At 71.0% G+C, this 54407-nt stretch carries 57 protein-coding genes and 1 pseudogene (2 of these 58 cut by a window edge); 33 read left to right on the top strand and 25 right to left on the bottom strand.

Annotated elements, in window-relative coordinates:
• On the bottom strand, positions 1-2372 hold the 5' portion of the coding sequence (locus ABEA24_RS07400) for a hypothetical protein (RefSeq protein ID WP_345429907.1). The gene continues 175 nt to the left of window position 1, outside the view; 2372 of the gene's 2547 nt are visible here — the first part of the coding sequence; the start codon lies at positions 2370-2372; its stop codon lies beyond the left edge, outside the window.
• 91 nt (positions 2373-2463) lie between these two features.
• On the opposite strand from ABEA24_RS07400, the gene ABEA24_RS07395 reads away from it, so the two are divergent.
• Complete coding sequence (locus ABEA24_RS07395) at positions 2464-3441, top strand: EamA family transporter (RefSeq protein ID WP_345429906.1); 978 nt, start codon at positions 2464-2466, stop codon at positions 3439-3441.
• On the opposite strand, the gene ABEA24_RS07390 is transcribed toward ABEA24_RS07395, so the two are convergent.
• Together ABEA24_RS07390 and ABEA24_RS07385 are read right to left on the bottom strand one after the other, a co-directional pair.
• Positions 3422-4159: an ABC transporter permease gene (locus ABEA24_RS07390; protein WP_345429905.1), complete on the bottom strand. Its 738-nt coding sequence runs from the start codon at positions 4157-4159 to the stop codon at positions 3422-3424. The genes ABEA24_RS07395 and ABEA24_RS07390 overlap by 20 nt on opposite strands.
• Positions 4149-5081 carry an ATP-binding cassette domain-containing protein gene (locus ABEA24_RS07385; protein WP_345429904.1) on the bottom strand — a complete coding sequence of 311 codons (933 nt, stop codon included), beginning with the start codon at positions 5079-5081 and terminating at the stop codon, positions 4149-4151. Before ABEA24_RS07385 ends, ABEA24_RS07390 begins: the two co-directional genes overlap by 11 nt.
• 71 nt (positions 5082-5152) lie before the next feature.
• Between ABEA24_RS07385 and ABEA24_RS07380 the strand changes: the two genes are divergently transcribed.
• Complete coding sequence (locus ABEA24_RS07380; RefSeq protein ID WP_345429903.1) at positions 5153-5794, top strand: TetR/AcrR family transcriptional regulator; 642 nt, start codon at positions 5153-5155, stop codon at positions 5792-5794.
• On the opposite strand, the gene ABEA24_RS07375 is transcribed toward ABEA24_RS07380, so the two are convergent.
• Positions 5776-6393 carry a TetR/AcrR family transcriptional regulator gene (locus tag ABEA24_RS07375; protein WP_345429902.1) on the bottom strand — a complete coding sequence of 206 codons (618 nt, stop codon included), beginning with the start codon at positions 6391-6393 and terminating at the stop codon, positions 5776-5778. The genes ABEA24_RS07380 and ABEA24_RS07375 overlap by 19 nt on opposite strands.
• Before the next feature lie 139 nt (positions 6394-6532).
• On the opposite strand from ABEA24_RS07375, the gene abc-f reads away from it, so the two are divergent.
• The 4 genes from abc-f to ABEA24_RS07355 all read left to right on the top strand — a co-directional run bounded on the left by abc-f (position 6533) and on the right by ABEA24_RS07355 (position 12031).
• Positions 6533-8143, top strand: a complete 1611-nt coding sequence (gene abc-f / locus ABEA24_RS07370) for a ribosomal protection-like ABC-F family protein (protein ID WP_425551152.1) — start codon at positions 6533-6535, stop codon at positions 8141-8143.
• 107 nt (positions 8144-8250) lie between these two features.
• A complete protein-coding gene (locus tag ABEA24_RS07365; protein WP_345429900.1) occupies positions 8251-9498 on the top strand; it encodes an alpha/beta hydrolase-fold protein in 1248 nt (415 codons plus the stop codon).
• Positions 9499-9614: 116 nt separating this feature from the next.
• The gene (locus ABEA24_RS07360) at positions 9615-10217 is read left to right on the top strand and encodes a TetR/AcrR family transcriptional regulator (protein ID WP_345429899.1); all 603 of its coding nucleotides are present in this window, start codon (positions 9615-9617) and stop codon (positions 10215-10217) included.
• Positions 10214-12031, top strand: coding sequence for an alpha/beta fold hydrolase (locus ABEA24_RS07355; RefSeq protein ID WP_345429898.1), 1818 nt, complete (start codon positions 10214-10216; stop codon positions 12029-12031). The genes ABEA24_RS07360 and ABEA24_RS07355 overlap by 4 nt, the downstream gene beginning before the upstream one ends.
• A gap of 283 nt (positions 12032-12314) precedes the next feature.
• Here the strand turns inward: ABEA24_RS07355 and ABEA24_RS07350 are convergent, their stop codons facing one another.
• Positions 12315-12962: an SDR family NAD(P)-dependent oxidoreductase gene (locus tag ABEA24_RS07350; protein ID WP_345429897.1), complete on the bottom strand. Its 648-nt coding sequence runs from the start codon at positions 12960-12962 to the stop codon at positions 12315-12317.
• Here ABEA24_RS07350 and ABEA24_RS07345 point away from each other — a divergent pair.
• Positions 12857-13546 (top strand): MmyB family transcriptional regulator, encoded by a 690-nt coding sequence (locus ABEA24_RS07345; protein WP_345429896.1) that lies wholly within the window; start codon positions 12857-12859, stop codon positions 13544-13546. The genes ABEA24_RS07350 and ABEA24_RS07345 overlap by 106 nt on opposite strands.
• A 40-nt stretch (positions 13547-13586) precedes the next feature.
• Here ABEA24_RS07345 and ABEA24_RS07340 read toward each other — a convergent pair whose 3' ends face one another.
• Positions 13587-14438 (bottom strand): helix-turn-helix transcriptional regulator, encoded by an 852-nt coding sequence (locus tag ABEA24_RS07340; RefSeq protein WP_345429895.1) that lies wholly within the window; start codon positions 14436-14438, stop codon positions 13587-13589.
• A gap of 86 nt (positions 14439-14524) precedes the next feature.
• On the opposite strand from ABEA24_RS07340, the gene ABEA24_RS07335 reads away from it, so the two are divergent.
• Positions 14525-15307 (top strand): SDR family NAD(P)-dependent oxidoreductase, encoded by a 783-nt coding sequence (locus tag ABEA24_RS07335; RefSeq protein ID WP_345429894.1) that lies wholly within the window; start codon positions 14525-14527, stop codon positions 15305-15307.
• Positions 15308-15795: 488 nt separating this feature from the next.
• On the opposite strand, the gene ABEA24_RS07330 is transcribed toward ABEA24_RS07335, so the two are convergent.
• Positions 15796-17037, bottom strand: a complete 1242-nt coding sequence (locus ABEA24_RS07330) for an MFS transporter (RefSeq protein ID WP_345429893.1) — start codon at positions 17035-17037, stop codon at positions 15796-15798.
• 99 nt (positions 17038-17136) lie between these two features.
• On the opposite strand from ABEA24_RS07330, the gene ABEA24_RS07325 reads away from it, so the two are divergent.
• A complete protein-coding gene (locus tag ABEA24_RS07325) occupies positions 17137-18222 on the top strand; it encodes a DUF5937 family protein (protein WP_345429892.1) in 1086 nt (361 codons plus the stop codon).
• Between the two features lie 192 nt (positions 18223-18414).
• Here the strand turns inward: ABEA24_RS07325 and ABEA24_RS07320 are convergent.
• Both ABEA24_RS07320 and ABEA24_RS07315 read right to left on the bottom strand, forming a co-directional pair.
• A pseudogene (locus tag ABEA24_RS07320) lies at positions 18415-18720 on the bottom strand (Tn3 family transposase); the annotation flags it as partial.
• A gap of 210 nt (positions 18721-18930) precedes the next feature.
• Entirely contained in the window at positions 18931-19527 is a 597-nt protein-coding gene (locus tag ABEA24_RS07315; RefSeq protein ID WP_345429891.1) for a TetR/AcrR family transcriptional regulator, read from the bottom strand.
• A gap of 151 nt (positions 19528-19678) precedes the next feature.
• Here ABEA24_RS07315 and ABEA24_RS07310 point away from each other — a divergent pair, with 151 nt between their 5' ends.
• Entirely contained in the window at positions 19679-20698 is a 1020-nt protein-coding gene (locus ABEA24_RS07310) for an aldo/keto reductase (protein ID WP_345429890.1), read from the top strand.
• Positions 20699-20745: 47 nt separating this feature from the next.
• On the opposite strand, the gene ABEA24_RS07305 is transcribed toward ABEA24_RS07310, so the two are convergent.
• Entirely contained in the window at positions 20746-21510 is a 765-nt protein-coding gene (locus ABEA24_RS07305; protein ID WP_345429889.1) for an SDR family NAD(P)-dependent oxidoreductase, read from the bottom strand.
• A 262-nt stretch (positions 21511-21772) separates the two neighbouring features.
• Here ABEA24_RS07305 and ABEA24_RS07300 point away from each other — a divergent pair, with 262 nt between their 5' ends.
• From ABEA24_RS07300 to ABEA24_RS07270, 7 genes are all read left to right on the top strand, one after another.
• Complete coding sequence (locus ABEA24_RS07300) at positions 21773-22822, top strand: phosphodiester glycosidase family protein (RefSeq protein WP_345429888.1); 1050 nt, start codon at positions 21773-21775, stop codon at positions 22820-22822.
• 200 nt (positions 22823-23022) lie between these two features.
• A complete protein-coding gene (locus ABEA24_RS07295; RefSeq protein ID WP_345429887.1) occupies positions 23023-23814 on the top strand; it encodes an isocitrate lyase/PEP mutase family protein in 792 nt (263 codons plus the stop codon).
• A gap of 335 nt (positions 23815-24149) precedes the next feature.
• On the top strand, positions 24150-24641 hold the full coding sequence (locus ABEA24_RS07290; protein WP_345429886.1) for a DUF2975 domain-containing protein: 492 nt from the start codon (positions 24150-24152) through the stop codon (positions 24639-24641).
• Complete coding sequence (locus ABEA24_RS07285) at positions 24641-24862, top strand: helix-turn-helix domain-containing protein (protein ID WP_093903458.1); 222 nt, start codon at positions 24641-24643, stop codon at positions 24860-24862. The genes ABEA24_RS07290 and ABEA24_RS07285 overlap by 1 nt, the downstream gene beginning before the upstream one ends.
• 359 nt (positions 24863-25221) lie before the next feature.
• A complete protein-coding gene (locus ABEA24_RS07280; RefSeq protein ID WP_345429885.1) occupies positions 25222-25422 on the top strand; it encodes a hypothetical protein in 201 nt (66 codons plus the stop codon).
• A 519-nt stretch (positions 25423-25941) separates the two neighbouring features.
• Entirely contained in the window at positions 25942-26472 is a 531-nt protein-coding gene (locus tag ABEA24_RS07275; protein ID WP_345429884.1) for a tyrosine-type recombinase/integrase, read from the top strand.
• Between the two features lie 113 nt (positions 26473-26585).
• Entirely contained in the window at positions 26586-27716 is a 1131-nt protein-coding gene (locus tag ABEA24_RS07270) for an FAD-dependent oxidoreductase (RefSeq protein WP_345429883.1), read from the top strand.
• A gap of 337 nt (positions 27717-28053) precedes the next feature.
• Here the strand turns inward: ABEA24_RS07270 and ABEA24_RS07265 are convergent, their stop codons facing one another.
• Positions 28054-29400: an aminotransferase class I/II-fold pyridoxal phosphate-dependent enzyme gene (locus tag ABEA24_RS07265; RefSeq protein WP_345429882.1), complete on the bottom strand. Its 1347-nt coding sequence runs from the start codon at positions 29398-29400 to the stop codon at positions 28054-28056.
• 130 nt (positions 29401-29530) lie between these two features.
• Here ABEA24_RS07265 and ABEA24_RS07260 point away from each other — a divergent pair, with 130 nt between their 5' ends.
• From ABEA24_RS07260 to ABEA24_RS07240, 5 genes are read left to right on the top strand one after another with little or no spacing between them, the layout of a single operon-like run.
• On the top strand, positions 29531-30475 hold the full coding sequence (locus ABEA24_RS07260) for a substrate-binding domain-containing protein (protein WP_345429881.1): 945 nt from the start codon (positions 29531-29533) through the stop codon (positions 30473-30475).
• Complete coding sequence (locus ABEA24_RS07255) at positions 30472-31263, top strand: nitrilase-related carbon-nitrogen hydrolase (RefSeq protein WP_345429880.1); 792 nt, start codon at positions 30472-30474, stop codon at positions 31261-31263. The genes ABEA24_RS07260 and ABEA24_RS07255 overlap by 4 nt, the downstream gene beginning before the upstream one ends.
• A 12-nt stretch (positions 31264-31275) precedes the next feature.
• Positions 31276-32214 carry an ABC transporter substrate-binding protein gene (locus ABEA24_RS07250; RefSeq protein ID WP_345429879.1) on the top strand — a complete coding sequence of 313 codons (939 nt, stop codon included), beginning with the start codon at positions 31276-31278 and terminating at the stop codon, positions 32212-32214.
• A gap of 7 nt (positions 32215-32221) precedes the next feature.
• Entirely contained in the window at positions 32222-33172 is a 951-nt protein-coding gene (locus tag ABEA24_RS07245; RefSeq protein WP_345429878.1) for an amino acid ABC transporter permease, read from the top strand.
• A 29-nt stretch (positions 33173-33201) separates the two neighbouring features.
• The gene (locus ABEA24_RS07240) at positions 33202-33954 is read left to right on the top strand and encodes an amino acid ABC transporter ATP-binding protein (RefSeq protein ID WP_345430629.1); all 753 of its coding nucleotides are present in this window, start codon (positions 33202-33204) and stop codon (positions 33952-33954) included.
• A 51-nt stretch (positions 33955-34005) separates the two neighbouring features.
• Here ABEA24_RS07240 and ABEA24_RS07235 read toward each other — a convergent pair whose 3' ends face one another.
• Together ABEA24_RS07235 and ABEA24_RS07230 are read right to left on the bottom strand one after the other, a co-directional pair.
• Positions 34006-34902 carry a hypothetical protein gene (locus ABEA24_RS07235; protein WP_345429877.1) on the bottom strand — a complete coding sequence of 299 codons (897 nt, stop codon included), beginning with the start codon at positions 34900-34902 and terminating at the stop codon, positions 34006-34008.
• A 99-nt stretch (positions 34903-35001) separates the two neighbouring features.
• Positions 35002-35493, bottom strand: coding sequence for a MarR family winged helix-turn-helix transcriptional regulator (locus tag ABEA24_RS07230; RefSeq protein ID WP_345429876.1), 492 nt, complete (start codon positions 35491-35493; stop codon positions 35002-35004).
• A gap of 58 nt (positions 35494-35551) precedes the next feature.
• On the opposite strand from ABEA24_RS07230, the gene ABEA24_RS07225 reads away from it, so the two are divergent.
• Positions 35552-36106 carry a carboxymuconolactone decarboxylase family protein gene (locus ABEA24_RS07225; protein ID WP_345429875.1) on the top strand — a complete coding sequence of 185 codons (555 nt, stop codon included), beginning with the start codon at positions 35552-35554 and terminating at the stop codon, positions 36104-36106.
• Between the two features lie 202 nt (positions 36107-36308).
• On the top strand, positions 36309-36965 hold the full coding sequence (locus tag ABEA24_RS07220) for a maleylpyruvate isomerase N-terminal domain-containing protein (protein WP_345429874.1): 657 nt from the start codon (positions 36309-36311) through the stop codon (positions 36963-36965).
• A gap of 142 nt (positions 36966-37107) precedes the next feature.
• Here the strand turns inward: ABEA24_RS07220 and ABEA24_RS07215 are convergent, their stop codons facing one another.
• Positions 37108-37503: a RidA family protein gene (locus ABEA24_RS07215; RefSeq protein WP_345430628.1), complete on the bottom strand. Its 396-nt coding sequence runs from the start codon at positions 37501-37503 to the stop codon at positions 37108-37110.
• Positions 37504-37641: 138 nt separating this feature from the next.
• Here ABEA24_RS07215 and ABEA24_RS07210 point away from each other — a divergent pair, with 138 nt between their 5' ends.
• Entirely contained in the window at positions 37642-38643 is a 1002-nt protein-coding gene (locus ABEA24_RS07210) for a helix-turn-helix transcriptional regulator (RefSeq protein WP_345429873.1), read from the top strand.
• A gap of 65 nt (positions 38644-38708) precedes the next feature.
• Here ABEA24_RS07210 and ABEA24_RS07205 read toward each other — a convergent pair whose 3' ends face one another.
• Both ABEA24_RS07205 and ABEA24_RS07200 read right to left on the bottom strand, forming a co-directional pair.
• Entirely contained in the window at positions 38709-39260 is a 552-nt protein-coding gene (locus tag ABEA24_RS07205; RefSeq protein ID WP_345429872.1) for a DUF1062 domain-containing protein, read from the bottom strand.
• A gap of 477 nt (positions 39261-39737) precedes the next feature.
• The gene (locus tag ABEA24_RS07200; protein WP_345429871.1) at positions 39738-40475 is read right to left on the bottom strand and encodes an SDR family oxidoreductase; all 738 of its coding nucleotides are present in this window, start codon (positions 40473-40475) and stop codon (positions 39738-39740) included.
• Between the two features lie 93 nt (positions 40476-40568).
• Between ABEA24_RS07200 and ABEA24_RS07195 the strand changes: the two genes are divergently transcribed.
• Positions 40569-41432 carry a LysR family transcriptional regulator gene (locus tag ABEA24_RS07195; RefSeq protein ID WP_345429870.1) on the top strand — a complete coding sequence of 288 codons (864 nt, stop codon included), beginning with the start codon at positions 40569-40571 and terminating at the stop codon, positions 41430-41432.
• A 174-nt stretch (positions 41433-41606) separates the two neighbouring features.
• Here ABEA24_RS07195 and ABEA24_RS07190 read toward each other — a convergent pair whose 3' ends face one another.
• Positions 41607-41963 carry a helix-turn-helix domain-containing protein gene (locus tag ABEA24_RS07190; RefSeq protein WP_345429869.1) on the bottom strand — a complete coding sequence of 119 codons (357 nt, stop codon included), beginning with the start codon at positions 41961-41963 and terminating at the stop codon, positions 41607-41609.
• A gap of 60 nt (positions 41964-42023) precedes the next feature.
• Between ABEA24_RS07190 and map the strand changes: the two genes are divergently transcribed.
• On the top strand, positions 42024-42791 hold the full coding sequence (gene map / locus ABEA24_RS07185; RefSeq protein WP_345429868.1) for a type I methionyl aminopeptidase: 768 nt from the start codon (positions 42024-42026) through the stop codon (positions 42789-42791).
• 215 nt (positions 42792-43006) lie between these two features.
• Positions 43007-43924: an NADP-dependent oxidoreductase gene (locus ABEA24_RS07180; RefSeq protein ID WP_345429867.1), complete on the top strand. Its 918-nt coding sequence runs from the start codon at positions 43007-43009 to the stop codon at positions 43922-43924.
• 25 nt (positions 43925-43949) lie between these two features.
• Here the strand turns inward: ABEA24_RS07180 and ABEA24_RS07175 are convergent, their stop codons facing one another.
• On the bottom strand, positions 43950-44798 hold the full coding sequence (locus ABEA24_RS07175) for a MerR family transcriptional regulator (RefSeq protein WP_345429866.1): 849 nt from the start codon (positions 44796-44798) through the stop codon (positions 43950-43952).
• Positions 44799-44871: 73 nt separating this feature from the next.
• Here ABEA24_RS07175 and ABEA24_RS07170 point away from each other — a divergent pair, with 73 nt between their 5' ends.
• Together ABEA24_RS07170 and ABEA24_RS07165 are read left to right on the top strand one after the other, a co-directional pair.
• A complete protein-coding gene (locus ABEA24_RS07170) occupies positions 44872-45516 on the top strand; it encodes a PadR family transcriptional regulator (RefSeq protein ID WP_345429865.1) in 645 nt (214 codons plus the stop codon).
• 192 nt (positions 45517-45708) lie between these two features.
• On the top strand, positions 45709-46911 hold the full coding sequence (locus ABEA24_RS07165) for an FAD-dependent oxidoreductase (RefSeq protein ID WP_345429864.1): 1203 nt from the start codon (positions 45709-45711) through the stop codon (positions 46909-46911).
• Between the two features lie 92 nt (positions 46912-47003).
• Here the strand turns inward: ABEA24_RS07165 and ABEA24_RS07160 are convergent, their stop codons facing one another.
• Positions 47004-47426 carry a VOC family protein gene (locus ABEA24_RS07160; protein ID WP_345429863.1) on the bottom strand — a complete coding sequence of 141 codons (423 nt, stop codon included), beginning with the start codon at positions 47424-47426 and terminating at the stop codon, positions 47004-47006.
• Positions 47427-47592: 166 nt separating this feature from the next.
• Between ABEA24_RS07160 and ABEA24_RS07155 the strand changes: the two genes are divergently transcribed.
• Together ABEA24_RS07155 and ABEA24_RS07150 are read left to right on the top strand one after the other, a co-directional pair.
• Entirely contained in the window at positions 47593-48603 is a 1011-nt protein-coding gene (locus ABEA24_RS07155; protein WP_345429862.1) for a helix-turn-helix transcriptional regulator, read from the top strand.
• A 133-nt stretch (positions 48604-48736) separates the two neighbouring features.
• The gene (locus ABEA24_RS07150; RefSeq protein WP_246468157.1) at positions 48737-48874 is read left to right on the top strand and encodes a helix-turn-helix domain-containing protein; all 138 of its coding nucleotides are present in this window, start codon (positions 48737-48739) and stop codon (positions 48872-48874) included.
• A gap of 103 nt (positions 48875-48977) precedes the next feature.
• Here the strand turns inward: ABEA24_RS07150 and ABEA24_RS07145 are convergent, their stop codons facing one another.
• Genes ABEA24_RS07145 through ABEA24_RS07130 form a run of 4 tightly spaced genes read right to left on the bottom strand, consistent with a single transcriptional unit; the run spans position 48978 to position 52865 of the window.
• Positions 48978-50000, bottom strand: a complete 1023-nt coding sequence (locus ABEA24_RS07145; protein ID WP_345429861.1) for a hypothetical protein — start codon at positions 49998-50000, stop codon at positions 48978-48980.
• Positions 49973-50731 (bottom strand): ABC transporter permease, encoded by a 759-nt coding sequence (locus ABEA24_RS07140; RefSeq protein WP_345429860.1) that lies wholly within the window; start codon positions 50729-50731, stop codon positions 49973-49975. Before ABEA24_RS07140 ends, ABEA24_RS07145 begins: the two co-directional genes overlap by 28 nt.
• Positions 50728-51654, bottom strand: a complete 927-nt coding sequence (locus ABEA24_RS07135; RefSeq protein ID WP_345429859.1) for an ATP-binding cassette domain-containing protein — start codon at positions 51652-51654, stop codon at positions 50728-50730. Before ABEA24_RS07135 ends, ABEA24_RS07140 begins: the two co-directional genes overlap by 4 nt.
• 5 nt (positions 51655-51659) lie before the next feature.
• On the bottom strand, positions 51660-52865 hold the full coding sequence (locus ABEA24_RS07130) for a cytochrome P450 (protein ID WP_345430627.1): 1206 nt from the start codon (positions 52863-52865) through the stop codon (positions 51660-51662).
• 149 nt (positions 52866-53014) lie between these two features.
• Here ABEA24_RS07130 and ABEA24_RS07125 point away from each other — a divergent pair, with 149 nt between their 5' ends.
• On the top strand, positions 53015-53698 hold the full coding sequence (locus ABEA24_RS07125) for a helix-turn-helix domain-containing protein (protein WP_345429858.1): 684 nt from the start codon (positions 53015-53017) through the stop codon (positions 53696-53698).
• A gap of 132 nt (positions 53699-53830) precedes the next feature.
• Here ABEA24_RS07125 and ABEA24_RS07120 read toward each other — a convergent pair whose 3' ends face one another.
• Positions 53831-54001, bottom strand: coding sequence for a DUF397 domain-containing protein (locus ABEA24_RS07120; protein ID WP_345429857.1), 171 nt, complete (start codon positions 53999-54001; stop codon positions 53831-53833).
• A protein-coding gene (locus tag ABEA24_RS07115; RefSeq protein ID WP_345429856.1) for a helix-turn-helix domain-containing protein crosses the window boundary here: on the bottom strand, positions 53998-54407 show its 3' end. 445 nt of this gene lie beyond the right edge of the window; the window shows 410 of its 855 coding nt (coding positions 446-855); the start codon falls outside the window, past its right edge — the gene reads right to left on this strand; it ends in the stop codon at positions 53998-54000. Before ABEA24_RS07115 ends, ABEA24_RS07120 begins: the two co-directional genes overlap by 4 nt.

The raw sequence follows: 54407 nt of genomic DNA, 5'->3' as shown, positions 1-54407 counted from the left end.
GCCAGGTCGCGCCGGGCGACCTGCCACGCCTCCGGCGCGAGCTTCAGGCGGCGTTCGCCGGCCAGCAGCGCCGCGAGGTGCACGCGGAGCCCGGGGTCGGACAGGTCGGGCAGCCGTACGGTACGGAAGTCGGTGAGCAGCTCGGGGATGGCGTCGGTCAGCTCGCGCAGCCGGCCGGGTGCGCAGGTGGCCGCGAGGGTGGTCTCGCTGACGCCCTCGACCCGCGCCCGGTAGAGCGCGGAGGCGTACGCGGCGCCACGGTCGTCGTCGAGGACGACGGTGTCCAGGCCTTCGATGAGGAGCGTGTGGCCGTTGTACTCGGCGATGTGCTCGCGGAGCCGCCGGGGGTCGATCTCGGCGAGCTCGTCGGCGAGCAGCGTGTGGACCTCGCCGCTGCCCACGCCGACCTCGGCCAGCGCACGGGCGATCATGCGGGTGAGGCGGCGCTGGCCGCAGGACAGCTCACCGACCAGCAGCACCGCCGGCGCCGACGCGCTGGAGACCTCCTGTCCTCGGAGGCTGAGCGCCCAGCTGCCGCGCCGCCGCAGCTCCATCAGTAGCCGCTCGACGTCATCGGGGCCGGGCAGGAACGTGATGCCGTACGCCTCCACCAGCCCGGGGCCGGGATCGGGCCGGTACGCCGGATCGGGGAACGGCGGCGGCGTCGACCCCGCGGCCGCCTGATCACCGGGGGAGATGGAGGTGGGGGGCACCGGATCCGGCGTGACCGAGGTGGGCGGCGCGGTCGAGAAGGGAGCCGTGGGGTCGGGGGCGACCGCAGTGGGCCCGGGGACCGAGCTCTCGGCGGGAGAGGCCGGCGCGATCCCCGGACCGGGCGACCCGGGATACGAGACGGGCGGATTGGAGGAAGGGCCGGATCCCCCGGGATTCGAGGTCGGCGGGTTGGACGAAGGGCCGGAGGCCGAGGGGAGGGGCTCCGACGAGGGCCAGGCCGTCGTCGCCGGCTGTGCCGCGGGAGGAGAGTCGGCCTTGCGCTGCTCGGCGAGATGGGCGCGGGCGGCCTCGATGATCTCCCACGGCGTGAGGGACTCACCGGGGCCCGGGTCCGGCCCGGCGGCGATCGTCTTCATCAGCGCCGCCGGGACGGCGAGCCCGGGCCGGGGCGGTGCCACACCCGCGAGCCGGCACGATGACAGCGCGGCCGCGTAGGACGCGGCCAGCAGACTCCGCAGGATCTGCGGGTCGGCGCCGGAGACCGCGCCGGGCAGCGTGCCGTCGGCCGGCCACAGCTCCCGGAGCGGATGCCCCGGCTGCCCGATCGACTGCAGGGTGCGGACGCCTTCGGGATCCAGCCAGGGCAGCACCGCGGCCGCGGTGCCGGGGGCGGCGTCCAGGTCGGCGGCGAGCAAGGCGAAGGCGACCCGCCGGGCCTCCGCCGGCCCGGCCGCGGCGGCGGGCAGCGCGGCCGCGGCGGCGGCGAGGTCGTAGCAGGCGAGCCGGAAGTGGTCGCCCGGCGCCGTGTCGCGCAGCAGCGTCACCCGCAGCTCCGGCGGGCAGCGGCGCAGCCACTCCTGCACGATCGCCTGGTCGCCGAACCGCACGGCGGCGTGGTCGCTGGGGACCATCCGCAGGGCGGTGCCGGCCATCGCCGCGAGCGCGTCGGCGCGGGGCCGGAACGCGGGCTCGCCGCGCAGGGCCTCAGCGGTCTCCCACAGGGCACGGACGACGTAGGAGGCGCCCATGGGGTCGCCGGCCCGCAGCCGTTCGGTGTAGGCGCCGATGATCAACGCGAGCGGAGGCTCCAGGAACCAGCGCGGGCCGGCCGCGGCGGGCGACAGATGACGGGCGAACAGCCCGACGAGGGGATGGTCGGTGTCGGCGGCGGGCGCGCCCGCGCACCACAGCACCGCGAAGAACGACACCGCGACGGGACTGGGGGTGCCCGGCGCGAAGAGGGGATCCTGCATCGCGAACTGGGCGGGATTCGCGCCGGCCGCCGCGGCCACGGTCTGCTGGAGCCGGCCGAGCACGGCGGGGGCCGGCGGCGCGCCGAACAGGCCGTCGCCGGCCAGCGGCCCCGGGGTGAGGTCCGGGCCGGTGGTCAGCAGCGAGGGCGGCACCGGCGGCCGGCCGGCGCCCGGTGGGGCGGGCATGACCGCCTGGCGCGCGGCGGGGTCGAACGGGGGTGGGCACAGGTGCCAGTTGCCGTCCAGTCCGCAGCGGTACCAGCGGCCCCACGCGCCGAACAGCCACCACTCGCCGGCCCCGGCGAGCATCCGCGACGTGATCGCCTCGGCACGCGCTTGCGGCGGCGCGCCCATCCACCAGGGGGAGGACGTCATGCCGCGCACGTCTGTCTCGATGGCCGCGAACGGGTCGTTCGGGGGTGCGGCCGGGGCCTGCCAAGTCACGATGCGCATCGTAGTGCTTCACATACGACACCTTTGCAGCGCGTAATGACCGTAATGTAGGTTTACTCCTTAAATGGGAGGGGGTGGGCGTGTGAACGCCGCGCGACTCAAGGCACCGGGACTGGGCTTCGCGGTCCTGTCGTCGGTCGCCTTCGGCACGTCGGGGCCGTTCGGCAAGGCACTGATCAACGCCGGTTACTCGCCGATGCAGGCGTCGTGGACACGGGTCGCCGGCACCACGCTGATCCTGCTGCCCCTCGCCGTCCTGCTGCGCGGCCGCGCCGCCGGGCGCGCGGTCCGCGGCCGATGGCCGCTCCTCCTGCTGTACGGGCTGATGGGCGTGGCGGGCTGTCAGTCGCTGTACTTCGTCGCGGCGTCCCGCCTGCCGGTCGGCGTGGCCATCCTGCTCGAGTTCACCGGGCCCGTCCTCGTCGTCGCGTGGATGCGGTTCGTCCGGCGGACCCGTGTGCCCCGGACCGCCGCCGTCGGCGTCGTGATCGCCCTGGCCGGCCTTGCGTGCGTCGTGCAGGTCTGGTCCGGCATGAGGATCGATCTGCTCGGGCTGCTCGCCGGGCTCGGAGCGGCGGCCTGCCAGGCCGCCTACTTCCTGATCATCGACCGGGTCGGGGACGACGTCGATCCCCTCGTCATGACGGCCGCCGGCTCCACCGTCGGCGCGGTGGTGCTGGCCGTGGTCGCGCCACCGTCGGGGATCCCGTGGCACGTGCTCACCACCGGGGTGCCGTTCGGTGATCGGCTCGCCCCCGGCTGGTTCCTGGTGGTGTGGATCATCCTCATCAGCACGGTCGTCGCGTACCTCGCCGGGGTCGCCGCCGTCCACCGCCTGTCCGCCCCGGTCGCGGGCGGCGTCGCCTACCTCGAGGCGGTGGCGGCGGGCCTGTTCGCCTGGATCACGCTCGGCGAGCGGCTGAGCCCCGCCCAGCTCGCCGGAGGCGCGATCGTGCTGGTCGGCGCGTTCGTCGCCCAGCGATCGGTCGCCCCCGACGAGCCCGTCATGGAGCCCGTGCCCTCTCTGGAGAGCGCGGGAGTCAGGAGTGCTGACGCGTGAAGGTGCGCGTGCCGACCGCCAGGGCGGCCACGGCGAACGCCGCCGAGACGCCGAGACCGGCCGCCAGCGTCGTCGACGCGTAGTGCCCGGCGAACGCCGCACGCAGCGCCTCCACGCCGTACCGGAAGGGCGTCGCGCGCGACACGGCGTCGAGCCAGCCCGGCGCCGCCGACATCGGCAGCATCGCCCCGGACAGCAGCAGCATCGGCACCACGAACGTGCTGGACAGTGGCGCGAACAGCTCCTGCCGCTTGAGCGTCAGGGCGAACGCGTACGACAGCGCGGCCAGACCGGCGGCCAGCGGCACGAGCAGCGCCAGGCCGATCAGTAGCCCGGCGACGGGCACCCGGAAGCCGAACGCGACGCCGGCCGCGATCACGATCACGGCCTGTCCGAGGAGGACGACCGTGTTGGTGAGCACCCGGCCCAGGAGCAGGGCCAGACGCGAGGCCGGCGTGACGCGGAGCCGTTCGAGGACGCCGAACCGCGCGTCGAAGACGATGCCGAACCCGGCCAGCCCCGCGCTGAGCAGGGAGAGCTGGATCAGCACGCCGGGCACGAAGATCTGCCAGCTGTCGTGCCCGAGGTAGGTCCCCAGCAGCGGTCCGAACAGGACGAGGTTCAGGACGGGCTGCAGTACGCCGAAGACCAACCCGAGCCAGCCGCCCAGGGTGAGCCGCAGCTGGTGGCGGAAGATCAGCCAGATGTCACGCGGCACGGGCGGCCGCCTTTCGCTCGGTGAGGGCCAGGAAGACGTCGTCGAGGGTCGGGCGCGTGTGCTGGATCGACAGCGGCTCGACGCCGGCCGCGTCCAGGGCCCGCGTCAGCTCGATCAGGATGCGATCGCCGGGCTCGACGGTCAGCCGCAGCGTCCGCCCGGTGACGCGCACCTCCCGGACGTGGGCCAGGTCGGCGAGCGCGGCCCTGGCCCGCCCGGGGTCCCCGGCGATCTCGGTGGTGACGACGTCCCCGGCCAGCCGGGCCTTCAGGTCGTCCGGCGAACCCTCGTCGACGATGCGCCCCTGGTCGATGATGAGGATCCGGTCGCACAGCGCGTCGGCCTCGTCGAGGTAGTGCGTGGTCAGGAAGACCGTCGTGCCGTGCTGGTCGCGCAGCCGCCGGATGTGCTCCCACAGCGCGCTGCGGCTCTGCGGGTCGAGCCCGGTGGTCGGCTCGTCCAGGAAGACCACGGCGGGCCGGTGGACGACGCCGAGCGCGATGTCCAGCCGGCGTTTCTGCCCTCCGGACATCGCTCCGATCGCCCGGTCGGCCAGGTCGAAGTCCGCGAGCAGATCGAGGGACCGGGAACGCGCGTCCGGCACGCGGTACAGCCGGGCCTGCAGCACCAGCTCCTGCAGGGCGGTGCACGAGGGATTGGTGCTGCCGCCCTGGGCGACGTAGCCGATCCGGCGTCGTACGCCGGCCGGGTCGGCGATCAGGTCGTGCCCGGCCACGGTCGCGGTGCCGCCGGTGGGCCGCAGCAGCGTCGTGAGCATCCGCAGGGTCGTCGTCTTGCCCGCGCCGTTCGGCCCGAGGAAGCCCACGATCTCCCCGGCGCGAACGGTGAGGTCGACGCCGCGTACGGCGTCGGTCCCGGTGAAGGACTTGGCGAGGCCTCGTGCCTCGATGACGTGGTCCATGTCGGTAGAGTAACCACAATTTTGGTGCCACACCAAAATTTAATCGACACCAGCGCGGATATCATGCGGTCATGGCGGAGGAGCTCGGACTACGGGAGCGCAAGAAGCGCGAGACACGACAGCGCATCGCCGACGTCGCCATGGGGCTGTTCATGATCCGCGGCTTCGACCAGACCACGGTCGCCGACATCGCCGAGGCCGCCGACGTGTCCGTCAACACGGTCTTCAACTACTTCAAGACCAAAGAGGACCTGTTCTTCGACCGTCAGGACGTCGCCGTGCAGAGCCTCGGTCGCGTCGTGGCGTCCCGGCGTGAGGGAGAGTCGATCGTCGAGGCGCTGCGGCGCGACTTCCACGAGGCGCTGGACGAGCGGGACTGGCGCTACGGCATCGTCAACGGCGCGGGCGACTTCTACGAGATGGTCATGGCGAGCCCGGCGCTGCGCGGCCGGATGCGGGAGATGCACGAGCTGCGGAAGGGGTATCTCGCTCAGGTTCTGGCGGAGGAGACCGACGCCGACCCCGACGATCCCGTTCCGCGATTCGTCGCCGCGCAGGTGGTCGCGCTGACCCAGGCCATCTCGGGGGAGTATCTCCGGCGGCTCCGAGCCGGAGAGAGCTACGTGGTCATCCTCCCGTCGGTGCGGGTCGCCGCCGACCGGGGTTTCGACCTGCTGAAGTCCGGGATCGGCAATTACCCCGAGCCGACCTGACCCAGGGTGCCGGCGCGGGCGGCGGCCAGGGCGGCGTCGGCGGCCCGGTCGGCGACCGTCGCGTCCACCGGCTCGCGGCTGACGAACAGCCGGTAGTAGAGCGGCGCCACCGCCGCCCGTACGACCTCGGCGGGGTCGGTGCCGTCCGGCAGCTCGCCCCGGGCGACGGCCCGGGTCACGATCCGGGCGGCCTGGTCGTGCCGGGAGGCGAAGAAGTCCCGCAGCGCGTCCGCGACGGCGGGGCTCTGCGTGGCCGCGGCGATGAAGGCGGTCGACACCGGTGCCTCGGCCGCCTCCGTGAAGCCGGTGAGCACCAGGCGGGCGAGGGCGCGCAGGTCACCGGCGGCCGACCCGGTGTCGGGGATCGGCCAGGGCTCCTCGCTCGCCATCTCCAGGGCGTCGGCGATCAGCCCGTCGATGCCGCCCCAGCGCCGGTAGACGGTGGTCTTGTGCACTCCGGAACGGGTGGCGACGCCCTCGACGGTGAGCGCGGTGTACCCCTTCTCGGCGAGCTCGCTGAGGGTGGCCGCGCGCACGGCGGCCCGTACGCGGGCGCTGCGGCCGCCCGGCCGCCGGCCGACGCCGTCGCTGATCGTCATCGGGAAATCCTGTTGCGCTCGGGGAGGCTGGTCTGCCATCATCATAACGCAACGCGAGTTGCGATTAGTCGTCAATGGAGGAGAGCAGCAGCCATGGGCCTGGCACCGAACACCGCGATGTCCGTCTGGAACCCACGCCGTGTATCGGAGGCCCTTCTTGTCCACCCAGCTCACCCTGCGGGGCGTCGCCAAGTCCTACGGTGACCGCCGCGTCCTCACCGACGTCTCCTTCTCCGTACGGCCCGGCGAGCGCGCCGGCCTCGTCGGGGAGAACGGCTCCGGCAAGTCCACGCTCCTCCGGCTGATCGCCGGCGCCGAGCGGCCCGACGACGGCGAGGTGACCGTCATGGCCGGCGGCGGCGTCGGCCACCTCGGTCAGACCCGGGATCTGCCGTCCGGCGGCACCGTCCAGCAGGCCATCGACGCGGCCCTCGCCGACCTGCGGGCGATGGAGCGCCGGATGCGCGAGCTTGAGACCGGCCTCACCGAGGACCGGTTCGACGAGTACGCCGCGCTGCAGGCCGCCTACGAGGCGCGGGGCGGCTACGAGTCCGACGCCCGCGTCGACAAGGCGATCCATGGCCTGGGACTCGCGCACCTGGACCGCGAGCGCGTGCTCGGCACCCTCTCCGGCGGCGAGGAGGCCCGGCTGGCGCTGGCCTGCGTGCTGGCGGCCTCCCCGGAGATCCTGCTGCTCGACGAGCCCACCAACCACCTCGACGAACCGTCGATGACCTGGCTGGAGGACCGCCTCCGCACCCACCACGGCACCGTCGTCGTGGTCTCCCACGACCGGCTCTTCCTTGACCGCGTCGCGACCGTGATCTACGAGGTCGAGGACGGATCCGTGAACCGCTTCGGCGGCGGCTACACCGGGTTCCTCGCCGAGAAGGCTGGGGCGCGCGTTCGCTGGGAGCAGGCGTACGCCGCGTGGTGCGCGGAGATCGAGCGGGTCGAGACCCACGCCGCGACCACCGCCCGCCGGGTCGCGCCCGGCCGGGCGCGAAAGGACGGCAACAAACTCGCCTACGACCGGGACGCGGGCCGGGTGCAGAGCTCGATCGCCGGGCGGGTCCGCCAGGCGCAGGAGCGACTGCGCCGGCTGCGGGAGAACCCGGTGTCCAAGCCGCCCGAGCCGCTGCGCTTCGACGGGCTGTTCCGCGGGGGAGATCACGACGGAACGCTCGCCGAACTCCACGAGGTGACGGTCGGCGACCGGCTGCGCGCGGTGTCCCTCACCGTGGCGGCCGGCGATCACCTGCTGGTCCATGGGCCGAACGGCGCGGGCAAGTCCACCCTGCTGCGGGTCCTCGCGGGAGAGACGCCCGATTCTGGGACGGTGCGCCGGCGCGGCCGCGTCGGCTACCTGCCCCAGGAGGTCGAGTTCCCCGATCCACGGCGATCCGCGCTGGCGGTGTTCGTCGGCGGCCGGCCCGGCCATCCGGAGGAGCACCGCGCACGGCTGCTGTCGTACGGGCTGTTCCACCCCGACGCCCTGGCCACGCCCGTCGGCGCGCTGTCGGTCGGCCAGCGGCGGCGCCTGGCCCTGGCCCGGCTGCTGGCGTCGGAGAGCGACCTGCTCCTGCTCGACGAGCCGACCAACCACCTGTCACTGGTCCTGGTCGAGGAGCTGGAAGAGGCGCTCGACGACTTCCAGGGCGCGCTGGTCGTCGTCTCCCACGACCGGGCGCTGCGGCGCAGTTTCCCGGGCCCGCGGCTGGAGATGCGCGACGGTCGCATCGCCGCCTGACCGCCCGCCGTACGGACCAATCCCTGCAGAGAGTGCTCACCTGCCGGGCGGCTGCCGACCAGGAGTCTGCCCGACGGCGACTCCCAGAACTGATGAGGACCAACGTGATGAACGCTGTGCAGAGTGCCCGGATCGAGGAGTTCCGCCGGACGCGGGACGTGGAGCGCCTGACCTCCGACCTGCGGGCGGCGGGCGGGCCCCTCGTCGAGGACGCCGAAGGCGATGACGCACTGGTGACGTTCGTGTGGATCGGGCCGCAGCGGCAGGTCTCGGTACGCGGCGCGCAGCTGTTCGAGGACCGCAACGCGATGTCGCATCCGATGCGGCACGTCGACGGCACGGACGTCTGGTACCTGAGCGTGCTCGCTCCGCGCGGCGTCACCACGGTGTACCAGTACCTGGTCGACGATCCGTTCCTGGACGCCGACAAGACCGACATGGCGCTCCTGGGACGGCTGGTGGCCGAGTCGCGGGACCGGTCCTTCGCCGACCCGTTCAACCCGCGCCGGATGTTCCCGCAGGCCGCCAAGATCGCAGGCGTGGACTCCGCGCCGCCGGAGCAGTGGGACTCGGTCCTGGAGCTGCCCGGCCTGGAGCCGGCTCCCTGGTTCGACGGCGCGGAGCCTCCCCTGACCCGGCACCGGCTGGTCTCCGAGGCGCTCGGCAACGAGCGAACCGTGTCGGTGTACGCGCCGCCGGGGGAGGGGCCGCATCCGCTGGTGATCCTGCTCGACGGAGAGTCGTGGCTGTCGGTGGCGCGCCTCCATGTCGCCGTGCACGAGCTGATCACGAGCGGCGCCATGGCTCCGGCAGTGGTCGCGTTCGTCGACAACCCGCCGGACGGCATGACCGCCCGCATGATCGAGCTCGCCTGCCACTCCGCGACGACCCGGATGCTCACCGACGAACTGCTGCCGCTGCTGCGGTCGCGCTTTCCGCTGACGGAAGACGTGATCGTCGGCGGCAACAGCCTCGGCGGGCTGGCCGCCGCCTTCGCCGCGTTCGAGCGACCCGACGTCTTCACAGCGGTGCTGTCCACGTCGGGCAGTCACTGGTGGGGCTACCGGCCGGGTCCGGGCGGGTGGGGCAAGGACGACGAGCCGGAGTGGCTGACCCGGCAGTTCGCCGCCGCGCCGTACAAGCCGGTCCGGTTCTGGATCGACGTCGGCCGGCTGGAGACCGGCGCGTCGCCGCTCTCGCCCGGTGTCGACCAGCGGGCCGCCAACCGGCACCTGCGGACCGTCCTGACCGCCAAGGGCAACGACGTGACCTTCCACGAGGCGCCGGGCGGACACGACTTCGCGACCTTCCGCCGCAGCGCGGTACGCGGACTGCTGACCCTTCTCCCGGGGTGACCGGGGGACCCGGCGCAGCTCGATCGGCACGGCTGATCGGGACTTACTTTGTAAAGGGCGTCGGCTGGAGATGCGTAGGACTGGCAAAAATAAGTAGACCGGTCTATTTTTCTCCTATGATCACCAAGGGAGAGCGGACCAGCGCGCGGCTGGTGGAGTCGATGCTCGAGCTGATCCAGGCGCGCGGTTACAGCGGCACGGGTCTCAACACGGTGGTGGAGCACTCCGGGGCCCCGAAGGGGTCGCTCTACTTCCACTTCCCGGAGGGCAAGGAGGCGCTGGGGGAGAGGGCCGTCGAGCTGGCGGCCGACCAGTTCCGCACCCTCTTCGCCGAGACCGTCGGCGACGCCGCGAGCCCAGGGGAGCTTCTCCGGCGTGTCGTCGACGTCCTGATCGGGCTCCTCGCCGACAGCGACTTCCAGCTCGGCTGCCCGGTCTCCGTGGTCGCCCTGGAGATGGGCGCGCACAGCGAGCGGCTGCGCACGGCCTGCGCGGCCGCCTTCGAGTCGTGGATCGGGCCGGTGACCGACTACCTCGTCGGTCGCGGCCACCCGCGCCCGACGGCGCGCACCCTGGCCACGACCGTGGTCAGCGGCCTGGAGGGCGCGATGATCGTGTCCCGCGCCCAGCGTGACGTGGAGGCGTTGCGCAGCGCCGCTCAGGTGTTCGGCGATCTCCTGGACCAGCCGCCCGCCGGCATCGCGAAGGAGAACTCGTGAACGGGCCGCACGCCCTCGTCTTCGGGGCCACCGGATTCATCGGCCGGCAGTTGATCCTCGCGCTGGACGAGGCCGGGGTCCGCGTCACCGCGGCGACCCGCGAGAGCGGGTCCGCCCTCGGCCTGCGGGCCTGGCTCGCCGAGCGCGGGTGCCGGACCGCCCCTGCCTGCGTCCGTGTCGACTTCGACGCGCCCGCGTTGCTCGAGGGCGACGCGTCGGACTGGGAGGACGTCACCGACGTCTACAACTGCGCCGGGGCCTACCGGTTCGGCATGACGGCCTCGGAGGCGCGTCACGCCAACGTCGACGGTGTCCGGGCGATCGTGGCGTTCGCGGCGCGGCTGCCCCGCCTGCGGCGCCTCGTGCACGTCTCGGGATACCGCGTGGGGGGCCAGGACCCCGCGACGGTGCCGTGGAGCGACGAGATCGCACGACGTACGTATCAACGCCTCGGCGCCTACGAGGCGTCCAAGGTCGAATCCGACGCCGTCGTCCAGGCCACCGCGGACCGGCTGGGTGTGCCGTGGTCCATCGTCAATCCGTCCAGTGTGATCGGGGTCAGCACGAGCGGTGAGTCCGACCAGCAACTCGGCCTGGCCGCGAGCCTGCGCGAGATCTGGCAGGGTTCGATCGCCGCGCTACCCGGGGACGCGCGGACGTTCGTCCCCGTCGTTCCGGTCGACCACCTCGCGCGGTTCATGACGCTGCTCCCGGAGGATCCGGCCGCAGAAGGGGAGGCGTTCTGGATCCTGGACGACGACACTCCGCCGCTGCCGGACCTTCTCTCGCTCGTGGGCCGGCACTACCAGGTGAAGGTCCCGCGGCTGAGGATCCCCGTGTCGCTGATCCGGCGCCTGCCGGCCGCGCTGACCAAGGCGGACCCGGAGACGCTGACCTTCCTGTCGTCCGACCGGTATCCGACCGGACCGGCCCGCGCGTTCGCCGAACGTCACGGGCTCGGACTCCCCGACACGACCGAGTCGATCCTGCGGTGGGCGGACCACCTGGCCGCCCACCGGTTCGGCGCCGTGCCGGCCCAGCGGCCCGCGCGGCGGTTCACCCGGCACGCGGGCGTACGGACGTTCGGCATCGGTGAGCCGGGCGCGCGAACCCTGGTGCTCCCCGGTCTGCCCGTCAACGCCGACACCTGGGCTCCGGTCGGCGGCGCGCTCGGCGACGCCCGCGTGGTCGACCTTCCAGGCCTCGGACTGAGCGCGGGCCGTCCGCGGGACCTGTCCGCCTGGTCGGCCGCTCTGGTCGAGGGGACCGGCCCGGTACACCTGGTCGGCCACTCCATCGGCGCCGCCGCCGCCGTGCAGGCCGCGCTGGCCCACCCGGATCTGGTCGAGCAGCTCACTCTCGTGTCGCCTTTCTTCCTGCAGGCGCGCGCCGGGTTCGCCACCCGAGCCGCCCCGGTGACCCGCGGGTATCTCGGCCGGGTCGGCCCCGAGGCCCTGTCGCGGCTGCTCACCGGGGACACGGCCCATGCGGAGAAGCTCGCCTCCAGCGTCGAGGACCTGCGCCGAGGGCGCGTCGCCTCCCACGTCGCGCGGTTGCTGGCCGCCGCCGGCCGCGAGCGGTGGCGCGGCGAACTCCGGGCCGGGCTCGAGCGCTACCCGGGGCGCGTACACGTGGTCGTGGGGGTCGAGGACCCGCTGACCGACGAGGGCCGAGCGCTGGTGGACCGCCTCGGCGCGCGGGGGAGGGAGACGACGATCGACGGAGCGGGCCACCATCCTCAGCTCACCCACGAGGGGCTGCTGGCCCAGGCGATCCAGGACCACGCCCCGTCACGTACCGGCTCGCGCGGATGACCGACCTGTTCGGCCTGGCGTCACCGCCGTCGCCCGGCTCGGCCTTCCACGGTGGCGGTGTCGATGCCCTGCTCGATGACGCGCGGTCCGATACTCCGCTCGCGCAGCTCGGCGCCGAGAGTCACCAGGTGCGGCCCGGGCCCGCCCTCGGTCGCATCGATGCCGCGTCTCGGCGCCCCGAGCGGCCGTCGTGCTCACTGACGGCTCGGGAGCGTCGCGAGCGCCTGCGACCGCTGGGCGACCAGATCGTCGTAGGTGCCGTCGCGCTCGGCCCACCGGTGCATCAGCACGCCCTTGACGAGGATCTCGTGCGGAGTGGGGTCGGTCCGAGCAGGTCCATCACCTCGGTGGCGAACTCGGCCAGTTTGAGCGCGCGGGGGTTGTGCTGTGCCTGCTCCGGCGTGGTGGCGACAGCCGGGGGGACGAGTTCGGACACCTCGATGCCGGTGCCGTCCAGTTGCGCGCGCAACGCCTCGGAGTAGGCGTGCACGCCGGCCTTCGAGGCGGCGTAGGTCGGCATGACCGGGAACGGCAGGAACCCGATGCCTGAGGTCACCGTGATGATGGTGCCGGTGCCGCGTCCGATCAGGTGCGGGGTGAACGCGTCGATGACGCGGATGGTGCCGAGGAGGTTGGTGTCGATCGTCTTTTCCGCGGCGCTGAAGTGTGCGGGATCGCGCAGGTCCTCCGGGATCATGACCCCGGACATCGTCACGATCGTGTCGAGGCCCGGATGGCTGTGGAGGATCGTGTCGCGGGCACGGTCGATGCCGTCCTGGTCGGTCACGTCGATGGGAACGGTCGCGAAAACCCCTCGGCCGCGAGTTGGTCGAGCAGGTCGGTTCGCCGGCCGCCGACGATGACGGCGCTGCCGGCCGCGGCGAAGCGGCGAGCGAGCTTCTCGGCCTGGCCGCCCTGCGCCCGCGGCCACAGCGGCGCCGGAAGCCAGAACGTGTGCCCGCACGGTTGCATCAGCTCCTGGCCGGCGTGCAGGTTCCCGCGTTCGTGGAAGGGCGCGCGTTCGATGTGCTTGCGTCAAACCGGCTCGCAGTCGCGCTCTCTCCGCGCCTCCAGCCCGGGTACAACCGTCTCCGGTCGCTGCTCCTCGATCCTGAGGAGCAGGCGTTCCACCAGGACTGGACGCGCGCCACGGAAGGATTCATCGCTGCCCTCAGAAAATCCATCGGCGACGACATCGACAACCCGCGATTCGTGGAACTGGTGGGCGAGCTTGCCCTGTCGAGCGAGCGGTTCCGAACTCTCTGGGCGCGCCACGACGTCCGCAGCCTCGAAGGCGGCACCACCACCGTGAACCATCCCGTCGTCGGTGAGCTGCGCCTGCACCGAGACAAGCTCCCTGTAGACGATCTGCTCCTGGTCCTCTACTACGCCGATCAGGGCAGCGAGAGCGATGAGAAACTACGCCTCCTCGCCTCCATGGCCCAGACAACACCCACCCGGACACGCGTCGGATCACAGACGGCTGAAGGGAACAGCCGCCTCGAACCTCAATAGCCTCGCGCTTTCGGGAGCCAGGTCGCCGACAGAGCCCTCGCTACCGCCGATAATCACTGGCCTGGGCTCCAAGGACGTTCAGAAGAGCCAGGGCCTCGGCGCCAGGGGATCCCGGCGGCGCACTGTAGAGCACGAGGTGCTGGTCGCGGTCCGTGAGCGTGAGCGAGTCGCAGTCGACGGTGATCTCCCCGACGACCGGGTGACGGAAGGTCTTCGTGAGCATCGGCGCAGCCTGCACGTCGTGCCGCTCCCAGAGTCGGGCGAACTCGGGGCTGCCGTCGCGGAGTTCGTCGACGAGGCCGGTCACCGCGGGATCCGTGGGGTAGCGGGCGAGGGTGGTGTGGAGCTCCATGACCACTTGGTGGCGGAACTCGGCGGCGTCGGAGACCCCGTACAGCGTCGCATCGGCGCGCGCCGACCCCAGGAATGCCCGGCGCGCGAGATTGCGGTCCTCCGGGGCACGCTTGGCGAAGTCCTCCATGAGCGCGGCCGCGAGGTCGTTCCATGCGAGCACCTCGAATGCGGCGGACATCACGAAGGCGGCCGTCTGTGGTAGCCGCTCGAGGAGGGCGAGGATGCTCGGGCGGACGTCGCGCCGGTGCAGCCGGTTACGGGCCGGCGCGGTGCCCGCGAGGACGTGGAGGTGATCGGACTCGGCGTCCGTGAGCCGCAGTGCGCCTGCGATCCCGGCGAGGACCTCGCCCGACGGTCGCGGTGCCCTGCCCTGTTCGAGCCGGACGTAGTACTCGGTGGAGATGTGCGCGAGGACCGCGACCTCCTCGCGACGAAGACCCGGTGTCCGGCGTCGCGGGCCCGAGGGGAGGCCGACGTCCTCCGGTCTGAGCCGCTCGCGACGGCTACGGAGGAACGCCCCAAGCTCCTGCTTGTCCATACCCCGAGTCTGCACGCTGTGCGGCGACGGATCCTGGTACTACCTGTGCCTGCATCCGGGCTGGAGGCCGACCTGACACTGTCGTCATGACGAACGACATCGACATCGCACCCATCGGCCTGCTCACCGGCAAGGTCGTGTTCATCACCGGCGCCAGCCGCGGCATCGGGGCGGCCGCGGCCCGGCTCTTCGCCTCCGAGGGCGCCGCCGTCGTGCTCGCCGCCCGCAAAACCGACGCCCTCCAGCGGATCGTCACCGAGATCCGCGCCGACGGCGGCGTCGCCGACGCCGTGCCACTGGACCTCGCCGACCGCGCGAGCATCCGCGCCGCGGTCGACCGCGTCGAGGAGCTGCACGGACGGCTCGACGGCGCCTTCAACAACGGCGGGGTGGCCCAGCAGCCCGGACCGCTCGACACCACGAGCGACGAGGACGTCGAGGAGCAGTTCGCCGTGAACTTCCGGGCGCACTGGACCGCCATGACGGCCGAGGCCGCGCTCATGCGGCAAAGCGGCGGCGGGGCGATCGTCAACACCTCCAGCATCGGCAGCCGCCGCGCGAACCCAGTGCTCCCCGCGTACGGCGCCATGAAGCGCGCGCTCAACAGCATCACCGAGACCGCCGCGGTGACCTGGGGCCGTCAGGGCATCCGAGTGAACGGCATCACCCCCGGCGGCACCGCCACGGAGATGATCGACGCGTGGGAGGAGGTATCCCCGGGCATCATCGAGGCCAACAACGCGGCGACCCCACTCGGCCGCATGGCCGAGCCCCGCGAGGTGGCCGAGGTGGCCGCGTGGCTGCTCAGCGACCGTGCCTCGATGGTGACCGGCGCGATCGTGCCGGTGGACGGCGGCGCCGGCGCCTGAAAGGGAGAGCCCGGGCAAGCCGTGGCGGCACCGCGCCGTACCTCAGCAGCAGCCCGTCTCCACATCGACTGGAATGAGCCCGTCACCGCCGGGCGCGACCTTGTGAACGGCTCATCAGCTTGGTTCGTCACGGCGAAACTTACTATGTAAAGGCCACGGCCGCTCGACGCTGCCAGCCGCGACGCAGCCACGGTCTTCACCGACGCCGAGCACTACGACGAGGAGTAGCTCGCCGCCCTGGTGTGCCTCATCGCGATCATGAACGCCTGGAACCGCTTGAACGTCATCACCCAGCAGCCCGCCGGCGACCGCCAGCCCGGTCAGTGGGGATGGCGGCACCGCTTCACGTCAGGCCCGGCGGGACGAGCTCCAGCAGCCCGATCCGCCGGGCCTGACGCGCGTTTTCACCTGGCGCGTTGTGTCGGCCATAGAGGCACTGGCCGTACGGCTGTCGGGACTGGATCCGTACGTCGAGGCGATTGCCGAGCTCACGAGCCTGCTCGCGCCCGGCGCCAGCGACCGCTGAGCCGTGTTCCTTGATCCTTCTCGGTGGCGACGGCGGAGGCGGAGAGGAGCGTCGCAGCGGCGAGGCTGCCCCAGAGGGCGGCCGGGCCGTGGGGTGCGAGAGCGGTGATGACCGCTGGGGAGACGGCGAGGCCGAAGCCCGTGGAGAGCTGGAAGCGGGCGAGGGCGCGTCCCAGGACATGGGCCGGGGCGAGGGCGGTGACGAGCGCGGTGGCGCTGCCTGCGTAGATGATCTCGCCGATGGTGCAGACCACGGAGACCGTGGCGATGGCCGGGGTACCCCAGCCGTGTCCGAGTGAGGTGGCCGCGAGGAAGCCGAGGTACGACGCGGCGAGTACCACGCCGGAGAGGGCCAGCACGGTCCGCCGGGAGAAGCGGGATAGCAGGACGGTGACCGGAACCTGCAGGGTGACCACCAGCACCGGGTTCGCCACGAAGATGGCTCCCGACCACGCCGGGGACGCGTGGAACTGGGTCACCAGGACCAGAGGGAGCGCGATTTCGGGGACGTTGAGGCAGAAGACGTAGATCACGTTGGCGGCCAGCAGCGCACGCATTCGAGGTGCGGGCCCGTCGGCCCTGTCCCTGGCTGGAGGAGCGGCCGGATGCGTGCGCAGGTGGACCGACCACGCCAAGGCTGCCGCAGCGAGATAGGCGAGCCCGGTGACGGCTGCCAGCGCCCGCAGTGCGGTGGTGCCGCCGGCCAGGCAAACGGTGGCAAGGAGTGCTCCGACGCCCAGGGCGGCGTTGCGCAAGGTGCGGGCCCCTGCGAGGGCGGCGTCGCGTTCTCGGCCGTGGGCGACCGTGGCCACGAGAGCTGCATGGGCGGCCGGCCATGCCTGGTTGCCGATGCCGAGGAAGAGCGCCGCCATCGCGAACAGCCAGACATGCCCCGCCGGGGCGGCCAGCAGCAGCGCCACGCCCACCACCCGCACCAGCATCGACGCTGCCACGACCGTGCTGCGTGCGCCCCGGTCCAGCCATCGGCCCACTGCGGGCATGCACACCAGAGCCACGACGACGCCGGCCGTCATGGCGATGCCGGTGGTCGATGCGGACAGCCTCAGTACCGTCACGCCGTAGAGCAGCAGAAAGGGCCGCAGCAGGCCGGTGCCGAGCGAGTCCACGGCCACGGCAACGGCATAGCGGGGGCCTCCGGAGGCGCGGACGAGGGCGCGGGGCTGGATCTTGGTGGTGGTTGCCATGACGTCAACGGTGCGTTCGGCCGCCGGGCCGACTATGTCGATTGACGGACACCGTCAATCGACGCGGTCGTCGGCCATCCGACCAGCGATGATGAGGGGGTGACGTTCAGGATCGACATCGGCGGCCTGCCGTCCGGACGACTGCGGTTCACTGCCTCCCCGCTGGCCGAGCTGACCGCGATGCTGCACGTGCTGGCCGAACCCGCGCATCACCCGCAGCTCGCTGGCTGGGCGGGGGACGTCTGGGCTGGGCTGCGGCCGGAGTTGGCCGAGCGGCTCAGGGAGGCGGAGTTCCTCTGGCGTTCCTCACGAGCCGACTTCCTGGTCCCCGCTCGTCCCCGGCCGACCCTCGCCGAGGAGTTGGACGATGTAGACCGGATCGACGATGAAACCTATGTGACCGCCGCGCTCATCACCACGTGCGGCAGCAACCGGGTCCACTTCGCCGCGCCGTCGCCGCTCGCCGACGCGACGGCGCGCGAGCGGGCCCTGGACCTGGCCCAGGCCCGCGGCGCGCTCCAAGAGGCCTTCGCGGAACGGCTGCTCGCGGACCCGGCCACGGTGCGGGCACGGGTGCGCCACACCCTCGAACAGTGCGCCGAGGCCTTCTTCGACGCCGCCTGGACGGGCGTCGCCGTACAACTCGCCACCGACCTGCGCCTGAAGAACGACCTGCTGAAGCGCCAGGGCATCGGGGCGGCACTCGCGTCGGTCTCCAGCGCCGTGACCCTGGCGCCGGATGGCAACTGCATCATCGTGGACAAGCTGCAGGACAATGCGACCGCCGCCCACGGTACCGGGGTCACCTTCCTCCCCAGCGTCTTCGGCCGCCCGCACCTGGTGGCGGTCCACGCGCCCGGGTGGCAGCCGGTGGTGCAGTACCCCGTCACCGAGCCGAGTCCGGCGGAACCGGTCTCTCTGGAGACGGTCACCCTCCGGCTGGAGGCACTCGCGCATCCGGTACGGCTGCGGCTACTGCGCACCCTGGTCCGCGGCCCGCACACCACCGGCGAGCTGGCCCACGCCTGGGAACTCTCACCCCCGGAGGTTTCCCGCCACCTTGTCGTCCTGCGCCGCGCGGGCCTGCTCACGGCCCGGCGGCACGGTCGTTACGTCCGTTACACCCTCAACCTGCCCGATCTGACGGCGTTGGGCGCCGACCTGCTGGCGGCCGTACTGCGCTGAGTGGCTTCGGTCTGTCAGAACGCGGGCGACCACCGTCTTCGCAGCATCATCCGACTCGGCAGCCCGCCGAGCAGTACCGGCGCGGCCGCCTGCTGACCTCGGGCAGCCAGCGGTCGCTTTGGCTGCACCGCCGAACGCTCCCCCTGGCCAGACCCCGGGGGCTTCCTGTCCGGCCGTGCGGGCCAGGGCCTGTCACTTCTCGTCGGTCGCGTCAGGGTCGCGAAGCGGACGCAGGCCGCCGGGCAGGTCGGGGAGCTGGAAGGAGTACCGGCCGAGCATGTTGATGTGGTGCCGGACGAACGGGTAGAGGCGGGCCACGTCCTCGTCACGAACGTCGAAGCCCGCCGCCCGCAGCTGGTTCACCGCGGCATCCATGTACCGCGTGGTGAAGAGCACGAGGGCATTGAGGACCAGGCCCAGGGCGCCGATCTGGTCTTCCATGCCGTCCTGGTGGCGCTGGTAGAGCTGCCCCGAGCGGGCGTGGAAGATCTTCCGGGCGAGGGCGTGGCGGCCCTCCTGGAGGTTCGCCTGGCTCTTGGGGGCTGTTCGGCAATCCGGGTGCGCCGTCCGGGCACGTGGCCCGGCCGCTCGCGCATCCGGTGGCCGCCGCCCTGCTCTGGTCGGCCGCGCTGCTGGTGGTGTTCGTCCCGCTGTCGGTCCGTACCTACAAGCGCAGGGGACGGTGGAGGCCCAGGCCGGCGGGTCGACTCAGGTCGGGCGCGATTGACGTAGTCCCGCGACGAGCAGCTCGACCATGCGGCGTGCGTCGTAGCGGGGGTCGTGGTCGGCGCCGATGCAGAGGTTCCCGACGCCGCGCATGAGTCCGTAGGCGTCGACGTCGGAGCGGATCTCGCCGGCGTCGGCCGCGGCTTCGAGCAGTTGGGCGCAGACGGGTACGAGCCGGTCGATGAAGTAGGCGTGCAGCGTGTCGAAGCCGGCATCGTCGGACCGCAGCACGGCGGCGAGTCCATGCTTGGTGACCAGGAAGTCGACGAAGAGGTCGATCCATCGCCCTAGTGCGGCGTGAGGAGTCGGGCTGGTCGCCAGCAGGCCTGGACCGGCCTCGGCGAGGGCCTCGACCTGGTGCCGGTAGACGGCGATGATGAGATCCGCTCGCGTCGGGAAGTGGCGGTAGATCGTGCCCATCCCGACGCCGGCCTTGGCCGCGATGTCGCGTACCGGCGCTTCGACGCCTGAGGCGACGAAGACCGCCGCGGCGGCCTCGAGCAAGGTCTCCTCGTTACGCCGGGCGTCCGCCCGTTTGGACCGGGCTGTGCGCCCTGCGCCCTCGTCGCTGTCGTTCACCGCGCCGCTCCTTCCGCTACCGCACTTGCCAAGCGGAACAACGTTCCGTATCTTTACCGGAGCAGGGTTCCGTTTGCTCATGATGCCAGAGCACGGGCCCGGCGACCAAGCCGACGCAGCCACGCTTCACCCGCAATGGAGGAACACGGTCATGCAGTACCGCACTTTGGGACGCACCGGTGTGCAGGTCAGCTCCCTCGCGCTCGGCGCGATGAACTTCGGCAAGATCGGAAGCACCACCCAGGACGAGGCCACTGCCATCGTCGACGCCGCCCTCGAAGGCGGGATCAACCTCATCGACACCGCCGACATGTACAGCGCCGGCGAGTCGGAAGAGATGGTCGGCAAGGCCATCGCCGGCCGCCGCGACGACATCGTGCTGGCCACGAAGGCGAGCATGCCGATGGGCGACGAGCGCAACCACCAGGGCGGTTCGCGCCGCTGGTTGGTCACCGCGCTGGACGACAGCCTGCGCCGTCTCGGCGTCGACCACGTCGATCTCTTTCAGATCCACCGGTGGGACCCGAAGACCAGCGACGAGGAGACGCTGTCGGCTCTGACCGACCTGCAGCGCGCGGGAAAGATCCGGTACTTCGGCTCCTCGACCTTCCCCGCGTACCGCATCGTGCAAGCCCAATGGGCCGCCCGCGAGCATCACCTGAGCCGCTACGTCACCGAACAGCCCAGCTACTCGATCCTGCAGCGCGGGATCGAGGCCCACGTACTGCCCGTGACCGAGGAGTACGGGATGGGTGTGCTGGCGTGGAGCCCATTGGCCTCGGGCTGGCTGTCGGGTGCGATCCGCGAGGGCCGGGAAATCGTCACCAACCGCTCGAGGTTCATGTCGCAGCGTTTCGACCTCTCCATTCCGGCCAACCGTGCCCGGCTCGACGCGGTCGAGCTCCTGGCGAAGGTCGCCGACGAGGCCGGCCTGACGATGATCCAGCTCGCGCTCGGATTCGTGACCGCGCACCCGGCCGTGACCAGCGCGCTCATCGGCCCCCGTACGCTGGACCACCTGCACTCGCAACTCGCCGCCGCGGACACGGTGCTCTCCGTCGACGTCCTTGACGCCATCGACGCGATCGTCGCTCCCGGCGTCGACCTCGCCGCACACGAGAAGTACGACACTCCGCCGGCCCTCCTCGACCCGTCACTGCGACGCCGCTGATCGCGTCGACCGGGCCCGGAGCGGCACAAGGTGCTCGTCGACGCTCGTCACCAGGTCTGTTCGGCGGCGCGGACGAGGACTTCGTTGACCGCGACCCGCCGGTCGCGGGTGACGATGTAGGTGACGGCGTCGGCGATGTCCTCGGGGCGGAGCATCTCCATGCCCTCGGTCATCCGGGTGATCTGTTCGCGGATCCCGGCGCGGACGTGCGAGCCGAGTTCGGTGTCGACGGTGCCCGGTTCGACCACGCTGACCCGTACGCGCTCGCGCATGACCTCCTGGCGCAGGGCCTCGGTGAAGCCGTTGACGCCGAACTTGGTGAGGTTGTAGACGGCCGTGCCGGGGCGCGCGACGCGACCGGCCGTCGAACTGATGTTGACCAGGTCCGCGACGCGGCGCGGGGAGTCCTGGGCGGCTTTGCGGAGGTGGGGGAGGGCGGCGCGGGTGACCTCCAGCAACGCGTTGACGTTGATCGCCAGCATGCGCTCCCACTCGTCGGCGGGAGCGTCCGCGACCGGCCCGGTCAGCATGAGCCCGGCGTTGTTGACCACGGTGTCCAGCCGTCCGAGTTCGGACACCACGCGCTGGACCGCTCCGGCGGCCTGGGCCGCGTCGGTGAGGTCGGCCTGGACCACCAGGGTCGAACCGCCGGCCGCGGTGATGCTCCCCGCCACGTCGTCCAGCCGGTCACGGCGCCGTCCCACGACCGCGACCGCGGCGCCCTCCGCTGCGAGGGCGCGCGCGGTGGCCGCTCCGATGCCGCTGCTCGCGCCGGTCACCAGCGCGACCGTGTCACTGAGAACGCTCGACATTTTTCCTACCTCACTCACAGCCTCTGAAGGCTCTCGATCGCTGCTCCCGGCGTCGACACGCCGGCCTGGCCCGGCAGGCGCCCCGAAGTGGAGGACTCTCCACTTAAGGGTAAGCGGAGCATTCTCCGGTTAGCAAACCGGGACCCCCGGAGGGCAGGCCGCGGAGTGATGGGCTGGTGAGCGGCGCGACCGCCCCGTCCGAAGAGGTACGGGGCCGGTGGTCTCCTGGTGCCCGTGGGGTCCGTCTGGCATGATCCACCGGATGGCGGGGGAGCAGTCGGAGCCGGGCCGTTCCCGGTGGCGGGTCCTGCGGCCGTGGCGGTGGCCGCGACGATGGCGGTGGCTCGTCGCGCTGGCCCTGACTCCGGTCCTGGTGGCGTCGTCGGCGTTCGCGGTGGCGTACGAGAAGGGCGGCTGGTACGGCGTCAACGTGATGCTGCGCCGTGGCGCCAGCGTCTGGGGCGACGTGGCTCCGGACGATTCTCGGCTGTCCCCGGGCATCCGCTTGTCGCTGGCCGGGCAGCGCACGCCCGACCCGGCCGAACCGGTGCGCTGGCGCGGGGTCGCCGCCGGGCTGGACGTCGCCGAACTGCCCGTCCGGGTGGGCGGGCGGCCCGTGGACGCCCTGCTGCTCAGCCGGGTCGACCCGGCACGCTACCGGTTCCGGGTGCTCAACCGCGCGGCCGGCGACCGGGACGTCGGCGGCTGGATGGCGGCCACGGGCGCGTCGCTGGTCGTCAACGGCAGTTACTACGCCCACGACGGGCCCCCGGACACCCCCGTGGTCAGCGACGGCCACCGGCTCGGCCCCGCGTCGTACCAGGCCACACACGGGGCGTTCGTGGTCGGCGGTCCCGGTGACCCGGACGGCGCCCGGCTGGTGGACCTCGCCGGTCTCGACTGGCGGCGGGTCACCGACGGTGCGAGCCAGGCGATGGTGTCCTACCCGATGCTGCTGGGGGCCGACGGGCACGGCCGGACCGGCGGCGCGGACGAACGATGGCTGGCCAACCGCAGCTTCCTCGGACAGGACGGCGCCGGGCGGATCATCGTCGGCACCACCCGTGACGCCTATTTCTCGCTGCCCGCGCTCGCCGCGTTCCTTCCCCGGGCCGGGCTCGACCTGCGCCTGGCCTTGAACCTGGACGGCGGGCCGGTCGCCTGCCAGAAGGTGTCTGCCGGCGGGTACAAGCGGGACTTCTGCGGTCGTTACGAGCTGGCCGTGCACGGGGGCCGACTTCAGCTGCTGCGGTCGCTGGTCGACTTCCGGCGCTGGGCCTTGCCGATGGCGCTGGTGGCCGTCCCACGCTGAACCACAGCACCTACGGCTGTCGCGATGTGCCCCTCATGCGAATCGTTCCGAATTTACTATGTAAAGGCCACCGGTCGAAGAAAAATCCAAAAAATTTAGAGCCCGAAATACAACATCGAGCGGGCCACCACAACGCTTCGCCAGGTGTCGAAGTGTTCTGGCATTAGCGTCGTGGTCATGACGCCGCTGGAAATGATCGCATGACCGTGGACCGCTGCGCCGAGTTCCGGACGCTGCACCATGCCGCCGCTCCGCTGCTGCTGCCGAACGCCTGGGACCACGCGTCGGCCGCCGCGCTCGCCGACGCCGGGTTCGCGGCGGTCGGGACCACGAGTCTGGGTGTGGCGGCGGCCGCCGGGCTGCCGGACGCCGAGGGCGCCACCCTGGCCGAGACGCTGCAGCTGGCGCGTTCAGCGTCCCGGTTGCCGTGTCCGTTGAGCGTGGACATCGAGGGCGGCTTCGGAGCCGACTCGGACGGCATCGCCGCCGTCGTGGCGGAGCTGGCCGACCTGGGAGTGGCCGGGATCAACCTCGAGGACGGCAGGCCGGACGGAACGCTGGCGGATCTGCCGCGGCAGGCCGAGGTGATCAGGGCGATCCGGGCGCGGGTTCCCGGCATGTTCATCAACGCGCGTACCGACGCATTCTGGCTGGGCGTCGCCGAGCCGCTGGCGGAGGCGTCGCGCCGGTCGTCGGCGTACACCGAGGCAGGGGCCGACGGGGTGTTCGTGCCGGGGGTCGCCGCGGAGGCGGACATCTCGGTGCTCGTCGCCGGCAGCGCCGCTCCGGTGAACGTCCTGTTCCTGCCGGGACGGCACACGGTCGCCGGTCTGGCGGCACTGGGCGTCCGCCGCATCAGCCTGGGGTCGCTGCTGTTCCGGGCCGCACTGCACGCGACGGTGGAGACGGCGCGGGCGATCCAGGCCGGTGAACCGGCGGGCGCCGGTCTGCCCGGTTATGCCGACGTCGCCGATTTGATCAGCCGGTTCTGAACGGCCTCGTTCGGGTGCGGGCCAGAAACGGGCCGCGCTCTTGATTATCGGTCGTAGACTCCAGGAGTTCGCGCTGGTCGGTGACGGTTTCCGGGGGTTCGGATGGCGTCGATCGACCGGACGGCACAGGGCTTCGGCGTAGTCGGGTGGCGTCCGATTTGCGCTCAAGCGAGGCCGACTTGGACAAGATCAAGACGGTTCGCGCACCGCCATGCCATGGGGGGCGGAGGCGTCCCGCCACGGTGCGAACCCGCCGCCGCCCCTCCGTCCCAGCTCTTGCTTCACCTATCGAAATTCGATAGATTTCCATCGCAACTCGATGGAAGGGGTGGGCCATGGGAAAGCTGACAGTGCGCGCGCTGCGCGCTGTGCTCGTGGTGATGCTCGTCGGCACCGTGTCCGTACAGGCATTGATGGTGTGGACGTTGGTCAGCGGGAGCGACCCGGAGGACGGGTCGCTCCCGCTGACCCCGCTGCGCGTGATCACGATCCTGGGCATCGGGACGGTCCAGGTCATCGGGGTCTGCGTGTGGCGACTGGTGACGATGGTGCGACGCGGAACCGTGTTCTCCCACGCCGCCTTCCGGTACGTGGACGTCATCATCGGCGCGATCGTGGCGGCTGCGCTCGTGTGGTTCGCGGTCACGGCCCTCAATGCGCCGGGCCAGCGGGACGACCCGGGCGTCACCGTCATCATGGGCGGGGTTGGCATGGCCATCCTGGGGGTCGCGCTTATCGTGCTCGTGCTGCGGATGCTGCTCGCCCAGGCCGTCGCGCGCGACGTCGAAGCGGCGCAGATGCAGGCCGAGCTGGACGAGGTGATCTGATGCCGATCGCCGTCGACATCGACGTGATGCTGGCCAAACGGAAGATGTCCGTGGGCGAGCTCGCGGACCGTGTAGGGATCACGCCCGCCAACCTGGCGGTACTCAAGAACGGCCGCGCCAAGGCCGTGCGCTTCACGACCCTCGCCGCGCTCTGCGAGGTGCTCAAGTGCCAGCCAGGCGACCTGCTGCGCTGGGAGGCCGAGGACGCCGCGGGCGGATGACGTGCCCCAGGGCGGGCGTGAAAACGCCTGGCACTACCGGCCCGTGACACGGCACGTGGACCGCAATCGAGAGACGGGCCACCCGCATCCGGCGGGATCTCTGTGCCCGCGCAGGAAGCCCACCGGAAACTGTCGTCTCACGCCCGATCAGCGGCAGAAGAGCGCGCGATCATCGAGATCAGCGATGAGAATCCGCTTCGCGGCATCCATACGCGAGGTCTGTTCGGAACCGGTCCTCCTTGATTGTGCGATGGATTCCCCGCCGACCGTGTTCCGGGTGGTAACCGATGCACCAGCAGTCACCGAAGATCCCGTTGTCGCTCCACGAGCTCCGCGAACGCGGCTCCGTCGAGGCGTAAATGGGACGACTGCACCCATCGGGCGACGGATGCGTGCTCGTCGGCAGCACCAGCAACCCGACGATGTACGCGCAGGAGTGGTTGGCGAACGTGCCGTTCGACTTCCGCGTCGAAGGCGGACCAGAACTGCGCGCCGCGCTCGCGACGCGTCTGACCGGCGCCCTGGCCGACCACCCCCGACAGCGACATCGAAGGACCTGACCGGCCAGGACACAGCGCAGGAAATGCGGCCATCCGACCCGAGGTCGTGGGCGTACCTCGACACCAGGAGCGGCTGCGCCCGCCTCTTCGTAGCAGGGACGGAGACCAGCCCAGTTAGCGCACTCAACTCGGCATTGACAGTGCGTCTACCAGCCGGAGAGAGGCCCTGGGGTTTTACCTGATCCACAACGAGGATCGGTGACCAGCACGAACACCACGCCGCTGATGGCCCGACTCGTGCACGTTATCCGGTAGGTCGACCGAGACGGATGTGGTGATGGCGGTGACCGTCACGAACCTGGAGAGCCGACGCCGCGGTTCCGGTAAAGCACCAAGAAGACGGCAGGCGGACCGACCGTCCGCGCCGCCATCGACGCCTTCCTCGACACCCCGAAGATCAGGAGCAAGAACTGGGCCACACCGGCACTGCCGACGACCGTAGAGCGGCAGCGGGAGAACAATGACGACACCAAGGCCGTATCGCGCTCCCGGATCGACCGCCTCTGCCGGCGACGCGACGTGCCGCTGCGGGAGAAGACGCTGTGGCGGATGCTTTATGAGTCCGCCTCCCGCGCCAGCGCGGTGCTCGCGCTGAACATCGAGGATCTGGACCTGCCCAACAAGCAAGCCAAGATCATCGCCAAAGGCGGGGACATCGTGTGGATTACCTGGGGCATCGACACCGCGCACCTGCTCCCCAGGCTCATCGCCGGCCGCGAACGTGGCCCGTTGTTCCTATCCAAACACCGGCCCGGACCGCACCGCGGCGCCACCATCGATTCACGCGACATCTGCCCCAAAACCGGCCGCGTCCACCTCGGCTACGACCGCGCCCGCGTCCTGCTCGCCCACTACGGCGACGGGCTGCGGCTGCACCAACTCCGCCACTCCTCGGCCACCCACCTCGGCGAGGCCAACGTCTCCGCCAACGTCATCATGGCCAAGACCGGGCACAAGAGCCTGCGTTCGGTGCAGCGCTACGTCAAACCAGGCCTCGCCGCCGTCCACCAAGCAACCGAGACCCTGTCCAGCCCCCGCCGCCGAGGATAAGTACAGGTCAGCGGTGGCTTAACGGCCTCGCGGCAGGTTTCTGCCGTATTCCGGTCCTACCCCTACATCGTACTGTTGCGTTACATCGTCACAACGAAATACGGTGTATCGACATGAGACACCGTATCGCCGTGATCGGGGGCGGCCCCGGCGGCCTTACCTTCGCCCGCGTCCTGCACCACCATGGTCACCCCGTCACCGTCCTCGAACGCGATCCTGCCCCCGACGCCCGTCCCCCGGGCGGCACGCTGGACCTGCAAGAAGGGATGGGCCAGCTCGCACTGGAGAAGGCGGGGCTACGGGCGGAGTTCCAGGAGCTGTCCCGTCCCGAGGGGCAGGCCATGCGCATCCTGGACACGAACGGGACCGTCCTTCGCGACTGGAAGCCCCGTCCGGGCGAACGAGCCAATCCCGAGATCGACCGCGGGCAACTCCGCGACCTGCTGCTCGGCCCCCTCGACGTCCAATGGGGGCGGCGCGTGACGGAGGTAGTGCCGCAAACCCATGCAGGCGTGCTCGTCCATTTCGCGGACGGGCGAGAGGAGACGTTCGACCTCGTGATCGGCGCGGACGGCGCCTGGTCCAGAGTCCGCCCGGCAATCTCGTCCGCGACGCCGCACTACACCGGCGTCACCCGGGTCGAGACCTCCCTGGACGACGTCGACACCCGTCACCCTGACCTCGCGCGGTTGATCGGCGACGGTTCCGTGGCTGTGTACGGCGTGAACCGCGCCCTCGTCGCCCAGCGCAACAGCGGCGGCCACGTCAAGGTGGGCGCCCAGTTCCGCGCGCCGCTGGACTGGCACACGGACCTGGACCTGGATCTGGCCGATGCCGAGGCCGTGCGATCAAGCCTGCTGGCTCTCTTCGACGGCTGGGCCGCTCCCGTCCTCGACCTCCTCCGCCACGGCACCGCTTTCGTCCACCGCCCCCTCTACGTCCTGCCTGTGCCCCACACCTGGGCCCACGTCCCCGGGGTGACGCTGCTGGGCGACGCCGCCCACCTGATGCCCCCATTGGGGGCGGGTGCGAACCTCGCGATGCTGGAAGGCGCAGAACTCGCCGAGTCCATCGCCGCCGCCCCCGGCCCTGGAGATCTGGACGAGGCCGTCCGCGCCTTCGAGGAGCAGATGTGGGCACGGGCCGGCAAATGGGCGAAAATCACGACGGCCGGTCTGGAACGCCTCGTGAGCCCGGACCCCACTCAAGCCCTCGCCGTCTTCGACGAAGTCCAGCCGTCCTGACCGCCGAGCGCGAGAGCAGCAGCATTAACAACCGCGGCGGACCGCTGTCCCACCACGCGCCTCTCCGAGCCCTCAGAGCAGGTTGTAGACGCCACTGACCAGCGATAACACCACACATAGCGACTGATGGCAGGTTCCTATCGGTGGGTGCTCAGGCGGCGAGGCCGAGGTCGGGGCGGCGGCCCATGTCAATGTCGATCGTGCCGTTGCCGTATTCCGGTGGCACCCGTACTGCCAGTACCGGCATTTCCAGGACGTAGGCGACGGCTGCCGGGCGACACACGGTCGAAGTCCCGGTGCAGCCATGCCACCGCGGCGTACGCGTGGCGCGCCGGTTTTAAGGGCGTCCGGCGGCGAGGACGACCAGGTCGGCGAGTCGGTGGAGGGATTCGGGGTCGTCGGGGAGTTGGCCGGTGGCGATGCGGATGTGCGGGGCGGAGGGCCGTACCTGGTAGCGGCTGCCGGGGGCGGCCGCCACGCCGTGCGCGGCGAGGGTGACGAGGGCCGCGGACTCGTCGGCGACCGGCACCCACAGCATCAGTCCGTCGTTGTTGTGGGTCGCCACGCCCTGGGCGGCCAGGGCCTCGGCCATGCGTTCACGACGCCGGGTGTAGATGGTGCGGGCGTGGTCGACGGAGGCGCGGGCATCGGGGTCTTCGAGGAGATGGGCCAGGGCGTCCTGCAGGATGCGGCTGGTCCAGCCGGTGCCGTAGCTGCGGAGGACGCGGACCCGCTCGATGGTCTCCTTGGCGCCGCCGAGTACGGCGACGCGCAGGTCGGGTCCGTGGGACTTGGAGTAGGACCTGATCAGGACCGTCTGGCCGGGCAGGTGCTCGCCGACGCTGACCGGCGGTGTGGTCGACGCCTCGCCGAGTCCGTCGTCCTCGATCGCGAGGGTGCTGGTGGGGGCGAGCAGCGCGGCGAGTTCGGCGGCGCGTTCGCGGGTCAGGGCGTGGCCGCAGGGGGTGTGGGCGCGGGGCTGGTAGACGAAGGCGGCCGGGTTCGTCGCCAGGGCTTCGGCGAGGGCGTCGGGCATCGGGCCCGCCTCGTCGCAGGCGACCGGGATCACCTCGGTGCCGAGGGCCTCGAAGATGTCGAGCAGTCGTGCGCCGGTGGGGTCTTCGACGGCGATGCGGTCGCCGGGGAGGGCGGCGGTCTGGCAGGTCAGCTGGACGCCTTCGTAGCCGCCGCCGGTGACGAGCCAGGCGTCGGCGGGGAACGGCCAGGTGGGTTCTACGGCGCGGCGCAGGCGCGGGGTGATGGTCTCGCGGGCGTAGTCGTTGAGGCGTTCGGCGTGTGCGGCGGCGGCGAGGGCCTTCTCCAGTGGGGGGAGCAGGGCGGGGTCGGGGGCGGCGATCGCGAGGTCGACGGTGAGGCGTCCGCCGAAGTCGCCGATCCGTTCGTAGCGGACGGGGTGGGGGACGCTGGGCGGTCCGACGACGATCGTGCCGCGGCGGCGTTGCGCGCTGATGACGCGGTGGCGGCGGAGGGTCGCCCAGGCGTCGGCGACGGTGGCGGGGCTGACGCCGAGTTCGGTGGCGAGGCCGCGGACGGTGGGCAGGCGTGTCCCGGCGGGGACCTGGCCGCCGCGGATGAGGTCGGTCACGGCCGAGGCGATGCCGCGGGCGCTGCGGTCGCCGATGTGGTCGGCGAGCCATTGGGCGTCCACCGAGGGCTCGGGCATGGTCCCCACCTGCCGTTCTGTCGATTTCGTGGTGGTAAATCTTTGTGCAGTAACAAAGTGAGTATTGTACTTGCTTCTTGGTGAACATATCGTCGGTCGGCATCGAGAGATGTCGAGCGAATGGAGCGATGTGTCGGTTCCACGGATTCGCCTGGCCCTGCGCGACTGGGACCATCTGGTCCCGCTCGTGACCGGCCGGGTACGCCCACGGGACTTCGAGCTGGAGGTGGAGTCGCGGCCGGTGACGCCGGACGTGCTCGCCGAGCCCGAGCTGGACGGCGGTGAGACCTCCTTCAGCCGTTACGCGCTGGGGCGGGCCCGCGGCGACGACCGCCTCGTCGGGCTTCCGGTGTTCGTCATGCGCGGGTTCCGGCACCGGTGCGTCCTCGTCCGGCGCGACAGCGACCTGGCGTCGCCGAAGGACCTGGCCGAGGCGCGGATCGGGCTGACGGGCTGGCCGGACTCGGGCAACACGTGGACGCGGGCGCTGCTGCGCGCGGCCGGTGTGGACCTGGACGGCGTCACGTGGACGGTCGGGCCGCTGGTCGCGGGGGAGACGGGCAAGGACCGGGTCGGGCCGCGGCCGCTTCCGCCGAACGTCACGGTGGCGGCGGAGGGCGAGTCTCTGGTCGAGGGGCTGGCGGCGGGGCGGTTCGACGCGGTGTTCACGCCGTTCATGCCGGATGAGCTGTTCACCGCGGACGGCCGGTTCCGTCACCTGTACGAGGATCACCGCGGCGCCGAGCTGGACTACTTCCGGTCGACCGGGTTCGTGCCGGGGATCCACCTGCTGGCGGTCAAGAGCGCGGTGGTCGAGCGGTACCCGTGGCTGCCGGCGGCGTTGGAGGAGGTCTTCGAGGAGTCCAAGCGCGTGTGGGTGGCGCGGCGGCGGCTGCTGGCCGACACCACGCCGTGGCTGCTGGCGGAGCTGGAGGCGAGCGCGGAGATCTTCGGGCCGGACTGGATGCCGTACGGGACGGCCGCCAACGCCGAGATGACCGCGGCCTTCTGTGAGGAGCTTCATCTGCAGGGCATCGCCCCGCAACCGATCGACGCCGAGGAGATGTTCGCATGAGGATCGCCGTGGGGCAGTTCGCCGTCGCCGAGGACTGGGCGGCCAACCTGAAGTCCTGTCAGGCGCTGGTCGATGAGGCCGTGGCCGGGGGAGCGGACCTGCTGGTGCTGCCGGAGGACTCGATGGCGCTGTTCATCGACGAGCCGATGCGGATCGCCGAGGCGGCCCAGCCCCTGGACGGTCCGTTCCTGAGCGGCCTGCTCGAGCGCACCGCCGGATCGTCGACGACGGTCGTGGTGGGCATGCACGAGCCGGCCGGGGACGGGAAGGTCCACAACACGCTCGCCGCACTGCGCGACGGCGCGCTGGTGGCGACGTACCGGAAGGTGCACCTGTACGACGCGTTCGGCGCGCGGGAGTCGGACCGGGTGCGCCCGGGCGGCGGCGAGCCGGTGGTGTTCGAGTGCGCGGGCTGGCAGGTGGGGTTGATGACCTGCTACGACGTAAGATTCCCGGAAATGGCCCGGCTGCTGGTCGACCGGGGCGCCGAGCTGCTGGTGCTGCCGGCGGCCTGGGTTCGCGGGCCGGCCAAGGAGTGGCACTGGGAGGTCATGGTGACCGCCCGGGCCCTGGAGAACACCTGCTACGTCGCGGCGTCCGGGGAGTGCGGCCGCCGCAACATCGGCGCGAGCATGGTCGTGGATCCGCTCGGGATCGTTCGCGGCCGGCTGGCCGACGGGCCCGGGCTGTTGTGGGCCTCCGCGGACCGTGAGGAGCTGGCCGCGGCCCGGCGGAAGCTGCCCGTGCTCGCCAACCGGCGATTCTTCGTCGACCCGTCAATGCGTTAAGGAGTGAATATCGTGTCGAAACGGATCGTTGCCGCGCTGGCCGCGGCGGGTGTTCTGACGGTGGCCGGCTGTGGCTCGAACCCGAGTGAGGTCGACGGCGGCAGCGGCGGCAAGGCGCAGGGCGCGGCCGCGGTGGACCTGAAGCAGACCCTGAACAAGGACCTGAACGCCAAGCTGCCGGCGAAGGTGAAGGCCGCGGGCAGGCTGGTCTCGGTGAACAACGGGTCGTTCCCGCCGTACGAGATCGCCGGTTCGGACGGGAAGTCGCTGACCGGCGCGTCGGCCGATGTCGCGACGGCGCTGTCGCAGATCCTCGGTGTGAGGATCGAGCACGTCACGGTGGACGGGCTGCCGAGTGAGCTGAGCGGGATCAAGGCGGGGCGGTACGACTTCGCGATCGGTCCGATCGGTGACTTCCCCGAGCGGGAGGCCGCGAACGACTTCGTGGACTGGGTGCGGGAGTTCGTGGTGTTCGCCGTGCCGCAGGGGAACCCCAAGCACATCCAGTCGATCACGGACACGTGCGGGCTGCGGGTCGCGGTGATGGCCGGCGGTTCGGCGGAGGACGTGATCAAGAAGCAGGCGCAGACGTGCGTGCAGCAGAAGAAGCCGGCCGTGCAGGTGCAGTCGTACAAGGACCAGCCGACGTCGATCCTGGCGGTGCGGTCGGGGCGGGCGGACGCGTTCTTCTCCTCGCAGGCGCCGCTGACGTACTTCGTCAAGGAGGCGGGTAAGGCGCTGGAGCTGGCGGGCACGGGCAAGGCCAACGGGTTCGCCGACCTCTACCAGGGCGCGGTGGTCGCGAAGGGGTCGCCGCTGCGGGACGTGCTGCTGGAGGCGCTGCGGACCCTGGTGGCGAACGGCACGTACAAGAAGATCATGGACAAGTGGGGGTTGTCGGCGAACGTGCTGGACAAGCCCGGTGTGAACCTGGCACCCAGGAAGGGGTGAGGCTCTCGTGGCTGTGACCGAGAAGACGTCCCGGGACGCGGCGGGCGAGGTCGACGTCGCCGGGGCGGCACGCACGCGGCATCCGCTGCGCTGGGTGGCGTCGCTCGTGCTCCTGGTGCTGGCGGCGCAGCTGGTCCACCTCCTGGTGACCAACGACAACTTCGAGTGGGGTGTCGTCGGGCGGTATTTCAACGCTCAGATCATCGGGCAGGGGATCGCGACGACGCTGGAGCTGACGGTGATCGCGATGGCCGTCGGTGTCGTGGGCGGGGTGCTGCTGGCGGTCGGGAGGCTGTCGGAGAACCCTCTGCTGCGGACGTCGTGCGGGCTGTACGTCTGGTTCTTCCGCGGCATTCCGGTGCTGGTGCAGCTGGTGTTCTGGTACAACCTGTCGGCGCTGCTGCCGCGGGTGTCGTTCGGGGTGCCGTTCGGGCCGGAGTTCGTCAGCGGGGGGACCAATCATCTGATCACGCCGTTGCTCGCGGCGATCCTGGGGCTGGGGTTGAACGAGGCGGCGTACATGGCGGAGATCATCCGTGGTGGGCTGCTGGCGGTCGATCCGGGTCAGACGGAGGCGGCGCACGCGCTGGGCATGAGCGATGCGCGGACGTTCCGGCGGATCGTGCTGCCGCAGGCGATGCGGTTCATCGTGCCGCCGACCGGCAGCCAGGTGATCAACATGTTGAAGGCGACGTCGCTGGTGAGCGTGATCGCGCTGGCGGACCTGCTGTACACCGTGCAGTCGATCTACAACCGGACGTTCCAGACGATCCCGCTGCTGATCGTGGCGTGCCTGTGGTACCTGCTGATCACGTCGGTGCTGTACGTGGGGCAGTCGTTCATCGAGCGTCACTACGCGCGGGGGGCGACGCGGAACGCTCCGCAGGGTTTCTGGGACTTCGTTCTGATGCGCCGCCGTGCGCAGTCGCCGCCGACCACTCCGGAGGTGCCGTCGTGACCGCCGTTCCGACGACCGGCGCGTCGCCGATGGTGCGCGCCCGTAACGTCCGTAAGAGGTTCGGGCACCTGGAGGTGCTCAAGGGCATCGATCTGGATGTGGCGGCGGGGGAGGTGGTCGTCGTGCTGGGCCCGTCGGGGTCGGGCAAGTCGACGTTCCTGCGCTGTGTCAACCACCTGGAGACCATCGACGGGGGTTCGATCCACGTCGACGGTGAGCTGATCGGGTTCCGTGCGAACGGGGGCCGGGTCCGGCACCTGCGCAAGCGGGAGATCACCCGACAGCGCCGGGAGATTGGGATGGTGTTCCAGCAGTTCAACCTGTTCCCGCATCTGACGGTGCTGCAGAACGTCATGGAGGCGCCGACGGGCGTACGGCGGGAGCCGCGCGGGCCGGCGCGGGAGCGTGCGCTGGAGCTGCTGGCGAAGGTCGGGCTGGAGGACAAGGCCGAGAGTTATCCGCGGCAGCTGTCCGGTGGGCAGCAGCAGCGGGTGGCGATCGCGCGTGCGCTGGCGATGCGGCCGAAGCTGATGCTGTTCGACGAGCCGACCAGCGCGCTGGATCCGGAGCTGGTCGGTGAGGTGCTGGCCACGATGAAGGGCCTGGCGGAGGAGGGCCTGACCATGGTGGTGGTGACGCACGAGATCGGGTTCGCACGGGAGGTCGCCGACCGGGTGGTCTTCATGGACGGCGGTGTGGTCGTGGAGTCCGGGTCGCCGGCGTCGGTGCTGGACGATCCGTCCAACCCGCGTACGCGGGCGTTCCTCAGCCGGGTGCTGTAGCGGCGGGAGGCCTCCCGGCCGAGGCGACCCCCGGAGCGTGTCCGGGGGTGGTCAGAACGGCATGCCGAAGTGGTGGCCTCCCGAACCGTAGTCGCTGGAGGGCCCGTGGTAGCGGGGACCGCTCCGCCGGCCGTCGCCGGCGCCGGGCGGCAACGGCTCGATCGGTTCGCCCGACAGCCGCTGCCAGGCATCGAACGGATCGTCGCCGCCGTGCCATTCCGTCAGCGCGAGACGGGCCTCCAGCGACCAGTGGGCCGAGGTGTGGGGATGCTCTGCACGCTCCTCGGCGAGCGCCGTGTTGATCTGGGCCGGGGTGAGCCCGGTTCGGGTGAGGTCCGTGCGGAGCCGTCGGGTCGTGGGGGTCTGCAGGTCGATCTCGAACACCCGCCCCCAGGTGTACTCGCTGATCCGGTAGGCCCACACGGGGGTGCCCGTGGCCGCGCCGGTCATGACGGTGGCTCTTTCCCGCCGCTCCCGTTCGTCCTCCTCGAGTCTCTCCCGCTTGCCGCGCTCGTTGTCGGCCCCGACGTGGTCGGTGAGATCCGCGGCGCGGTCGCGGTAGGTGCGGTAGGCGGCGAGTACCTCGTCCCGCAGGCGTGCCATGGTGGCGGGGTGCTCGGCGCGCAGCCGGCGGTTTCGGCGGGCGTGGCGGATCCGCCACGCGATCCGGCGGAGACGGGTGCCGCGCGGCGCGTGCCGGTGGCGTTCGGCCTGTCGCCGCTGTTCGTCGACGGCCTTCATCGCCGCCAGGATCGCCTCCGTGGCGGCGCGCCAGCGTTCGGCGTCGGCGATCGGGGCGTCCACCCGCTGTTCGGCGCGGTGGTGCCGGTCGGCGCCGACGGCGCAGAACAGGTCGCGAACGGCGCCGACCTCCGGGCTGATCACGTTCATGTGGTAGGCGGGGAGCAGTTCCCGCAACCGCGCGTAGCGCACGTTGGTCGAGTCCATGCCGGCCATGGCGGATCGGCCTTCCGGGGGAGGGACGGGACGTCTTCGTTCTACCCGTCGCGGGCTTCGGAAGTCGGGACGACGGCACGGGGTCGGCGGTCAGGGCGCGAGCCAGCTGACGGTGTCGACGCCGAACGCGGCGGGGGAGACCACCGAGCGCAGGGTGTCCTCCAGGCCGGCGAGGCGGTCGGCGCCGACGGCGGCCACCCACCGGGAGCGCAGCTCGTCGAAGATCGCCGCCGATCGGGTGAGCGCGTCGACGCCGCGGGCGGTAAGGCGCACGAGTTTGCGCCGGCCGTCCGCCGGGTCGTCGAACCGCTCGGCGTAGCCGAGCGCCTCGAGCCGGTCGATGGTCTTGCCCGCGGCCTGCTTGGAGACTCCGAGGCGGCGGCCGACCTCGCTGGCGGTGGCGCCGCCGGGGCCGATGGCCTGCATGGCGAACCCGTGCGCGGGCCGTGCGTGGGGATGGCCCTGGCGGGCCAGTTCGGCGTGGAGCTCGTCGATGATCGTGCGGAATCCGGCGAGGAGGAGCAGGGGCAGTTCATACCCCGGCCGGTCGTACGCCGGTCGGCCGTCAGCCGTTGCGGACATCGTCAACCTGGTTTACTGTTTCGACAACCACGTTGCCGATTTTAGGGGATGGCTCCTGATGACGTTCACCGACCACACGATCGAGTCCGCACCGCCCGCCGCCCGCCGCTCCATGGAGGCCGTCTCCAAGAAGCTGGGATACCTGCCTTCGGCGGTCGGCCGTCTCGCCAACTCCCCGCAGCTGCTGGAGAGCTTCCTGCGGACGAACGCGCTGTTCGAGGCGACCACCTTGAGCCCGCTGGCCCGGGAGGTGCTCGTCATGACGATGGCCACCCGCAACGGCTGTCACCTGTGCGTGGCCATGCACTCGGCCGCCCTGACCGCGCTCGGCGCGGACCCGGATCTGATCGCCGCCCTGCGCGAGAGCCGGCCCCTGGCGGATGCGCCGCTGGAGGCGATGCGGCGGTTCGTCCTGGAGGCCCTGGCAACCTCCGGCGCGGTCTCGGCCGAGGCCATGGAGGACTTCCTCGGCCACGGCTACACCCGGCAGAACGCCCTCGAGGTCGTCCTCGGCATCGGCGTCTACACCCTGTCGACCCTGGCCAACCGGATGACCGACGCGCCCCTGGACGAGAGGCTGGAGCCGTTCGCCTGGACCGGGCACGCCGCCTGACGCCACCGGCCCTCGCGCGGCTCCGGGCCGCGCGAGGGAGGTCGGGCCAGGCCCGCCCGGCAGCGCGATCCGGGTGCGGTCGTCCAGGCCGGGTCTGGTGAGGATGCTGGAGACATGGGCCTTGACCGTCGTCAGGCCCATGGCGAGCTCGCGGCGATGCCGGCGCTTGTCCGCCGTTCCGGCACCGCACTACCGTGCCGATGTGGATCTCTTCTCGCGCTCGTGGGCGGCGTTGCGCACGGCGGTCGCCGAACTCCCGGACGAGGACTTCGCACGGCCGTCCGGCTGTACCGCCTGGCACGTACGGGACCTGGTGTGCCACCTGATCATCGACGCTCAGGACGTCCTGATCACCCTCGTGACCCCCGCCGACGCCGAACCGACCCGTGACGCCGTGACCTACTGGGAGGTCGCCGAGACCCCGCCGACCGGCGACGACCCGCTCGACGCGCTGACCGTCCGGCTGGCGGCCGCGTACGAGGAGCCCCGGCTGCTGAAATTCCACCTCGACGACGTCGGCTCCGCCGCCGGCCGCGCCGCCGAACTCGCCGACCCGGATCTGCGGGTCGGCACCCGCGACGAGGTCCTCACCGCGGGCGACTACCTGTCCGCGTACGTCCTGGAATGGACGCTGCACCACCTCGACCTGATCGCGCACCTCCCGGACGCGGCGGAACCGCCCGCGGACGGGCTCGCCCGGACCCGCGAGATGCTGGAGAAGATCGCCGGGACCGCGTTCCCCGCGTCGTTCTCCGACAAGGACGCGCTGCTGGTCGGCACCGGACGGCGTGCCCCGACCGGCGCGGAGAAGGCCGAACTGGGCGAGCTGGCCGCGAAACTCCCGTTCGTCCTCGGCTGATCGTTCGGCTGAACAGGACCTTAGAAGGACTCGCCGCCGAAGCCATAGACGCCGATTGTCACCATCCTGAGCACCGGAAATCACCCACCTGCCTACTACTCGTGCCGCCTCCGGCAGCCCTGCCGGAGGCGGCGAGGTCGCATCACGCGACGGCGGTCCCCTCGAGCTCGACCATCAGGTCGGGGATCGCCAGCCGTGTCACCCCGAGCATCGTGGTGGACGGTGCCACCCCGGCGGCGCCCAACCGCGACGCCAGCACGCCGTAGTGCTCGAAGAGCCGATCGACGTCGGTGGTGTGGACGTTGAGCCGGACGAGGTTCGCGAGGGACATGCCGGCCCCGCCGAGCACGGCCTCCAGGTTGTCGAGGCTCAGCGCCAACTGCGCCGCCATGTCATCGGCATGCTGGGGCTTGCCGTCGCCGCTCATCGCGGTCTGCCCGGCGCAGTACAGGGTCCGGGTGTGCCCGGAGACGATCTCACCCTGGTTGTACCCCAGTTCCACCGACCACGCCCACGGGTTGACCGCGGTTCGCTCTATTGCCACATTCGCTCCATTCGATTCGTCGACATTACGTACGTCCATTGGCTCGGTAGCCGCCATCTTTTTGGGGTCGTGTTAATAAGCCTCCCGGCAAATCACGACATCCTGTGTCGTGTATTTCTGTAGAGTTCTCGTGTGCGCGCCGACCGGTTGGTCTCGCTGGTGCTGCTGCTGCGGCAGCACGGTCGGCTGTCCGCGGCCGCGCTGGCCCGCGAGCTGGAGGTATCCACCCGCACCGTGCTGCGCGACATCGAGGCGCTGTCCGCAGCCGGCGTCCCGGTCTACGCCGAACGCGGCCGGCACGGCGGTTTCGCGTTGTTGCCCGGTTTCCGGACCGAGCTCACCGGACTGAACCCCGACGAGGCCCTTGCCCTGCTGGTCGCCGGATCGCGGCGCGGCGCGCAGGCATTCGGCCTCGACTCGGCGCTCGCTTCGGCGATGCTCAAGGTGGTTGACGCGCTACCCGAAAGCTATCGGGACACCGCGGCCGGCGCGGCCGAGCGATTGCTCATCGATCCGGAGACCGACCTCCTCTCGCGTCGGCTGGTCGCTGAGGAGGTGCCTGACGCCATAGTGGCCGAGGTCCTGCGCGCGGTGTTCGCCGGACACAAGCTGCGCATCCACTACGCGGCTGTGGACCAGACCCCGAAGTGGCGCACGGTGGACCCGATCGGCCTGGTCACCGTACGCGAGCGGGGCTACTTGCTGGCCGCGAGGTCTGGCGCGGACCGCACCTACCGGCTGTCCCGGATCTTGGCCGCCAAGGAACTCGCCGAACCCGCACAGCGACCAGACCGGGTCGATCTGGATCGGGCCTGGCAGGAACGCAGCACGCGGTTCCGGACCGGCGGCGACCAAGTCACCGTGGTGGTACGGGTGAACCCGGCGCGGCGGGAGGACCTGGTGGGCACCGCGCTGGCCGTCCGCGCCGAAGAGGCCGACGCAGACGGCTGGCTGCGGCTTGAGGTGACCTTCCAAGATCCGAGACACGCCGAATGGGCGCTGTGGCAGCTCACCACGAACGCGGAAGCCCTGGCCCCGCAGTGGTTGCGCAACTGCCTGCGCGACCGCGCCGCCGCGATCGCCACCCGCTATGGGGTGCTGGTAGGACTCGTGCAACCAGGTACACGGGATTGAGTTCGCCCGGCTCAGCAGTGCCTGGCCTATCTCGCGCGGATGCTCGAGGGGATCGCGCGCCGCGGCTACATCCTCCGCTGGTCCCCGGCCATCACGGTAAAGGTGAACCCGGCGCTCGCCGGACGGCGCAGCGGAATGTCGCACTTGATCCGGCGCAGCACCTCGTTCCTGCTGAGGCCGAGCCCCTGCGCGATGAGCCGCTCCGGGCGCACCGGCACCGGATCCTCGAAGGCGACCTCCACCTGGACCGGCCACCCCTCGTCGAGCCATGCCGACGGGGTGTCCAGCCGCCAAGCCCCCTTCCAGTCCAGGGCGAAGCGGTTGCGCCGGGCGAGCAGCGGATCCAGCAGCCTGGACGCCACCAGCTCCGGCTCGTTGGCGTGATAGCCGTCGAGCTCGGCCGGATCGAAGGATCTGACCGGCGCTCGCTCGTGCACGGTGAGCTTGCGCGTCCGATCGCAGGACACGCAGCGGACCAGCAGCCACACGTCCAGCAGATTGCCGTTGGCGTTGACGCGGAACCTGCCCTCGCCGGTGGTGGCCGACTCCGACCGGCAGTCCACGCACCGCAGCGACAGCAGAGGCAGCCTGGTCCGACGAACGACCCAGCGCAGCACAGTATGAGGTTGTGAAGACATGATCTCTCTGGACCTGACACGAGGCCGATTGCGCGCGGCCTCAAACGCCGTATGACCGGGCGCGCACGGGCAGCCCGGCAGAACCGACGGGAGGGTCGGTTTGAAGGTGAGCGGAAGGTGTCAGGTCTAAAGAGCAGGCGGGGTCACGCGGTTCGTCCTCTGTCCTCACTGCGACGGGGCCGCAGGCAACCTACGGGAACGCGGAAGGAAGGCTCAAACGGTTTTCCGGCGGCGGTGGTCCCTGTCGCCGGCTCAGGTGTTGTCATGGTGGGGGAAGGCCCCTTCTCCTTCCTCGCACTGGCCGTTGTCGACAGGCTCCCGATGGCGCTGATCCGGGTCGGCGCGTGGACGACCGACGCAACCCGCGACCGCGCGACGGGCCGACCACAGCCGGCAGCGCGGTCGGGACCCGTCGCACATCACCTTGCGCCGGCAGTGTCCGTCGGCTGGCTGGGGTCACCAGGGGATGACGCCGGCGTCCTCGAAGAACGAACCGGTCGGGCCGCCATCGGGCAGCGTGGCGAGCCGGATCGCCGTGGCTGCGCCCTGCTCAGGAGTGCGGGGTCCGTGGAAGCCGGTGAAGTCGGTCGCGACCAGGCCCGGGCAGACGGCGTTGATCAGGATGTTCGTACCGGCGAACTGCCGGGCGTACTGCACGGTGACGGCGTTGAGGAACGACTTCGACGGCGAGTAGGCCGCCATGATGGGGCCGATCTCGATGTCCGGGTCCGCCTGCCGGGTCAGGGAGGCGACGGCACTGGAGACGTTGACGATGCGGGGCGACGTCGAGCGCTGCAGCAGCGGAAGCATCGCGTTGGTCACCCGGATGACACCGATGACGTTGGTCTCCACGACCGTGCGGACCACGTCGAGGTCGAGCGTGGTCGGGTCCTGCACCCACCCCGGCCCCGTTTCTCCTGAGATGCCGGCGTTGTTGACCAGGACGTCCAGGTGCCCGGCCTGCCGTTCGATCAGTTCCGCGGCATCGGTGACGCTCTGGTCGCCGGTCACGTCCAGGGGCACCCCGAACGCGTCCACCCCGGCGCCGCGCAGCTTCTGGACGGCGGACTCACGCCGGGCCTCGTCGCGGGCTCCCACGCCCACGCGGTATCCGAGAGCGCCCAGCCCGGTCGCGATTTCGTACCCGATTCCCTTGTTCGCGCCGGTCACCAGCGCGATCTTCGTTTCGCTCATGCCGTTGATGTTCGCTCGCGGACGAGCGGTGCATCCAACACCGATGCGGTGCCCTGTCATACCCGGTAGGTATCACTGAGGTATGGTGCGGCCATGGATACCTTGGAGACCCGCGAGTTGAGGTATTTCATGGCCGTCGCCGAGGAACTGCACTTCGGCCGCGCCGCCGAGCGCCTCGGCATGGCCCAGCCACCGCTGTCCCGGGCGATCCAGCAGCTCGAGCGGCGCCTCGGCGTCTCCCTGCTGAAACGCAACCGCCGCAGCGTCTCCCTGACCGGCGCCGGAGAGGTACTGCTGCACGAGGGCCGCGCGGCCCTCGACGCGACCACCGCCGCCGCTCGCCGCACCCGTCGCGCCGGTGGCGCCGACAGTCCGGGCGGCCCCCGCAACCGCCTGGTGCTGGCCGTGAAGGCCGCCGCGTCTCACGAGCTGCTGCAGAAGCTCCTCGACGCCTACGCGGCCGAGCCCGACGCCGCCGAGATCGAGGTGCTACCGAGCGGCACGTGTGAGCAGGAAGAGATGCTGCGCGATGGCCGCGCCGATGTGGCGCTCATGCACGCGCCGTTCAACTCCCTCGCCGGGTTCGACAGCGAGGAACTGATGACCGAGGGGCAGATCGCCATCCTGCCCGCCGGGCACCCCCTCGCCGCGCACAAGACCCTGTCCCTGGCCGACGTCAGCGACATCCCCGATCTTCCGCTCGCCCGCTGGGCTCGCCACGGCACGTACCCACCCGGCCCGGGCCCCGAGATCCACGACCAGACGCAGCTGGCCCAGTTGATCGCCCTCGGACGCACCGTGGCCGTCTTCCCCGACTCCGCCCGCGCCTGGCTATGGGCCGAGCACACCGCCGTCCCCCTGACCGACGCGCCCCCCGTCGTCACCCACATCGCCTGGCCCGCGCACAGCCGCTCCCTCGCCCTCGCCGGGCTGATCCGCACGGCCACACGGCTATGACCAACACGACCGCCGAAGGTTCTGCCACCACATAAGCCCAGGTCAAAGCGCCCTCAGACGTGCGGGAGGCTTGGCATCGGTTTCGTTCCGATGTTCCTCAACGCCCGAGCCGGGCGCCTCGGCGCTGATGCTGACGGCGAAGTCGTGGCACAAGAGACCGGAGAACGTCCGCCGCTATTTCAAGCCCTCCCCGGAGACGATCGCCGAGCTCACCAGCCTGCTCGCGCCCGGTGACACCCGGCGGTGACCTTTCTCCAGGCCGAGAGTGCTGGGCTCCTGCCAATCCGGGTCGCGCGCACACGCGGCCGCCAACTCGTCCAGAGACACGTGCAGCGCCGAGGCCAGGGCCGCGATGGTGAAAAAGGCCGGGGTCGGGGCCCTGCCGGTTTCGATCTTGCGCAGGGTCTCGGCGGAAACTCCTGCCGCGGCGGCGACCTCCGCCATGCTCCGGCCGCCGCGTGCCTGACGCAGCAGCGAGCCGAACCGCTCGCCGCGTTCCCGTTCCCATGGAGTCAAAGGAGTCCTCACCATGACCGTGATACTAATACCGGTATAAGTATTGGGTCCGATTCAGGCGGAGAGTTACAGCACATGGTGGAGATCAAGACCGATGCCGCGATGGACGCGATGCGGGAAGCCGGGCGTGTGGTGGCCCGCGCCCTGGCCGCCGTGCAAGAAGCAGCCGGCGTAGGGGTGTCCTTGCGGGAACTCGACGAGGCGGCCCGCGCGGTTCTGGCCGAGGCAGGGGCCGGTTCCCCATTCCTCGGGTACCGGCCGTCCTTCGCCCCGGTCCCCTTCCCCGCCGTGATCTGCACCTCCGTCAACGACGCCGTGTCGCACGGCATCCCCACCGGCTACCGGCTGAGGGACGGCGACCTGGTGAGCATCGACTGTGGCGCCCAGCTCGACGGCTGGGCCGGTGACGCGGCCATCACCTTCACCGTCGGAACTCCGCGTCCCCCGGACCTCGACCTGATCGACGCCACCCAACAGGCCCTCGACGCCGGCATCGCCGCCGCTCAGGTCGGCGGCCGCCTCGGCGACATCTCCCACGCGATCGACACCGTCGCCCGCAAGGCGGGCTGCGGCATGCCCGCCGACTTCGGCGGTCACGGCATCGGCCGCCGCATGCACGAAGACCCTCACGTCCCCAACCGCGGCCGCCCCGGTCGCGGTTTCCCCCTCCGCCACGGCCTGGTCCTCGCCATCGAGCCCATGCTCATGGCCGGCGGGCGGAACACCTACCGCACCGGCACCGACGGCTGGACCCTGCGCACCACCGACGGCAGTCGGGCCGCCCACATCGAGCACACCGTCGCCATCACCGAGCAGGGCCCGCGCATTCTGACCCTGCCTTGACCTTCGTGCCGCCCATTCGGCACGAAGGTCAAGGCAGGTGCCTCAGGTCAAGGTGCCAAACAGCCCACCGAACCCTTACCGCACGACCTGACGTGGTCTCCCCCGGACCGTCGATCCTAGGGAGACCGCTCCGTTCCTGAGCCGTCGAAGACAAGGCACTGTCGAGGTGTGGCCATCCGAGGCCCATCCGAACGAGGAAGAGCGGTGATCACCCGATGAAGGCGGTGCGGTTCCACGAGTACGGCGGGATCGAGGTCCTGGGGGTGGAGGAGGTGGAGCGTCCGGTGCCCGGCCCCGGGCAGGTGCTGGTCGAGGTCCGCGCGGCCGGGATCCAGCCCGGCGAGATCCATATCCGTACCGGCGAGCTGCACGAGCGGTGGCCGGCGACGTTCCCCTCCGGGCAGGGCAGCGATCTGGCCGGCGTCGTGGTGGAGGCCGGTCCGCAGGTGCGCGGCGTCGCGGTGGGCGACGAGGTCCTCGGCTTCACCCATGACAGGGCGAGCCACGCGGAGTTCGTCGTGGTCAACGACGTGCAGCTGACCCCGCGTCCGAAGGGGCTGTCCTGGGATGTGGCCGGGTCGTTGTACGTGGCCGGCACGACCGCGTACGCCACCGTGTTCGCGGTCGACCCCGGACCGGCCGACACGGTCGTCGTGTCCGGTGCGGCGGGCGGCGTCGGGTCCCTTGCCGTGCAGCTCGCGCGGCGGCGCGGCGCCACGGTGATCGGGCTGGCGAGCGAGCCGAACCACGCCTGGTTGAAGGATCGCGGTGTCGTCCCGGTCACCTACGGGGAGGGTGCGGCCGAGCGGATCCGGCGGGCCACCGATGGGAACGTCGACGCGTTCATCGACACGGTCGGCGACGGCTATGTGGAGCTGGCCGTGGAGCTGGGTGTGCGGCCCGAGCGGATCAACACGATCCGCGACTGGCAGGCCGCGGCCAAGGTCGGTGCGCGCACCTACGGAGAAGGCGCGGCGGCGTGCGCGGTCGTGCTCGGCGAACTGGCCCGGCTCGCCGCACGCGGGGAGCTCGAGGTGCCGATCGCCCGCACCTACCCGCTGGAGCGGGTACGGGACGCGTTCCGCGAGCTGGAACGGCGGCACACCCACGGCAAGATCGTCCTCCGGCCCTAGCCGGGGAAGGCGCGGCCCGGCGCGGTCACTCCCAGATCGCGGACTCCGGGTCGACGCCGTGGGCCCCGGCGTTCGCGAAGATCACGTCGCGCAGCCAGACGGCCAGACCCGGTGCGACCGTGTCGAAGTACTCGCCGTACCCGGGATCGTCGACGAACATCCGCCCGATGCACGCGTGCATCGCGTGCGTGCAGTCGAAATACCGCGACAGCAGTGCGCGATGCCGCTCCGCGAGGGCGTTCGCCTCGCCGGAGCCGGGTGCGACGCCGGCGCGCTTGGCGGCGGCAAGGTCGGCGTTCAGGGTCCGGGTCGTGGCCACGACGTCCTGCCAGTCCTGCGTCGTCATCCGGCCGGCCCGCTCGGCGTACTGCGCCCACTGGGCGCTGTCGCCCCAGCGGTCCTCGGCCTCCTCGACCCAGGCGGGCTGCCAGTCGTCGCCGAAGATCTCGACCTGCTCCTCCGGCGTCAGCCGCATCCCCGTCCTCGACGCCTCCAGCATGCGGTCGACCGCGCCGACCATCTTCTGCAGGCGGGAAATGCGCTCCATGAGCTGTGACCGCTGCCGGCGCAGGTGGTGGCGCGCATCGGCGCCCGGGTCATCGAGGATCCGGCCGATCTCGGCGAGCGGGAAGCCCAGCTCCCGGTAGACCAGGACCCGGTGGATCCGGGCGACGTCGTCGCCCGAGTACACCCGGTACCCCGCCCAGGTTCGCTCGCTCGGGCGCACGAGGCCGATCGCGTCCCAGTGGTGCAGGGTCTTCACGCTGACCCCGACGAGAGCGGCGGCCCGGCCGACGGTGAGGCCGTCGGGTCCGATCGGTTCGGTGTCCTCCCCGGCCGTGATCGGTCCCTGCTCGCGGGCGTCACTCGTCATCGGCTCAGTATCGCCCACCTCGCCGAGACGGCTATATACTCGCATACGAGTATTCGGCGGCGAGGTGGTGACGATGGCGAAGCGGCGGAAGGTCGGCAACCTGCTGGCGCTCGCCGTCCTGTCGGCGGTCACCCACCGGCCGATGCACCCGTACGAGATGGCCTCCGCTCTGCGCGCCTGGGGCAAGGACCAGGACATGAAGATCAAGTGGGGGTCGTTGTACACGGTCGTGCAGAACCTGGCCAAGCACGGTCTGCTGGAGGCCGCCGGGAGCACCCGGCAGGGCGGCCGCCCCGAGCGCACCGTCTACCGGATCACCGACGCCGGCCGGGAGGAGCTGGCCGACTGGGTGCGTGAGCTGGTCTCCACTCCGGAGCCGGAGCGGCTGCGGTTCACCGCCGGTCTGTCGGTGCTGGCGGTCCTGCCGCCGGAGGAGGCCGCGCGCCTGCTCGAACGCCGTCTCGCGCTGCTGGAGGAGGAGCTCGCCGGGCGGCGCGAGGAGCTGGCGCGTTACGGCCGGGAGGTTCCGCGGCTGTTCCTGGTAGAGGGGGAGTACGAGCTGGCCGTCCGGGAGGCGGAGACCGCCTGGGTCCGCTCGCTGCTGGGGGAGCTGACGTCCGGGACGTTCCCGGGCCTGGAGGAGTGGCGGGCCTGGCACGAGACCAACGGGACGCCGTCGCCGCCCGAGGCGGGGGAGGGGAGCGACACGACGACATAGGAACGGCCCCGGCGAGGTGCGGCAACACCGCGCCGGGGCCGTCATCCTCGAACCGAAGCCCACGGAAGGCCCGGCCACGAGGTGGCACTCGAAAGGATAGTCGGGTTCCTCCGTGGGAGCCGGTTCGGACGCACGAGATCCGGATCGATCAGCCGGAGACCGGGATCGGCCGGTCCCCGGCATGGAGGAACCATGACGAAGGTCAAGAGCGCACTGGTCATCGGCGGCGGGATCGCCGGGCCGGTCGCGGCGGTGGCGCTGCGCAAGGCGGGCATCGAGGCCACCGTGTACGAGGCGTACCCGGCCACGGCGGACGGCGTCGGCGGCTCGCTCGCCCTGGCGCCGAACGGCGTCGCCGCGCTGCGGGCCGTCGGCGCCGACGAGGCGGTCCTGGCCGCCGGCCGCCCACTGCATCGGGGGATCATGGCGATGGGCGCCAAACGGCGCTTCGACATGCCCTGGCCGGCGCCCCTGCACCTGATGTGGCGCGCCGACCTGCACCGGGCCCTGCACGACCACGCGGTCGCGCACGGCGTCCCGGTCGTCCACGGCAAACGCCTGGTCGGCGCCGAGGAGACCCCGACGGGGGTGACCGCGCGGTTCGCCGACGGCACCACCGCCACCGCCGGCGTCCTCATCGGCGCCGACGGCGTCCGCTCGACCGTCCGCGGGCTCATCGACCCGGACGCGCCCGGCCCGAAGTACACCGGAATGCTCGGCTTCGAGGCCATCGTGGACTGCGACGTGCCCGGCGGCCCCGACAGCATCACCTTCGCCTTCGGCAGGCGCGCGTACTACATCTACCGGCCCCGCCCCGGCGGCGGCGCCGAATGGGGCGCCAACCTGCCCTGGCACACACCCCTGCCCCTCGCCGAGGCCCGCGCGGTGCCCGCGGCGGAATGGCTGCGGCGGCTCCACGACGCGTACGGCGACGACGACCCGGGCCGGCAGCTGGTCGAGCGGACCGGCCCGGACCGGCTCCAGGTCATCGGAGCGCTGCAGATCATGCCGAAGGTTCCGCACTGGCACCGCGGCCGGATGGTCCTGGTCGGCGACGCGGTGCACGCCCCGTCCAACAGCTCCGGCCAGGGCGCGTCCCTGGCCATCGAGAGCGCCGTCGAACTCGCCCGCTGCCTACGCGACCTGCCCGACGCCCCGAGCGCCTTCGCCGCCTACGAGCACCTGCGCCGCGACCGGGTGGAGACGATCGCCGCACGCGCCGCGAAGATCAACCACGCCAAGGCGCCCGGCCCGGTGGTCCAGGCGATGATGCCGCTGCTCATGCCGATCCTGACCAAGACGGTCATGAACCCGGAGAAGACCACCGACCCGGTGTACCGCCACCGGATCGACTGGGACGCCCCCGCGGAACCGGCCCCCGCCCACGGACGCTGATCGACCCCGTCGGCTCCGCGCCCGGCGCGGAGCCGACGGCCCCAGCGCAGGCGGGTGACAGCCCCCTGGTCGCCACCGCGAGCCGGGCCGGATCAGCCGTTGTACGGAGCGGTGACGTCCAAGACCCAGGTCACGCCGAAGCGGTCGGTGAGCATGCCGTACAGCGGTGCCCACTGTGCCGCCTCCAGCGGCCGTACCACCGTCGAGCCCTCCGCCAGCCTCTGCCACAAGGCGCTGATCTCGTCGGCGTCATCGCCGCGAACGGAGACGAAGAACGGGTTCTCACCCTGGTTCCAGGGCAGCTGGGAGGGCACGTCGTACGCCATGACGTGGAAACCGTTGTCGCCGACCACCTCGCCCCACATCACCCAGTCCGCCTCGTTCTCGTTCCGCACATCGCCGGCGTCCTTGTACGTGACGGCGACGGCGCGTCCGCCGAATACGGACTGGTAGAAGTCCAGCGCGTCACGCGCGGCGCCCCGGAAGTTCAGGTGGGTGGTGGTGGTGACGGACATGGCCTGCTCCTTGCCTTCGGTTCGACGGAGATGCGCCGCTGCGACGACAGAGCCCACGGCCACGGCAACCCGTGACCAGGGGCAATGCCTCCCCGGCGGCTCTGGTGTTCACCGTTCCACCAGTAGCGGACAGGTTGTGTCCTGTACTGCGGCCAGAATGGCGAGCATGCAGAAAACGTCCTCGCGGCTGCTCACGCTGCTCTCACTGCTCCAGACGCATCGTGACTGGTCCGGTGAGGACCTCGCCGAGCGGCTCGACGTCACCCCGCGCACGGTGCGCCGTGACATGGACCGCCTACGGGAACTCGGATACCCGATCACGGCTTTCAAGGGGCCCTCCGGCGGTTACCGCCTGGATGCCGGCTCGCATCTGCCCCCACTGCTGTTCGACGACGACCAAGCCGTCGCCGTGGCCGTCGCCCTCCAGACCGCGGCCACCGACACCACGATCGGCGAAGACGCGGTACGGGCCCTGTCCACCATCCGCCAGGTCATGCCGCCCCGTCTGCGGCACCGCATCGACATGCTCCGGATCACCGCCGTCCGGCCACCCGAGAACGACGACGCCTCACCGGTCGACGCGCAGCTCCTGATGGACCTGAGCAACGCCGTCCACGCCCATGCGGAGCTCCGCTTCGACTACGACCAGGACCACACCGCCCCCGCGGAGCGACCCCGCAGAACACAGCCCCACCATCTGGTCACCTGGCGAGGCCGGTGGTACCTCCTCGCCTGGGACCTCGACCGCGACGACTGGCGCACCTTCCGCGTCGACCGCGTACGCCCCCGCACACCCACCGGCCCGCGCTTCACCCCACGCGAGCTCCCCGGAGGGGACGTATCCGCCTTCATCACCGGCCGATTCCGAGGCACCGACGGCACCACCACCGACTGGCCCTGCCACGGCGAAGTCGTCCTCGACCTCCCCGCCGCCGCCGTGGCCCCCTTCGCCCCGGACGGAATCGTCGAAGAACTCGGCCCCGGCCGCTGTCGGCTCACCCTCGGCTCCTGGTCATGGACCGGCCTGGCCGCCGCGATCGGCCGCTTCGACACCGACGTCGAGGTCATCGGCCCGCCGCAACTGGCCACCGCGTTCGCAAGCCTCGCCGCCCGCTACGCCAACGCCGCCCGCATCACCCACCCGGCCCAGGCACCGGACACCGACACCTTGCCCTGACGCACCACGGCGCCGCCCGCGACACCCAGTAACCCTTCCGCCTCATCGTCGAGGGCACCCTCGAAGGACTGGCCTCGGCCCGAGCACGCGGCCGCGTGGGCGGGCGGCGGCCCTGGACGCCCACGGGGTGGAGATGGCCCGCGCGCTGTACGAGATGAAGGGCGATGACGGCAAGCGCCGCTACACCGTCCAGCAGATCGCCGACCGGCTCGGCGTCAGCCGCGCCACGATCTACCGCCACCTCGATCCCGACAAGCCGGTCTCGGCGTAGGAGGAGCACAGTGCTGCCCCCTGTCACTTACTACGGCGGCAAGGCCAAGCTGAGCTTGTTCTTAAGAAATCTGGAGCGATCTCGCAAGCGCCAAGGTTAAAGATCAAGGTGGCGGAGCGGTGCGGCGGAGCCGTACCACCACAAAGGCGAGCAGCCCGAGAGCGGCCAGCGCGAAGACCGCGTTGCCGATGAGGTCCACATTGGCGGGCGCTGGGAAACTCGGCGCTTGAGGGAAGCCGTGCCAGGCGTAGGTGACCAGGCCGGCAGCGCTCAGGGCGAGCCTGTGCCAGGGGCCCCAGCCCGTGCACCGGGACCAGCGCAGGATGAGCAGCGTCATCGTGGCGTAGAGCGCGAGGTAGAAGCCAACCGTGATCCACGCGGGCACGATGGACTGCAGCTTGATCCCCACCAGGGCGAGCAAGCTGGGGAGCCAGAACGCCAGCCCGGCCGCGATGGTGATCGCGAAGACGGTCCACGGGCTGGCCGGCGTGGCCGGGAGGAGGGGGCGGCGGAATCGAACGGACAGGAACGCGGCGATGACCAGGGCGACGGCCGTGATCATCGTCCAGGTGATCTGAGCGGCCGACAACGGGTAGATGGCCGGACCTGCCAGGGCGATGGGCACCGCGCCGCCTAGCAGGAACAGGACGGCTGACACGGTGAGGCCGACCTTGCCGAGCCAGGGCGTGTCCGGCCGGCGTGAGCCCGCCTCTACTATCGAGATCGGCACCGCGATGCTCCACACCCCATGGATGGCCAGAACGAACACGGTCCAGTAGGCGCCGATGCCCAGTGCCGGAATGAACCCATAGTCGAGCAACCGCAACCCGACATAGTCGGGATTGAACAGTGACTGGGTGAGCAGGCCCTCCTCGATCACGGCATAGGTGAGCCCGAGCAGGATGATCCCCGGCCATCCCAGCCGCCACCGGCGGGCGACCTCACGGATCAGCAGCGCGCCACCGCCGTAGAGCGGAATCAGCCCGATGATCATCGGTAGGGCGTTGATGGCGATGTTGCCAAGCAGATACTCGCCGACCAGCGGCGCGAGAACCAGCAGGCCAAGTGCTGGAAGAATGCCTTTGAACACGTCTACCCTCACCGGTTGTAGAGCCTGCGTGCCCACAGGTATCCGCCCAGCGCGATGGCCGCGCTCCACAGCGCCGCCGCCGCGAAGCTGGATCCCGCGGGCTGCCCGGCCAGCAGCGCGCGCAGGGTTTCGATGACCGGCGTGAACGGCTGGTGTTCGGCGAACCAGCGCAGCGGGCCCGGCATCGACTCCGGCGGGACTACACCGCTGCCCAGGAACGGCAGCAGCATCAGCGGCATCGGCAGGTTGCTGGCCGTGGCCACGTTCTTGGTGACCATGCCCAGCGCGGCCGACAGCCAGGTGATGGCGAAGGTGAACATCGCCAGCACGCCGATTACCCCGAGCCAGTCCAGCGCAGAGGCGGCGGGGCGGAAGCCGATCAGCAGGGCCGTCAGCGTCACCGCCGTGATCGCGATGAAGTTCTGGACCAGTGCGCCGAGCACGTGCCCGGTGAGGACGGAGACGCGGGCGATGGCCATGGTCTTGAACCTGGCGACGATGCCCTCGGTCATGTCCACGGCCACCGAGATCGCTGTCCCCTGCGCGGCGCTCGCGATCGTCGTGATCATGATGCCGGGGGTGATGTAACCGGCGTAGGCGGCGCGGTCGCCGCCGATCCCGGCGCCCATGATGCCGCCGAGGACGTAGACGAACAGCAGCAGGAGCACCACCGGGACGCCCGCGTAGGTGAGGATCAGTGTGGGGTAACGCCAGAGGTGCCTGATCTGGCGGCGCAGCATCGTCGCCGAGTCAGTGATCGCTCTCATCGGGAAGACTCCTCGGTCAGGGCGAGGAAGACGTCGTCCAGGTCGGGCGTGTGCACCGACAGTTCGGCGACGTCGATGGCCTGCGCGTCCAGCCATTCCAGGAGTTTCCGCAGCGCCCGGACGCCGGTGTCGGGAATCTGCACCGTGAGGGACTCGTCGTCGCGCGAGGTGGCTCCCACGTGGGAGGCCGCCCTGAGGTAACCGTCGAGATCGGCGAAGCGCACGACCAGATGCCCGCCGGGGACCAGCCGCTTGAGCTCGCCCGGCGTCCCCTCGGCCACCAGGCGGCCCTGGCTGAGCAGCGCGATGCGGTCGGCGAGCTCGTCGGCCTCGTCCAGGTACTGCGTGGTCAGGAAGATCGTCACACCGTCCTGTGAGACCAGGTCTCGGACGATCTGCCACATGGTGCGGCGGCTGCGCGGGTCCAGCCCGGTGGTCGGCTCGTCGAGAAAGATCAGTTCGGGGGTGCCGACGAGGGTCATGGCGAGGTCGAGGCGGCGGCGCATGCCGCCGGAGTAGGTGGCCGCGGGCTTGCGCGCGGCGTCGGTGAGGTCGAAGCGCTCGAGGAGTTCGCGGGCTCGGCTGCGTCCCCGGGCGCGGCCGAGGTGGAGCAGGTCGGCCATGAGTCGCAGGTTCTCCTCGCCGGTGAGGAAGCTGTCGACCGCGGAGAACTGGCCGGTGACGCCGATCGCGGCACGCACCTTGTCGGGTTCCTTGGCCAGGTCGTGCCCGGCGACCCAGATCTCGCCCGCGTCGGCCTTGATCAGGGTGGACAGGATCTGCACTGTGGTGGTCTTGCCCGCGCCGTTGGGGCCCAGCAGCGAGAAGACGGTGCCCTGCGGGATGGTGAGGTCGATGCCGTCCAGGACGCGGTGGGCGCCGTAGGACTTACGCAGCCCCGTCACCGAGACGAAGGTTCGCATCGCGTTCACCCCCGATCCCAGGTGACGGGCAGGCTGTGCACGCCGTACACCTGCGAGGGGTCGGTGCGCAGCGACAGCTCTTCAGCCGGTACGGCGAGCCGCAGCGTCGGGAAGCGGATGAGCAGCGCGGGAAACGCGACACGCATCTCGATGCGGGCAAGCTGCTGACCGAGGCACTGATGGACGCCGTGGCCGAAGGCCAGATGCCCGGCGGCCGAGCGGCGCAGATCGAGCACGTCGGGGTCGGAGAACCTGGCCGAGTCCCGGTTGGCGGCGTTGATCGCGATGACGACGGTGTCGCCCGCCTTGAGCTGCCTGCCGCCGAGCTCCACGTCCTCCAGCACGCCGCGCATGCCGGTGGCGGCGACGGACAGGTAACGCAGCAGCTCCTCCACGGCGCCGACGGCCAGGTCGGGGTCGCCGCGCAGGGCGGTGAGCTGGGCCGGGTTGCGCAGCAGGGCGAAGGTGCCGAGCGCGAGCATGTTGGCGGTGGTGTCGAGCCCGGCGCCGAGCAGGAACGCGGCCACGCCGCCGAGCTCCTCGTCGGTCAGGTCGCTGCCAGTGGCCAGGTCGCTGAGCAGGTCGTCGGTCGGCTTGGCCCGCTTGGCGAGCGCGAGCTCCCGCAGGTACGTGCCGAGGTCGACGAAGGCGGCGTACTGCGCCTCAGCGGTCCTGGCCTCCGGCAGGGCCCGGGTGGAGCTCTGGAACTGGTCGCGGTCCTCGTACGGCACGCCGAGCAGCTCACAGATCATCAGCGCTGGAACCGACTGCGCGAAGACCTCGACGAGGTCGGCGGGCGGCCCCTGCCGCTCCATCGCGTCGAGCCGCTCACGGGTGATCTCGGTGACCCGCTCGGTGAGCAGGTTCATCCTGCGGACGGTGAACTTGCCCGCCAGCAGCTTGCGGAAGCGGGTGTGCTGGGGTGCGTCCATGCCGGTCAGGTCGCCGACGGGGGCGGGCGGCAGGTGCCCGCCCGCCAGGGGGTGGTAGTGGGTTTCGTAGCGGGAGCTGAACCGCGGGTCGGCGAGGACCTGGCGGACCAGGCCGTATCCGGTGATCATCCAGACGCCGGGGGCGCCCTCGGGCGCGGCCAGGCGGGCGATTGGCTGCTCTGCGCGCAGGGCGGTGAGCGAAGGGGCGGGATCGAAGGGACAGGCGGGTGCGCGGTCGAGGGACGGAGTGACCGGCTCATCGCGATAGAACGTGTTCATCACGATTGAAAGCTACGTTGCTTTCAAAAATTTTGTCAATCAATCGATGCACATAAGTGCAGGTCAAAGTTGATAAACTGATGCGTTGACGCTGAAGCTGAATGCAATGAAACATTGCATTGTGTGGCGCCGAACGCAATAGTGGTGTCATGTCAGAAGGAAGGTTGACCCTGCAGGACCGCCAGCGCATCGCGACCGGCCTCGCCGACGGCCGCTCCTACGCCGAGATCGCCAGGCGGCTGGACCGGCCGACCTCGACGATCAGCCGTGAGGTCGGCCGCAACGGCGGCCCCAGCGACTACCGCCCCGAGCGGGCGCACCAGGCGACAGCGCGGCGGGCGCGGCGCGGCACCCCAGCACGTTCGCCCGAGGCCGAACCCCAGGATCGCAAGGTCTTCGAGGTGGAAGAGGGCGCCGTCGAGATGGCGATCGGGATGGGCCTGCCGAAAATGATGGCGCGCGTGCTCATCGGCCTGTGGCTGAGCGAGGACGGCAGGCTCACTGCGGCCGAGCTGTCGCGCGGGCTGAAGGTCAGTCCCGCCTCGATCTCCATGGCGGTGGGCTACCTGACCCAGCAGGGGCTGATCAGGCGCGAACGTGATCCGCGGCGGCGTCGCGACATCTACGTGGTCGACGACGACGCCTGGTACCAGTCGACGGTGATCAGCTCGCGGCAGACGCTCGCGGCGGCGGAGGTCGCGAAGGCGGCGGGGGAGACGCTCGGGCTCGACACGCCCGTGGGACGCCGCCTGGCCAGGGGCGGTGCGTTCCTGGAGCGGATCAGCCTGGACGCTCTGGCGTCGGCCGAACGCTGGCGCGACCTTCCGCCGTGATCAGACCGCAGTGATTGCGCCCCGGATTTCACGTGCTGTGGTTCAAAAGGCGTCCTGGAGCATCAGGGTGTTGATGTACACGAGTGCGGCCTGCAGGATCCGCAGGCACAAGACGGCCATACCCCGACACGGTCAGTCGCCGTACGCGGCCACGGTGACGGCCACCTCGACGCACTCGCCCTCGTCGCCGCCGCTGCGGCTGCTCTTGCGCCAGACCACGGCGAGCTCGACGCAGTTGCCTTCGTTGCCGCCGCTGTACGGGCTCTTGCGCCAGACGGTGCTGATCAGCTCGGAGGTGCTCATGCTCGGGACGCTAGCCGTTCGATGAGCTTCAGAGAAGCGTCTTCGTCGAGCGATGCGTCCAAGAGCAGAGAGAAGATCTCCTCGTGCAGCGCGATCTCCTTCTCGCCCTCGACGAACAGGCTCTTGGTGAACTGCTCGACGACCGACACGGTGAGGTTTCCCGGCGGGCGCAACGACAGCAGGTGGAACGGCCCCGCCAGCCACAGGTAGGAGCCGGCGGAGTTCGGCAGCACGTGAAGGGCCACGTTGCCCCACCGCGCCGCCACGCAGAGATGACGGAGCTGGGCGTGCATGACGTCGAGCCCTCCGACCTGGTGGTGGAGCACCGACTCACTGATCACTGCCACGTAGCGGGGAGGATCGGGGCGCGTCAGCACCTTCTGTCTGGCCATCCGGAACGCGACCA

Origin of the sequence: Actinoallomurus vinaceus (genome assembly GCF_039542055.1) — a bacterium.
Classification (GTDB): Bacteria; Actinomycetota; Actinomycetes; order Streptosporangiales; family Streptosporangiaceae; genus Actinoallomurus; species Actinoallomurus vinaceus.
This window is presented reverse-complemented; position numbering and strand designations above follow the sequence as displayed.

What these genes read in the sequence shown, in the direction of transcription:
- ABEA24_RS07335 (WP_345429894.1), top strand. Translation starts at nt 14,525, where the DNA reads ATGACGAACGACATCGACATCGCACCCATCGGCCTGCTCACCGGCAAG.
- ABEA24_RS07305 (WP_345429889.1), bottom strand. Translation starts at nt 21,510, where the DNA reads ATGTCGAGCGTTCTCAGTGACACGGTCGCGCTGGTGACCGGCGCGAGC.
- ABEA24_RS07265 (WP_345429882.1), bottom strand. Translation starts at nt 29,400, where the DNA reads ATGCCCGAGCCCTCGGTGGACGCCCAATGGCTCGCCGACCACATCGGC.
- ABEA24_RS07190 (WP_345429869.1), bottom strand. Translation starts at nt 41,963, where the DNA reads ATGGTGAGGACTCCTTTGACTCCATGGGAACGGGAACGCGGCGAGCGG.
- ABEA24_RS07225 (WP_345429875.1), top strand. Translation starts at nt 35,552, where the DNA reads ATGACGTTCACCGACCACACGATCGAGTCCGCACCGCCCGCCGCCCGC.
- ABEA24_RS07340 (WP_345429895.1), bottom strand. Translation starts at nt 14,438, where the DNA reads ATGGACAAGCAGGAGCTTGGGGCGTTCCTCCGTAGCCGTCGCGAGCGG.
- ABEA24_RS07240 (WP_345430629.1), top strand. Translation starts at nt 33,202, where the DNA reads ATGGTGCGCGCCCGTAACGTCCGTAAGAGGTTCGGGCACCTGGAGGTG.
- ABEA24_RS07135 (WP_345429859.1), bottom strand. Translation starts at nt 51,654, where the DNA reads ATGCGAACCTTCGTCTCGGTGACGGGGCTGCGTAAGTCCTACGGCGCC.
- ABEA24_RS07270 (WP_345429883.1), top strand. Translation starts at nt 26,586, where the DNA reads ATGAGACACCGTATCGCCGTGATCGGGGGCGGCCCCGGCGGCCTTACC.
- ABEA24_RS07195 (WP_345429870.1), top strand. Translation starts at nt 40,569, where the DNA reads ATGGATACCTTGGAGACCCGCGAGTTGAGGTATTTCATGGCCGTCGCC.
- ABEA24_RS07155 (WP_345429862.1), top strand. Translation starts at nt 47,593, where the DNA reads ATGCAGAAAACGTCCTCGCGGCTGCTCACGCTGCTCTCACTGCTCCAG.
- ABEA24_RS07230 (WP_345429876.1), bottom strand. Translation starts at nt 35,493, where the DNA reads ATGTCCGCAACGGCTGACGGCCGACCGGCGTACGACCGGCCGGGGTAT.
- ABEA24_RS07130 (WP_345430627.1), bottom strand. Translation starts at nt 52,865, where the DNA reads ATGAACACGTTCTATCGCGATGAGCCGGTCACTCCGTCCCTCGACCGC.
- ABEA24_RS07280 (WP_345429885.1), top strand. Translation starts at nt 25,222, where the DNA reads ATGGGACGACTGCACCCATCGGGCGACGGATGCGTGCTCGTCGGCAGC.
- ABEA24_RS07290 (WP_345429886.1), top strand. Translation starts at nt 24,150, where the DNA reads ATGGGAAAGCTGACAGTGCGCGCGCTGCGCGCTGTGCTCGTGGTGATG.
- ABEA24_RS07380 (WP_345429903.1), top strand. Translation starts at nt 5,153, where the DNA reads ATGGCGGAGGAGCTCGGACTACGGGAGCGCAAGAAGCGCGAGACACGA.
- ABEA24_RS07200 (WP_345429871.1), bottom strand. Translation starts at nt 40,475, where the DNA reads ATGAGCGAAACGAAGATCGCGCTGGTGACCGGCGCGAACAAGGGAATC.
- ABEA24_RS07330 (WP_345429893.1), bottom strand. Translation starts at nt 17,037, where the DNA reads ATGGCAACCACCACCAAGATCCAGCCCCGCGCCCTCGTCCGCGCCTCC.
- ABEA24_RS07365 (WP_345429900.1), top strand. Translation starts at nt 8,251, where the DNA reads ATGAACGCTGTGCAGAGTGCCCGGATCGAGGAGTTCCGCCGGACGCGG.
- ABEA24_RS07295 (WP_345429887.1), top strand. Translation starts at nt 23,023, where the DNA reads ATGACCGTGGACCGCTGCGCCGAGTTCCGGACGCTGCACCATGCCGCC.
- ABEA24_RS07180 (WP_345429867.1), top strand. Translation starts at nt 43,007, where the DNA reads ATGAAGGCGGTGCGGTTCCACGAGTACGGCGGGATCGAGGTCCTGGGG.
- ABEA24_RS07165 (WP_345429864.1), top strand. Translation starts at nt 45,709, where the DNA reads ATGACGAAGGTCAAGAGCGCACTGGTCATCGGCGGCGGGATCGCCGGG.
- ABEA24_RS07160 (WP_345429863.1), bottom strand. Translation starts at nt 47,426, where the DNA reads ATGTCCGTCACCACCACCACCCACCTGAACTTCCGGGGCGCCGCGCGT.
- ABEA24_RS07385 (WP_345429904.1), bottom strand. Translation starts at nt 5,081, where the DNA reads ATGGACCACGTCATCGAGGCACGAGGCCTCGCCAAGTCCTTCACCGGG.
- ABEA24_RS07140 (WP_345429860.1), bottom strand. Translation starts at nt 50,731, where the DNA reads ATGAGAGCGATCACTGACTCGGCGACGATGCTGCGCCGCCAGATCAGG.
- ABEA24_RS07255 (WP_345429880.1), top strand. Translation starts at nt 30,472, where the DNA reads ATGAGGATCGCCGTGGGGCAGTTCGCCGTCGCCGAGGACTGGGCGGCC.
- ABEA24_RS07150 (WP_246468157.1), top strand. Translation starts at nt 48,737, where the DNA reads ATGGCCCGCGCGCTGTACGAGATGAAGGGCGATGACGGCAAGCGCCGC.
- ABEA24_RS07175 (WP_345429866.1), bottom strand. Translation starts at nt 44,798, where the DNA reads ATGACGAGTGACGCCCGCGAGCAGGGACCGATCACGGCCGGGGAGGAC.
- ABEA24_RS07310 (WP_345429890.1), top strand. Translation starts at nt 19,679, where the DNA reads ATGCAGTACCGCACTTTGGGACGCACCGGTGTGCAGGTCAGCTCCCTC.
- ABEA24_RS07235 (WP_345429877.1), bottom strand. Translation starts at nt 34,902, where the DNA reads ATGGACTCGACCAACGTGCGCTACGCGCGGTTGCGGGAACTGCTCCCC.
- ABEA24_RS07375 (WP_345429902.1), bottom strand. Translation starts at nt 6,393, where the DNA reads ATGACGATCAGCGACGGCGTCGGCCGGCGGCCGGGCGGCCGCAGCGCC.
- ABEA24_RS07170 (WP_345429865.1), top strand. Translation starts at nt 44,872, where the DNA reads ATGGCGAAGCGGCGGAAGGTCGGCAACCTGCTGGCGCTCGCCGTCCTG.
- ABEA24_RS07125 (WP_345429858.1), top strand. Translation starts at nt 53,015, where the DNA reads ATGTCAGAAGGAAGGTTGACCCTGCAGGACCGCCAGCGCATCGCGACC.
- ABEA24_RS07120 (WP_345429857.1), bottom strand. Translation starts at nt 54,001, where the DNA reads ATGAGCACCTCCGAGCTGATCAGCACCGTCTGGCGCAAGAGCCCGTAC.
- ABEA24_RS07300 (WP_345429888.1), top strand. Translation starts at nt 21,773, where the DNA reads ATGGCGGGGGAGCAGTCGGAGCCGGGCCGTTCCCGGTGGCGGGTCCTG.
- ABEA24_RS07285 (WP_093903458.1), top strand. Translation starts at nt 24,641, where the DNA reads ATGCCGATCGCCGTCGACATCGACGTGATGCTGGCCAAACGGAAGATG.
- map (WP_345429868.1), top strand. Translation starts at nt 42,024, where the DNA reads ATGGTGGAGATCAAGACCGATGCCGCGATGGACGCGATGCGGGAAGCC.
- ABEA24_RS07360 (WP_345429899.1), top strand. Translation starts at nt 9,615, where the DNA reads ATGATCACCAAGGGAGAGCGGACCAGCGCGCGGCTGGTGGAGTCGATG.